This is a genomic window from Vreelandella subterranea (genome assembly GCF_900111305.1).
GTDB classification, from domain to species: Bacteria; Pseudomonadota; Gammaproteobacteria; order Pseudomonadales; family Halomonadaceae; genus Vreelandella; species Vreelandella subterranea.
The window spans coordinates 55,533-112,376 of record NZ_FOGS01000008.1 but is presented as its reverse complement, the minus strand read 5'-3'; the positions used below and the strand labels follow the sequence as shown (position 1 = coordinate 112,376).

The 56,844-nt window shown below is 57.1% G+C and carries 55 protein-coding genes and 1 pseudogene (2 of these 56 running past the window's edge); 10 read left to right on the top strand and 46 right to left on the bottom strand.

From position 1 onward, the window contains the following. Together BMX75_RS12690 and metH are read right to left on the bottom strand one after the other, a co-directional pair. A protein-coding gene (locus BMX75_RS12690) for an MATE family efflux transporter (protein WP_245748542.1) crosses the window boundary here: on the bottom strand, positions 1-948 show its 5' portion. 378 nt of this gene lie to the left of the window's left edge; the window shows 948 of its 1,326 coding nt (coding positions 1-948); its start codon is at positions 946-948; its stop codon lies off the left edge, out of view. Between the two features lie 2 nt (positions 949-950). Next, positions 951-4,646 (bottom strand): methionine synthase, encoded by a 3,696-nt coding sequence (metH, locus tag BMX75_RS12685; RefSeq protein ID WP_092828480.1) that lies wholly within the window; start codon positions 4,644-4,646, stop codon positions 951-953. A gap of 271 nt (positions 4,647-4,917) precedes the next feature. Between metH and nfuA the strand changes: the two genes are divergently transcribed. Continuing rightward, the gene (gene nfuA, locus BMX75_RS12680) at positions 4,918-5,541 is read left to right on the top strand and encodes a Fe-S biogenesis protein NfuA (protein WP_066320581.1); all 624 of its coding nucleotides are present in this window, start codon (positions 4,918-4,920) and stop codon (positions 5,539-5,541) included. A 77-nt stretch (positions 5,542-5,618) separates the two neighbouring features. Here nfuA and BMX75_RS12675 read toward each other — a convergent pair whose 3' ends face one another. Beyond that, complete coding sequence (locus tag BMX75_RS12675; RefSeq protein ID WP_092828478.1) at positions 5,619-6,665, bottom strand: DNA-binding protein; 1,047 nt, start codon at positions 6,663-6,665, stop codon at positions 5,619-5,621. Positions 6,666-6,928: 263 nt separating this feature from the next. Between BMX75_RS12675 and BMX75_RS12670 the strand changes: the two genes are divergently transcribed. Both BMX75_RS12670 and BMX75_RS12665 read left to right on the top strand, forming a co-directional pair. Further along, entirely contained in the window at positions 6,929-8,086 is a 1,158-nt protein-coding gene (locus BMX75_RS12670; protein WP_092828476.1) for a tyrosine-type recombinase/integrase, read from the top strand. Between the two features lie 39 nt (positions 8,087-8,125). After that, positions 8,126-8,545, top strand: coding sequence for a SufE family protein (locus BMX75_RS12665; RefSeq protein WP_066320574.1), 420 nt, complete (start codon positions 8,126-8,128; stop codon positions 8,543-8,545). Here the strand turns inward: BMX75_RS12665 and yidD are convergent. From yidD to BMX75_RS12635, 6 genes are read right to left on the bottom strand one after another with little or no spacing between them, the layout of a single operon-like run. Beyond that, entirely contained in the window at positions 8,542-8,865 is a 324-nt protein-coding gene (gene yidD, locus BMX75_RS12660; RefSeq protein ID WP_092828474.1) for a membrane protein insertion efficiency factor YidD, read from the bottom strand. The two genes, BMX75_RS12665 and yidD, sit on opposite strands and share 4 nt — an antisense overlap. Continuing rightward, entirely contained in the window at positions 8,862-9,320 is a 459-nt protein-coding gene (gene hisI / locus BMX75_RS12655; RefSeq protein ID WP_092828472.1) for a phosphoribosyl-AMP cyclohydrolase, read from the bottom strand. The genes yidD and hisI overlap by 4 nt, the downstream gene beginning before the upstream one ends. A gap of 2 nt (positions 9,321-9,322) precedes the next feature. Continuing rightward, positions 9,323-9,772: a transcriptional repressor gene (locus BMX75_RS12650; protein ID WP_066320569.1), complete on the bottom strand. Its 450-nt coding sequence runs from the start codon at positions 9,770-9,772 to the stop codon at positions 9,323-9,325. A 48-nt stretch (positions 9,773-9,820) separates the two neighbouring features. Then, on the bottom strand, positions 9,821-10,819 hold the full coding sequence (locus BMX75_RS12645; RefSeq protein ID WP_092828470.1) for an alpha-L-glutamate ligase-like protein: 999 nt from the start codon (positions 10,817-10,819) through the stop codon (positions 9,821-9,823). Beyond that, positions 10,816-12,339 (bottom strand): inactive transglutaminase family protein, encoded by a 1,524-nt coding sequence (locus BMX75_RS12640; protein WP_092828468.1) that lies wholly within the window; start codon positions 12,337-12,339, stop codon positions 10,816-10,818. Before BMX75_RS12640 ends, BMX75_RS12645 begins: the two co-directional genes overlap by 4 nt. Before the next feature lie 36 nt (positions 12,340-12,375). Next, positions 12,376-13,215 (bottom strand): ATP-dependent zinc protease family protein, encoded by an 840-nt coding sequence (locus BMX75_RS12635; protein ID WP_092828466.1) that lies wholly within the window; start codon positions 13,213-13,215, stop codon positions 12,376-12,378. Positions 13,216-13,425: 210 nt separating this feature from the next. Here BMX75_RS12635 and BMX75_RS12630 point away from each other — a divergent pair, with 210 nt between their 5' ends. After that, on the top strand, positions 13,426-13,965 hold the full coding sequence (locus tag BMX75_RS12630; protein WP_092828464.1) for a DUF3833 domain-containing protein: 540 nt from the start codon (positions 13,426-13,428) through the stop codon (positions 13,963-13,965). Positions 13,966-14,069: 104 nt separating this feature from the next. Here BMX75_RS12630 and BMX75_RS12625 read toward each other — a convergent pair whose 3' ends face one another. From BMX75_RS12625 to gorA, 4 genes are all read right to left on the bottom strand, one after another. Further along, positions 14,070-14,462 (bottom strand): ectoine synthase, encoded by a 393-nt coding sequence (locus BMX75_RS12625; protein ID WP_092828462.1) that lies wholly within the window; start codon positions 14,460-14,462, stop codon positions 14,070-14,072. Positions 14,463-14,536: 74 nt separating this feature from the next. Then, a complete protein-coding gene (ectB, locus tag BMX75_RS12620) occupies positions 14,537-15,805 on the bottom strand; it encodes a diaminobutyrate--2-oxoglutarate transaminase (RefSeq protein ID WP_092828460.1) in 1,269 nt (422 codons plus the stop codon). Positions 15,806-15,873: 68 nt separating this feature from the next. Next, the gene (gene ectA, locus BMX75_RS12615) at positions 15,874-16,452 is read right to left on the bottom strand and encodes a diaminobutyrate acetyltransferase (RefSeq protein ID WP_092828458.1); all 579 of its coding nucleotides are present in this window, start codon (positions 16,450-16,452) and stop codon (positions 15,874-15,876) included. A 210-nt stretch (positions 16,453-16,662) separates the two neighbouring features. Then, positions 16,663-18,048, bottom strand: coding sequence for a glutathione-disulfide reductase (gorA, locus tag BMX75_RS12610; protein WP_092828456.1), 1,386 nt, complete (start codon positions 18,046-18,048; stop codon positions 16,663-16,665). Between the two features lie 152 nt (positions 18,049-18,200). Here gorA and can point away from each other — a divergent pair, with 152 nt between their 5' ends. After that, a complete protein-coding gene (can, locus tag BMX75_RS12605) occupies positions 18,201-18,848 on the top strand; it encodes a carbonate dehydratase (protein ID WP_092828454.1) in 648 nt (215 codons plus the stop codon). 47 nt (positions 18,849-18,895) lie between these two features. On the opposite strand, the gene msrA is transcribed toward can, so the two are convergent. Genes msrA through galU form a run of 6 tightly spaced genes read right to left on the bottom strand, consistent with a single transcriptional unit; the run spans position 18,896 to position 28,525 of the window. Further along, entirely contained in the window at positions 18,896-19,534 is a 639-nt protein-coding gene (gene msrA / locus BMX75_RS12600; protein WP_092828452.1) for a peptide-methionine (S)-S-oxide reductase MsrA, read from the bottom strand. A gap of 10 nt (positions 19,535-19,544) precedes the next feature. Further along, positions 19,545-23,588 (bottom strand): autotransporter assembly complex protein TamB, encoded by a 4,044-nt coding sequence (gene tamB, locus BMX75_RS12595; RefSeq protein WP_245748541.1) that lies wholly within the window; start codon positions 23,586-23,588, stop codon positions 19,545-19,547. A 9-nt stretch (positions 23,589-23,597) separates the two neighbouring features. Continuing rightward, positions 23,598-25,460, bottom strand: a complete 1,863-nt coding sequence (gene tamA, locus BMX75_RS12590) for an autotransporter assembly complex protein TamA (protein WP_092828450.1) — start codon at positions 25,458-25,460, stop codon at positions 23,598-23,600. A 53-nt stretch (positions 25,461-25,513) separates the two neighbouring features. After that, entirely contained in the window at positions 25,514-26,329 is an 816-nt protein-coding gene (locus tag BMX75_RS12585) for a coiled-coil domain-containing protein (protein WP_092828448.1), read from the bottom strand. A gap of 9 nt (positions 26,330-26,338) precedes the next feature. After that, positions 26,339-27,631 carry a nucleotide sugar dehydrogenase gene (locus BMX75_RS12580; RefSeq protein ID WP_092828446.1) on the bottom strand — a complete coding sequence of 431 codons (1,293 nt, stop codon included), beginning with the start codon at positions 27,629-27,631 and terminating at the stop codon, positions 26,339-26,341. Positions 27,632-27,634: 3 nt separating this feature from the next. Continuing rightward, complete coding sequence (gene galU, locus BMX75_RS12575; protein ID WP_092828444.1) at positions 27,635-28,525, bottom strand: UTP--glucose-1-phosphate uridylyltransferase GalU; 891 nt, start codon at positions 28,523-28,525, stop codon at positions 27,635-27,637. Between the two features lie 146 nt (positions 28,526-28,671). Here galU and ubiG point away from each other — a divergent pair, with 146 nt between their 5' ends. Both ubiG and BMX75_RS12565 read left to right on the top strand, forming a co-directional pair. Beyond that, complete coding sequence (gene ubiG, locus BMX75_RS12570) at positions 28,672-29,415, top strand: bifunctional 2-polyprenyl-6-hydroxyphenol methylase/3-demethylubiquinol 3-O-methyltransferase UbiG (RefSeq protein WP_092828442.1); 744 nt, start codon at positions 28,672-28,674, stop codon at positions 29,413-29,415. Then, complete coding sequence (locus BMX75_RS12565; RefSeq protein WP_092828440.1) at positions 29,415-30,083, top strand: HAD-IA family hydrolase; 669 nt, start codon at positions 29,415-29,417, stop codon at positions 30,081-30,083. The genes ubiG and BMX75_RS12565 overlap by 1 nt, the downstream gene beginning before the upstream one ends. 14 nt (positions 30,084-30,097) lie before the next feature. Here BMX75_RS12565 and BMX75_RS12560 read toward each other — a convergent pair whose 3' ends face one another. The 14 genes and pseudogenes from BMX75_RS12560 to BMX75_RS12495 form a co-directional block, all read right to left on the bottom strand. Further along, complete coding sequence (locus BMX75_RS12560; RefSeq protein ID WP_092828438.1) at positions 30,098-30,862, bottom strand: YciK family oxidoreductase; 765 nt, start codon at positions 30,860-30,862, stop codon at positions 30,098-30,100. Positions 30,863-30,889: 27 nt separating this feature from the next. Then, the gene (gene ybgF, locus BMX75_RS12555; RefSeq protein WP_092828436.1) at positions 30,890-31,681 is read right to left on the bottom strand and encodes a tol-pal system protein YbgF; all 792 of its coding nucleotides are present in this window, start codon (positions 31,679-31,681) and stop codon (positions 30,890-30,892) included. A gap of 51 nt (positions 31,682-31,732) precedes the next feature. Beyond that, entirely contained in the window at positions 31,733-32,278 is a 546-nt protein-coding gene (gene pal, locus BMX75_RS12550) for a peptidoglycan-associated lipoprotein Pal (protein ID WP_092828434.1), read from the bottom strand. A 34-nt stretch (positions 32,279-32,312) separates the two neighbouring features. After that, a complete protein-coding gene (gene tolB / locus BMX75_RS12545; protein ID WP_092828432.1) occupies positions 32,313-33,602 on the bottom strand; it encodes a Tol-Pal system beta propeller repeat protein TolB in 1,290 nt (429 codons plus the stop codon). Beyond that, positions 33,602-34,765 carry a cell envelope integrity protein TolA gene (gene tolA, locus BMX75_RS12540; RefSeq protein WP_092828430.1) on the bottom strand — a complete coding sequence of 388 codons (1,164 nt, stop codon included), beginning with the start codon at positions 34,763-34,765 and terminating at the stop codon, positions 33,602-33,604. Before tolA ends, tolB begins: the two co-directional genes overlap by 1 nt. A gap of 13 nt (positions 34,766-34,778) precedes the next feature. Continuing rightward, a complete protein-coding gene (gene tolR / locus BMX75_RS12535; protein ID WP_092828428.1) occupies positions 34,779-35,216 on the bottom strand; it encodes a protein TolR in 438 nt (145 codons plus the stop codon). Positions 35,217-35,228: 12 nt separating this feature from the next. Beyond that, the gene (gene tolQ / locus BMX75_RS12530) at positions 35,229-35,903 is read right to left on the bottom strand and encodes a protein TolQ (protein ID WP_245748539.1); all 675 of its coding nucleotides are present in this window, start codon (positions 35,901-35,903) and stop codon (positions 35,229-35,231) included. 70 nt (positions 35,904-35,973) lie between these two features. Further along, positions 35,974-36,366 (bottom strand): tol-pal system-associated acyl-CoA thioesterase, encoded by a 393-nt coding sequence (ybgC, locus tag BMX75_RS12525; RefSeq protein WP_092828424.1) that lies wholly within the window; start codon positions 36,364-36,366, stop codon positions 35,974-35,976. After that, positions 36,363-37,400 (bottom strand): Holliday junction branch migration DNA helicase RuvB, encoded by a 1,038-nt coding sequence (gene ruvB / locus BMX75_RS12520; RefSeq protein WP_092828421.1) that lies wholly within the window; start codon positions 37,398-37,400, stop codon positions 36,363-36,365. The genes ybgC and ruvB overlap by 4 nt, the downstream gene beginning before the upstream one ends. A 32-nt stretch (positions 37,401-37,432) precedes the next feature. After that, positions 37,433-38,044, bottom strand: a complete 612-nt coding sequence (ruvA, locus tag BMX75_RS12515; RefSeq protein ID WP_092828419.1) for a Holliday junction branch migration protein RuvA — start codon at positions 38,042-38,044, stop codon at positions 37,433-37,435. A gap of 99 nt (positions 38,045-38,143) precedes the next feature. Next, positions 38,144-38,236 (bottom strand): annotated as a pseudogene (locus tag BMX75_RS12510) (OB-fold domain-containing protein); the annotation flags it as partial. 78 nt (positions 38,237-38,314) lie between these two features. Continuing rightward, positions 38,315-38,869, bottom strand: coding sequence for a crossover junction endodeoxyribonuclease RuvC (gene ruvC / locus BMX75_RS12505; RefSeq protein WP_092828417.1), 555 nt, complete (start codon positions 38,867-38,869; stop codon positions 38,315-38,317). A gap of 75 nt (positions 38,870-38,944) precedes the next feature. Next, positions 38,945-40,726 (bottom strand): aspartate--tRNA ligase, encoded by a 1,782-nt coding sequence (aspS, locus tag BMX75_RS12500; protein WP_092828415.1) that lies wholly within the window; start codon positions 40,724-40,726, stop codon positions 38,945-38,947. Positions 40,727-40,791: 65 nt separating this feature from the next. Beyond that, the gene (locus BMX75_RS12495; protein ID WP_066320528.1) at positions 40,792-41,076 is read right to left on the bottom strand and encodes an FmdB family zinc ribbon protein; all 285 of its coding nucleotides are present in this window, start codon (positions 41,074-41,076) and stop codon (positions 40,792-40,794) included. 182 nt (positions 41,077-41,258) lie between these two features. Here BMX75_RS12495 and BMX75_RS12490 point away from each other — a divergent pair, with 182 nt between their 5' ends. Further along, positions 41,259-42,200, top strand: a complete 942-nt coding sequence (locus BMX75_RS12490) for a D-2-hydroxyacid dehydrogenase (protein ID WP_092828413.1) — start codon at positions 41,259-41,261, stop codon at positions 42,198-42,200. On the opposite strand, the gene BMX75_RS12485 is transcribed toward BMX75_RS12490, so the two are convergent. Both BMX75_RS12485 and BMX75_RS12480 read right to left on the bottom strand, forming a co-directional pair. Then, positions 42,197-42,472, bottom strand: a complete 276-nt coding sequence (locus tag BMX75_RS12485) for an acylphosphatase (protein ID WP_066320526.1) — start codon at positions 42,470-42,472, stop codon at positions 42,197-42,199. The genes BMX75_RS12490 and BMX75_RS12485 overlap by 4 nt on opposite strands. A gap of 14 nt (positions 42,473-42,486) precedes the next feature. Further along, positions 42,487-43,395, bottom strand: a complete 909-nt coding sequence (locus tag BMX75_RS12480; RefSeq protein WP_092828411.1) for a YihY/virulence factor BrkB family protein — start codon at positions 43,393-43,395, stop codon at positions 42,487-42,489. A gap of 155 nt (positions 43,396-43,550) precedes the next feature. Between BMX75_RS12480 and BMX75_RS12475 the strand changes: the two genes are divergently transcribed. Next, entirely contained in the window at positions 43,551-44,654 is a 1,104-nt protein-coding gene (locus BMX75_RS12475) for a bifunctional nicotinamide-nucleotide adenylyltransferase/Nudix hydroxylase (RefSeq protein WP_092828409.1), read from the top strand. A gap of 16 nt (positions 44,655-44,670) precedes the next feature. Here the strand turns inward: BMX75_RS12475 and BMX75_RS12470 are convergent, their stop codons facing one another. The 7 genes from BMX75_RS12470 to BMX75_RS12440 all read right to left on the bottom strand — a co-directional run bounded on the left by BMX75_RS12470 (position 44,671) and on the right by BMX75_RS12440 (position 52,344). After that, positions 44,671-45,588, bottom strand: coding sequence for a LysR substrate-binding domain-containing protein (locus BMX75_RS12470; RefSeq protein ID WP_066320522.1), 918 nt, complete (start codon positions 45,586-45,588; stop codon positions 44,671-44,673). 55 nt (positions 45,589-45,643) lie between these two features. Further along, complete coding sequence (gene cls, locus BMX75_RS12465; protein WP_092828407.1) at positions 45,644-47,062, bottom strand: cardiolipin synthase; 1,419 nt, start codon at positions 47,060-47,062, stop codon at positions 45,644-45,646. Positions 47,063-47,176: 114 nt separating this feature from the next. After that, positions 47,177-48,682, bottom strand: coding sequence for a fumarate hydratase (locus BMX75_RS12460; protein ID WP_092828405.1), 1,506 nt, complete (start codon positions 48,680-48,682; stop codon positions 47,177-47,179). Positions 48,683-48,856: 174 nt separating this feature from the next. Next, on the bottom strand, positions 48,857-49,684 hold the full coding sequence (gene nei / locus BMX75_RS12455; RefSeq protein WP_092828403.1) for an endonuclease VIII: 828 nt from the start codon (positions 49,682-49,684) through the stop codon (positions 48,857-48,859). 3 nt (positions 49,685-49,687) lie between these two features. Beyond that, positions 49,688-51,712 (bottom strand): excinuclease ABC subunit UvrB, encoded by a 2,025-nt coding sequence (uvrB, locus tag BMX75_RS12450; protein ID WP_092828401.1) that lies wholly within the window; start codon positions 51,710-51,712, stop codon positions 49,688-49,690. A gap of 27 nt (positions 51,713-51,739) precedes the next feature. Further along, entirely contained in the window at positions 51,740-52,147 is a 408-nt protein-coding gene (locus BMX75_RS12445; RefSeq protein WP_066320517.1) for an OsmC family protein, read from the bottom strand. Further along, positions 52,147-52,344, bottom strand: coding sequence for a hypothetical protein (locus tag BMX75_RS12440; RefSeq protein ID WP_092828399.1), 198 nt, complete (start codon positions 52,342-52,344; stop codon positions 52,147-52,149). The genes BMX75_RS12445 and BMX75_RS12440 overlap by 1 nt, the downstream gene beginning before the upstream one ends. Before the next feature lie 210 nt (positions 52,345-52,554). On the opposite strand from BMX75_RS12440, the gene ygfZ reads away from it, so the two are divergent. Further along, complete coding sequence (ygfZ, locus tag BMX75_RS12435) at positions 52,555-53,517, top strand: CAF17-like 4Fe-4S cluster assembly/insertion protein YgfZ (RefSeq protein ID WP_092828397.1); 963 nt, start codon at positions 52,555-52,557, stop codon at positions 53,515-53,517. 7 nt (positions 53,518-53,524) lie between these two features. Here ygfZ and BMX75_RS12430 read toward each other — a convergent pair whose 3' ends face one another. From BMX75_RS12430 to BMX75_RS12415, 4 genes are all read right to left on the bottom strand, one after another. Further along, a complete protein-coding gene (locus BMX75_RS12430) occupies positions 53,525-54,301 on the bottom strand; it encodes a TatD family hydrolase (protein ID WP_092828395.1) in 777 nt (258 codons plus the stop codon). Between the two features lie 20 nt (positions 54,302-54,321). Then, positions 54,322-55,911, bottom strand: a complete 1,590-nt coding sequence (locus BMX75_RS12425; RefSeq protein WP_092828393.1) for a peptide chain release factor 3 — start codon at positions 55,909-55,911, stop codon at positions 54,322-54,324. A gap of 258 nt (positions 55,912-56,169) precedes the next feature. After that, positions 56,170-56,379 carry a putative motility protein gene (locus BMX75_RS12420; RefSeq protein WP_066320510.1) on the bottom strand — a complete coding sequence of 70 codons (210 nt, stop codon included), beginning with the start codon at positions 56,377-56,379 and terminating at the stop codon, positions 56,170-56,172. 72 nt (positions 56,380-56,451) lie between these two features. Continuing rightward, positions 56,452-56,844 carry the 3' end of an NAD(P)/FAD-dependent oxidoreductase gene (locus tag BMX75_RS12415; protein WP_092828391.1) on the bottom strand. 849 nt of this gene lie beyond the right edge of the window, so the window shows 393 of its 1,242 coding nt (coding positions 850-1,242); the start codon falls outside the window, past its right edge — the gene reads right to left on this strand; its stop codon occupies positions 56,452-56,454.

Here is a 56,844-nt window from a genome sequence, read left to right as displayed (position 1 = left end):
CACCCAGAGCGCGTCCAGCCCCCAGCGGTGGGCTTCTTGCTCAGCATCCCGGCCCAGAGCTTCACCCACCAGGCTCATCGCGGCAACGCCGACACCGACACCCGGCAGTATCAGCAACAGCGACAGGTTGATCAGCACGTGCCCCACGGCAACACTCGCGGTGCCGAGCTGGCTGAGCAGCCAGAAAAGCACGGCATAGCCAGCGGCAAACCAAAGCTGCTGGGCCGAGTGGGGCAACGCCAGCCGGGCGGTGGTTCTCAGCACCGGCGCCTCAGGTCGTAACTGGGCCCAGGTCAGGGCACTGCTGTGGCGGGCGGTGATGCCTATCCAGAGCAGCAGCCCCACGCCTACCGATAGCGTGGTGGCAACGCCTGCACCACTGGCTCCCAGCTCGGGAAGCCCGACAAGGCCAAAAATCAATCCCGCGCTGAGCACCACGTTAAGCAGGTGGACAGCCACAATAATGCGTAAATACAGGCGTGTGTACTGACGGCCATTCCAGTAACCGCGAAAGCACAGGGTGAGCGCAATCGCCGCCAGCGACAGCACTCGCCAGCGAAAATAATCGACGGCCACGGAGTGAACGTCCGGGGTCGGCGAGAGCCACTGCATAATCGCAGGCGCCTGCCACCATGCCAGCAGCGTCAGCAATGTACCACTGACCAAACCGAGCAACAGCCCCGCCTGCAGCGGCCGGGCGAGGCCGGAATGCCCCGCGCCCAGCCGCTGGGCGGTTTGGGATTGAACGCTGGAGGACAGGCCGAATACCAGTGCCGTCATCATGAACATGGCGTAACCGCCAAGCCCCACACCGGCCAGCGCCGTTTCGCCTAGACGGCCCACCAGGGCAGCATCAACAAGGTTGAGCATGCTCTGCGAGAGCATGCCCAGTATGACCGGCCAAGCCAGACGAACCACTAGGCCGTGGCGGTGGGCGACGTAGGGCACAGTCAGCTCGGGTCGTAGGAAAGCACCGGTGACAACCAGCGCTCCATTTCCTCAAGCGGCATTTGCTTTCGTTCAGCCAATACCTTGACCTGATCCTGGGTAATCTTGCCGGTTGAAAAATATTTCGATTGCGGATGCGAGAAATACCATCCAGATACCGCCGCGGCAGGCCACATGGCAAAGTTTTCGGTCAGCGCCAGTCCGGTATTGGCGGTGGCGTCAAGCATCCTGAACAGCGTTGCCTTCTCGGTGTGGTCAGGGCAGGCCGGGTAGCCGGGGGCCGGGCGGATACCCTGGTATTTCTCGGCAATCAAGGCGTCATTATCGAGCGACTCCTCGGGCACGTAGCCCCAGAATTCCTTGCGTACGCGCTCGTGCATCCGCTCGGCAAAGGCTTCTGCCAACCGGTCGGTGAGGGCCTGAACCATGATGGCGTTATAGTCGTCGCCCGCCGCTTCGTATTCTTTGGCCAGTTCATCGACCCCGTGCCCGGTGGTCACCGCAAAGCCGCCAATCCAGTCTGCTTTGCCGCTGTCCTTGGGAGCGATGAAATCCGCCAGGCTGTAGCAGATGCCGTCGCGACCTTTGGTCGTCTGCTGACGGATATGATGCAGTCGTTCGACGACATCGGTACGGGATTCATCGGCGTAGACCTCAATGACGTCGTCATCGACGGTATTCGCCGGCCAGAAGCCAATCACGCCCCTTGCCTGGACGCGCTTTTCGTCAAGCAGCTTGCGCAGCATCACCTGGGCATCTTCGAACAGGTTGCGAGCCGCCTCGCCAACTACCTTGTCATCCAGAATCTTGGGGTATTTACCCGCCAACTGCCAGCTCATGAAGAAGGGCGTCCAGTCGATCCGCTCGACGAGCTCATCAAGCGGGTAATTATCGAAGGTGTTCAGCCCCAACTGGTGAGGTTTGACCGGCGTATAGTTGGCCCAGTCGGTCCGGAAACGCCGCTTGCGCGCCTGGGTGTAGTCAAGGTCGGCGGCTTTGGGGCGACGCTTGGCATTGCGTTCACGAACCTTTTCGTACTCTTCGCGTATTTCGGCGATGTAGGGCGTCTTGAGGGACGGGGTAAGCAACCGGCTGGCCACCCCGACGGCCCGGGACGCATCGGTCACATAAATCACCGGATGGTCATACTGGGGTTCGATTTTAACCGCCGTATGCGCTTTCGAGGTCGTTGCACCGCCAATCAGCAGCGGCAGGTCCATGCCGCGACGCTTCATTTCCTTGGCGACGTGAACCATTTCATCCAGGGACGGCGTGATCAAACCGGACAGCCCGATGATATCGGCGTTGTGATCCTTGGCGGCCTGGAGGATTTTCTCGGTGGGCACCATTACGCCAAGGTCAATAACCTCGTAGTTGTTGCACTGAAGCACCACGCCGACGATATTCTTGCCGATATCGTGGACATCACCCTTGACCGTCGCCATGACAATCTTGCCCTTGGCCTGGGTGTCAGCACTTTTTTCGGCCTCGATGTAGGGAATCAGGTAGGCGACGGCCTGCTTCATGACCCGAGCGGATTTGACCACCTGGGGCAGGAACATCTTGCCTGCACCAAACAGGTCGCCGACCACGTTCATGCCGTCCATCAAGGGCCCTTCAATGACCTCGATGGGGCGTTCCGCCTCGGCACGTGCCAGTTCGGTATCGTCTTCGATGTGCGCGGTAATGCCTTTGACAAGGGCATGTTCGATACGCTTGTTGACCGGCCAGCTGCGCCACTCCAGGTCTTCTTTTTTCGCCGCGCCGCTGCCATCGCCTTTGTAGTTATCGGCAATTTCCAGCAGGCGCTCGGTGCCGTCGCTGCGACGGTTGAGCACCACGTCCTCAACGGCTTCGCGCAGTTCGGCAGGCAGGTCATCGTATACGGCGAGCTGGCCCGCGTTGACGATCCCCATGGTGAGGCCCGCACGAATGGCGTGGTACAGAAAGACCGAGTGAATCGCTTCGCGTACCGGATTATTGCCCCGGAACGAGAAGGATACGTTGGAAACGCCCCCGGACAGCATGGCGTGGGGCAGGTGTTCGCGAATCCACTGGGACGCCTCGATGAAATCAACGGCGTAGTTGTTATGCTCTTCGATCCCCGTGGCAATGGCAAAAATATTGGGGTCGAAAATGATATCTTCCGCCGGGAAACCGATTTCATCCACCAGCAGGCGGTAGGCGCGCTCACAGATCTCCGTCTTGCGGGCGAAGGTATCGGCCTGGCCTTCCTCGTCGAACGCCATCACCACGATGGCGGCCCCGTAGCGGCGGCACTTGGTCGCCTGCTCGCGGAAAGCTTCTTCGCCTTCCTTGAGGGATATGGAGTTGACCACAGCCTTGCCCTGCACGCACTGAAGCCCGGCTTCGATGATCTCCCATTTGGACGAGTCGATCATGATGGGCACGCGGGCGATGTCGGGCTCGCCGGCGATCAGGTTCAGAAAGCGCACCATGGCTTCCTGTGACTCCAGCATGCCCTCATCCATGTTGATGTCGATGATCTGGGCGCCGTTTTCCACCTGCTCCAGCGCGACTTCCAGCGCAGTGGTGAAATCTTCTTCCACGATCAACCGCTTGAAGCGCGCCGAGCCGGTCACATTGGTGCGCTCGCCGACATTCACAAACAGCGAGTCGGCTTCGATGTTGAACGGTTCCAGGCCCGACAATCGGCAGGCGGGGGAGCGTTCCGGCACCTCGCGGGGCGGCAGACCATGAACGGCTTCGGCTATGGCGCGGATGTGTTCCGGGGTCGAGCCGCAACAGCCGCCGATAATATTCACCAGCCCACTCTGGGCAAATTCGGCAACAATGCCCGCCATTTCCTCGGGTGTTTGATCGTATTCGCCAAATTCGTTGGGCAGGCCCGCATTAGGGTGGGCCGACACAAAGGTATCAGCCTTGGTGGAGAGTTCTTCGACGTACTGGCGCAGCTCTTCGGCCCCTAACGCGCAGTTAAGGCCCACGGAAAACGGGTTGGCGTGGCGAACGGAATTCCAGAAGGCTTCGGTGGTTTGTCCCGATAGCGTTCGCCCGGAGGCATCGGTGATGGTGCCGGAGATCATGACCGGCAGCCGCTTGCCCAGGGTATCGAATAGTTCCTCGAGGGCGTAGATGGCGGCCTTGGCATTCAGGGTGTCGAAGATGGTCTCGATCATGATCAGGTCGGCGCCGCCATCAATGAGCGCCTGAGCGGCTTCAAGGTAATTGTCGCGCAGCTCGTTGAAGGTGACGTTACGTTTGGCGGGGTCGTTGACATCCGGCGACAGCGACGCGGTTCGCGAGGTAGGCCCCAGCACACCCGCCACATACCGCGGTACCCCGGTCTCTTCGGCAACGGCGTCACACACTTCCCGTGCCAGCCGTGCCGACTCGCGGTTCAGCTCCGGCACAATGTCTTCCATGCCGTAGTCGGCCTGGGAGAGGCGGGTACTATTGAAGGTGTTGGTTTCAATAATATCGGCACCGGCCTTGAGATAATCGCGGTGAATGCGGGTCACCACGTCGGGGCAGGTCAGTGCCAGCAAGTCATTGTTGCCTTTCAGGTCCGACGGCCAGTCACTGAAACGCTGGCCACGAAACTCCTCCTCGCTCAGCTCGGCATTCTGCAACATGGTCCCCATGCCGCCATCCAGAATATGGATACGTTGATTCAGGCGTTGGGAGAGGGTGGCAATCAAATCACTAGCAGCCATGGCAGGGGGATGTCTCCAGCGTCACAGTCAAAAAAGGTTTTTTATCGTCGGCAATCGCCGTTCAAATGAACCAACGGCGCACTATGATAACAAAGGGTGCCAGGCGGGGCAGCAATGTATTGTTTATGAATGCCATAGGCCCCATTAACAATACACCGGAAATAGCCTAGTAAAACAGTCGGGATTGTGTCGGCGCGCTGTTTTGCTTACCATAGACACAAAATGACATGTGAAGTGGCGCCGCCACTGCCACGGGAGGAAAACAGCCCTCATGACCACGACAGCAGAAGCAGAAACCAAGGTCGATACCCAAGGTATTGATATTACCAACAGTGCACAGGATTATCTGGCGGAATTGCTGGAAAAGCAGAACGTCGAGGGCATCGCTGTGCGCATTTTCATCACCCAGCCGGGCACGCCCTACGCCGAAACGTGTTTGGCCTATTGCCGCCCGGGCGAAGAAGAGCCGACTGACGAAAAGCTGGAACTCGAGAAGATCAACGTGTTTCTCGACAAGAACAGCCTGGCGTTCCTTGAGGAAGCCGTGGTCGACTTTAACGCCGACCGCATGGGCGGTCAGCTGACCATCAAGGCACCAAACGCCAAGATGCCCAAGGTCAACGCGGACAGTCCGCTGGAAGACCGCGTCAACTATGTCCTGTACAGCGAAATCAATCCTGGCCTGGCCTCTCACGGCGGCGAAGTCAAACTGGTCGAACTGACCGAGCAAAACATGGCGGTACTGGCCTTCGGCGGTGGCTGCCAGGGCTGTGCGGCCGTCGACCTGACCCTCAAGGATGGCGTTGAAAAAACGCTCATGGAGCGTATTCCCGAGCTTGGCGGCATTCGCGATGTGACCGACCACTCGGACACCACCAACGCCTACTATCGCTAATCAATAGCGTTCCGCCAAGATGATGATGCCCAGCCCTTGCTGGGCATTTTTCGTCTGCGCCCATTGATGCTAGCCGTCTAGTCACGGCTATTTTTATCTTCGTGCTCACCATTCTGGTCGCGCGCCAGTGATGTCGGCAGATCGGTTAGCTGCCGTTGCATGGCGTCCATTCTGGACCAAAGCTGTTCCTGCCAGGCCTTTTCGCGAGCATCATGTTGCCGTGTTTCTTCGGCTAACGCCGTTTCTGCGCTGGCAAGCTTTTTGATCACCTCGTCGTGGCGCTGTTGAAGGTCTTCCAGTGCGGCTTGCAGCTGCTGATAAGCCTGCTGCTGGGCATGTGCCTCCAACTGATACTGATGGATTGATTTTTCCAGCGTTTTAACCTCTTCGGCCAACGCCTCGTTACGTTTATCAGCCTGTTTCAGACGTTGCTGGTAGGCGCTTTCTTCCTGTGCCCGTTCCTGTCGGGCGCTGTCCAGCAGGCTCATCAACCGGTCTTCGGCAGCTTCATGGCGCTGCTCTTCCTGGGTCAGGCGCGCCTGCCATTCGGCCTGCTGTTGGCTGAGTTGATCGGCATGCTGTGCCTGGCGCTCGGCTATGTCTTGCTGGGCGCGTTCATGGGCGGCCTGCCATTTGCCCACTGCGTCACGCGCTTCCTTTGCCTGGGTCCGCCACTGCACTTCATCCGCTTGGCTGGCCGCCAGGTCTCGGCTAAGCGCCTCGACGCGCGTCTCTGTATGACGCAGATATTCTGCCAGGGCGCTTTCACGCTGCTCCGCATTGGCGGCCCGCTGGTCGGCCTCGCTGGCCTCGAGCTGTGCCGCTTCGACCTGGCGGTCGGCTTCCTCGCGATAATGGCGTAACGCATCGTGCGCCGCTTCCATGGCGTCCTTCCATAGTTCGCTGGCAGCACTGACCACAGATTCCGGTACGCCCTTGGGAGGAGGGATATCGCGGTTCTGCTCCCGGTCAAGTCGCCACTGGCGAAAGTGTTCACTGATGGTGGTAAAGCTCCCCGTGCCGAGTACTTCGCGAATGCGCTGAACGCTAGGCGTATCGCCTCGGCTAAGCAGTGTATCGATGGCCTGTTGTACATCCTGGTATTGAATGCCGCTGCGTGCCATTGGCGGGCTCCTTGCAGGGTTGGAATGACCGTGATTATCCCTCTCGTGGCGATACAAGGCAATATTACGTAATACGTAAAACGTAATTTATTTATCTTAAATACAATAAATTCAAGATTACACGTATTATCTTGAATTTATAAAGGGTAAAAGGCAGACTTATCAGCAACTGGCGCGAACAAGAAGGAAGATGAGGAGAGAGAAGAGGGAAGAGGGAAGAGGGAAGAGGAAAATAGCAGGGTGAGAGAGGAGAAGAGACGTCAATGGAAACGTGGGATAATACCGCTATCGCCAACCCGATATCGCCGCTGGAAAGCCTCGGTGGCTCGCCCGTGCTGCCGCATATTACCGCCAGCACGGACGTGGAGGCGGTCGCGGCGTGGCTCGCCGAATACCAGGAAAGCCCGCAAACCTGGAAGTGTTATCGCCGGGAAGCCGAGCGCCTGCTGTTGTGGCTGAATACCCAGAACATGACGCTTGACCAGGTCAACCGTGACATGCTGCGTCACTTCGAACAGTTTCTTGCCGACCCACAGCCAAGTACCTATTGGGTGGGGCCTACCAAGCCCCGGCATCACCCACAATGGCGCCCGTTCCGGGGTGGACTTTCACCGGCCAGCCGTCGGCAAAGCCTGGTTATTCTTCAGGGGTTGTTCAGCTGGCTGGTTGAAGCAGGGTGGGTGCGCCACAATCCGTTTCGCCTGATGCGCGATAAATCACGCCGCATGAGCAACCAGGCGCCGCGCATAGAGCGCTACCTGGAGCGGGAGTTATGGGAGTGGCTCTGGCAGTGGCTTAACCAGTCAGCGGAGGAGGGCGAACGCAACCGTTACGAAGTGGCCAGACGGCGGTTCATCTTTGGCTTTGCGTACCTGCTGGCCCCCAGGGTGAGTGAAATGGCCGAGGCCCGTATGGGTGACTTTGAGCGAAGCGAAGGGCGCTGGTGGTGGTCCGTCGTCGGCAAGGGCAATAAGATGGCCCGCATTCCTCTCCCGGCTGACATGCTGGAATGCCTGGCCGAATGGCGGCAGGCCCTGGGGCTTTCGCCCACGCCGGAACATCAAGACGATACGCCCGTCATTCGCGCCCTGGACAAGAAGCGGGGGATTGGTCATAACCAGCTTTATCGCCTGATACGTGAGACTTTCAGCGAAGCAGCCAGCGCACTGGAAGCGGCTGATGGCAACCCTGTTTACATTGAGGCGTTGCGCCGGGCAACGCCTCACTGGTTGCGCCATACATCGATTACCCATCAAGCCCAGGCAGGCATCAGCCTGCGGCATTTGGCCGACAGCGCCCGCCACTCGCGCCTGGATACCACCGCGCGCTATCTGCACAACGAAGCCATCGAGTGGCACCAGGAACAGCAACGCCACCAGATTGAGCCGAGAGCCACCCAAGACGACGTTGAGACGTTATAATGGGCCGAATTTCGTGACACCAACGCTAAAGGAATCACCATGACCACGTCCGGTGCCGAGTTAGCCCAGCAGGAACTGATCGAAGAGTTCGACATGTTTGATAACTGGATGGACCGTTATCAATACATCATCGATATGGGCAAACAGCTACCCGCTTTCCCCGACGAGTGGAAAACAGATGAGTTTAAGATTCAGGGATGTCAGTCGAACGTGTGGATGCACCACGAAGCGCAGGACGACAAGCTGATCTTCAAGGCGACCTCTGATGCGGCGATAGTATCAGGATTGATTGCCGTGCTGCTGCGTATCTACAGCGAAAGAACCGCCGAAGAAGTACGTAGTACAGAGCCGCATTTCATGACGGACCTGGGGCTGGACAAACACTTGTCGCCAACGCGGAGCAACGGCTTGCATGCCATGCTGGAGCGTATTTACCAGGTTGCCCGGCAAAGCGCTTAACAATCACGCCGGGAGCGATGATGATCAACAGCGCCGGCATGGCCTTCGTCTTCCCGGCATAGGGCTTCACTGCGCCCGCCGGGAACAGGATCCATGCCCCCGCTGCTGCCCGGGTGACATTTTAAAATACGCTTCATGGCCATCCAACTGCCTTTGAACGGTCCGTGGACCTGGATGGCTTCGATGGCATAGGAGGAACAGCTTGGCCAAAAGCGACAGCGTGGGCCGAGCAGGGGGCTTAACGTATATTGGTAAATGCGCACCATAATGACCAGGCATTGACCGAGCAGCCAACGCACGCCATTAAGCCAAGTCTTCATGGCGATGACTTGGCGTAGAGCTCAGCGGGGTCAATAAGGGGCTCGCTGTTGACCGTCACGCCTTCGTTTGAAAGCGACAGGTAAAAGCAGCTCCGCCGCCCCGTATGGCAGGCAGGCCCGGTTTGCGCCACCTGGAGCAACAGCGTGTCGCCATCGCAGTCGAGGGCTGCCGATACCAGATGCTGCTGTTGGCCGGAAGACTCACCTTTACGCCACAACTTGCCTCGTGAGCGCGAGTAATAGCATACCCGCTGCGTTTGCAGCGTTTCTTCCAGGGCGTCGCGGTTCATCCAGGCCATCATCAGCACTTCGCCGGTATCGTGCTGTTGGGCGATGGCAGGCATCAGGCCGTCGGCATTAAACGCGGCGGCATCGAGCAGCGCCGTGACAGAGCAAAGGGCATCCCCAGGGGATGCAGACTCGAGGTCTTTGAATAGTGAATTTTCTGAGGACATGTTCACGACTCATCATGGGGTTGGCAACGCTGGCATAGCCCCTGTAATTCTATGGTCTGGCGCTCTACATTGAAGCCTTGACGCTGGGCGAGGGCGGCCAGTTGATCGCTGATTTCATCCAGGTGGAGTTCTTCCACGTAACCACACTGCCGACAGATAAGCAGCTGAAAGCCATGAGCGTGTTCCGGACATGCGCAGGCAACATAGGCGTTTTGCGATTCGATGCGGTGCACCAGTCCCTGCTCGATGAGGAACTCGAGGGCACGATAAACCGTCGGCGGTCGAGCGGCCGCGTGCTCCGTGGAGAGCTTGTCGAGTAGGTCATAGGCCTTTAAGCCGCCACCATGACGCGCGATCAATTCAAGCACACGGCGCCGAATAGGCGTAAAGCGCACGCCCCGCGTATGGCACTGGGATTCTGCCTGTTGTAATAGCACATTGGCATGTGTCATAGACGTCTCGTTGACCAGGGTGAGCGCAGTTCACGCTCTAAAAGTAGTTTACGCGCTTGCTGGAGGCGTGTCAGCCGGGTCAGTCAACTCACTCACGCGGGCAAAATGATGCTGCGCAAATGCCACACGTTTCTCGGCAGGCACACCATCGGGCTGACGTTCGATAAGGTCCAGGCGGCGGCGCAGCCCTTCACCGTTGGTCATCTGGATGGCAAGCCCGGGGCGGGCATTAAGCTCAAGCAACATCGGGCCATGCTGGCGGTCGAGCACCATGTCGGTTCCCAGGTAGCCCAGTCCGGTCATTTCGTAACAACCCGCCGCCAGATTAAGCAGCGTTTCCCATTGGGGGACCACCAGGCTTGCCAGGTCGTGCCCGGTATCCGGATGAACAAAGCAGGGGCGGTCAAACTGCACGCCGCGTAGGGCGGCGCCCGTTGCCATGTTAAGCCCCACGCCAACAGCTCCCTGGTGCAGGTTGGCCTTGCCATCCGATGCCGCCGTCGAGAGCCGCATCATGGCCATGACGGGGTAGCCTTTAAAAACGATGACACGAATATCAGGGACGCCTTCGTAGGTATAGGCCATCAGGCTTTCATCAAAGTTGATCAGTGTCTCGACAACGGCGACGTCGGGTGAGCCGCCAAGCGAGTAGAGCCCCGACAGGATATTCGACACATGGCGTTCGATATCGGTGATCGAAAGGCGTGCCCCGCTAGGCTTGATGAAATCATCGCCCTCGATCTTTTCAATGACCAGAATTCCCTTGCCGCCGCTGCCTTTGGCCGGTTTGATCACGAATCCATGATGGCCTGACAGTATTTGGCCGATATGCTTGACCCCAAACTGGGTCGTCACCGTACCGATTAACGCCGGCGAGGTAATCCCGTAACGTTGCGCCAACAGCTTGGTTTTCAGCTTGTCATCCACCAACGGGTAAAGACGCCGGTTATTGTAACGCCCGATATAGCGGATGTTACGCCGGTTCATGCCAATAATGCCTTTGTCACGCAGTTGCGACGGCCATGTCCAATTACTCAGCCAGCTCATGAGGGCTTGTCTTCCTCGGTAATGGGCTTGAAGCGGCGCAGTTCCAGCAGGCGATAACCCGTGTAATTACCCAGCAACAGGATCAGTGCCATCAGGATGAACTGAACCCCCAGGAAGTTAAAGGTGATATGGCGCACCCATGGGTTGTTCATGGCCAGGAAGGCGATGACGGCGGTGAGCAGGCTGCCGCCCCCTTGTATCAGGACCTGCTTGGGACCTTCTTCTTCCCACAGGATCGACATCCGCTCGATCGTCCAGGCAAGAATGATCATTGGGAAGAAGGTAATGGTCAGCCCGGCGTTCAAGCCCATTCGGTACGCCAGCACCGAGAATACCGAGATGATGGCAATGACGGTGATAATCACCGCCGACACCCTGGCAACTAATAACAAGTTTAAATAAGACAGGTAATTACGGATTATCAGACCAACCGACACGATCAGCAGAAAACCAATCAAACCGGTTGTCAGACTGGTCTGGATAAAGGCGAGAGCAATCAGCACAGGCATGAAGGTGCCCGAGGTTTTGATGCCTACCAGCACGCGCAGGAAGACGACGACCAGGGCGCCAATCGGAATAAGCAGAATGGTTTGAAATAGCGCCTGTTCCTCCAGCGGGAGGCTGTGAATCGAGAAGTTCAGCAGCGTATCGTTGGAGTTGTGGTTACGTACCGCCGCGGACGCGGGCTGATAATGGGTCATCATCGAGAAACTGACCCGGGAGTTTGTCCCGCCTTGTACTTCCAGGACAGCGTCGCCGGTGGTTTCCCATAGCAACAGGTTGTCTGGCTTGCCCTGGACCCCGGTAATGGGGTGGAAAAGCGACCATGTTTCGTCGTTTTCATCGAATACCTGAATCCAGGTGCTCAGTGTTTGCCGCCGACGTCCATCCTGAAGCAGCAAGCCGCTGACGCCTCTGGCTTTCACTTCCGCCTGGTTAAGCAGGCGAACAACCAGCGGCGCAGGATCCATCTCGCCAAGTAGAAGGCGGGCGTTCTCATCCTGTCGCTCACCATTCACATCGCGAATCAACTCGCGGGCAAAGGTGGCGTTATTGGCGCTTCGCTCCCAGGCTTCATCAATAAGCTGCTCAGCCGCCGAGTCGTAAGGGCTTTCCCATTCGACGGCGGGAGGCAGTTCCGGGGCTGCCTGCGACGGCGCTTGCGCCTCAGGCGATACCAGCATTTGCACGGAATAGTACAGCTGCTGTTCGCCATCAGCTTCACGAATCGTCCATTCCGCACGCCGACCCGTCTCATTTGCCTGGTAAGCCAGCCCGTAGCCAGAAGAGGCCGTGTTCTCGGTCAGTATTCGATACCCAGCCTGCTGGGTCGGCAGCGCAAGATCAACCTCTACCGGCCCCCCCTGGGCATCAAAGGTAATGACGGCTTCAATTTCCCAGACCTGGCGCTGCTCATTCGGTACCCAGGGGATTTCAAACTGCAGGTGGCGATGCACACTCATCGCAATACCGGCGACAAGCAATAGGCCGACGATAAAATAAAAGGGTAGCCGTGACATTTAGATTCCTTTCAAAAGTGACAGCAACGGCTGTCGTTATTCTTCACTATCGTTTGACTCAGCAGTTTCATCATCTTCCGCCTGATCGGCAGGTTCGCCACCGGGGAATTCAGGCCGGTCAAAACGATAGGTCTCTGCCACATCGATAACGGCAATATCGAGCAAAAAGCGCCGACCGAGAAGAACGGGGTACTCGAGATGGCTGCGGTCGCTAAGGGTGAACTCGACAGTTTCGCTTAGTGGCCCCAAAGTGAGCAGCAAGGAAATCACCAGGCGCGATTCTTGTCCGGAGGCCTGTACGATCCGGACACGACGCTCAATAGGCGCCTCAATCCACTCGTCGCGGATGCTGTCGACCACAACATCTTCGTCATTAAGCGCCAACTTGAAGCGAACCCAGTCTTCACCGTCACGCTCAAAGGGTGTGATGTCACGGGCAGATAGCGATGATGTATTGGCGCCGGAGTCCACTTGGGCCTGGAGATAGGTACCGATGCTGGGCAATCCTACCCATTCATTGCGGCCAAGCAGCGTTTTATTTTCCAGAAGGTCGTTTTCAACGTTGCATTCTTCACGAACCACGATGGATTCCTGGTTGCGCGCATCCAGTTGCTGCACATCGTTACGCAGGAGGCGAAGCAGGCTGCCGACTTCTCTAACATCCGCGGTAAATATCTCTTGCTGGTCAAGCTGGCGTTGCTGCAAGGACGCGGTCTCGCTGCACTGTTGGGACAACTGGGTCTGCAACCTATCCATGCGCGTGTTGAAGGCTACTTCATCAAGGGGCGGGGGTCCTTCGGGAGCAGGCTTCGGCAACGCACAACCCGTCATCAAAACAGCCGAACCTACTATCAACCAAACAACACCTGGGCGCATAAAAAAGACATCCTTATTCAATAAGAGGATGAATGATAAGGAGTAGCGAGACCGGTTGTCCAACACCGCAGGATGTTTTCACCGGCAATGCAGCTAATTTAACATAATATATATTATGCGAACTCACGGATGGCTTGGCATTGACCATGATTCCTGCGATAGTTTCGACAATTATTATACCTACCACGCAATCCATATAGGGAAAGCACAATGAAAACACCTGTTCAAGCTGCCGTTTTCGCCCTCCTGGTTATTTTCCTTGCAGGCTGTTCAAGTATCGATGTCGAAGATTACGCCGGTACCGAACCACGTCTGGATATCGCCGAGTATTTTTCCGGCACCACCCGCGCCTGGGGCATGGTACAGGATTACAGCGGCGAAGTTCAGCGCCGGTTTACCGTGACCATTGATGGTCGTGTTGAAAACGGCACGCTAATTCTGGATGAGGACTTCGAGTTCGCCGATGGCGAGACCGACAGGCGTGTATGGCGCTTCGAGCGTATCGATGAACATCGCTGGGAAGGCACGGCGAATGACGTCGAGGGTCCCGTCGTAGCCCGCCAATACGGTCATGCGTTCCACATGAACTACCCGCTGGATGTGGCGATCGGCGACCGGACGGTCAACTTCACCATGGATGACTGGATGTACCTGCAACCCGACGGACGACTGATCAATCGGACCGCCATGAAGAAATTTGGTTTAACACTGGGTGAAATTACCCTGGTCTTTGAACGGGTCGATCCCTGACCCGCGCTGATGACATCTTTGCCTTCGATGGCAGCGTAAAACAGCCTGCTGATCAGCAGGCTGTTTTGTATCTATCACACTGACGTCATCAATAAACGTCGGCTTTATTCGTCGGCCGGTGCGTAGGAGCCGTCTTCACGGTGTACTTCGTTACCAGTGATTGGCGGCGTGAACACACAGGCCAGGTGCATGGTTTTATGGGCACGCAGCAGGTGCTCGTCATGCTGGTCAAGAATGTAGATATCACCGGGCTTAATCGGCCAGATTTTGCCATCTGCCAGGGTTTCCACCTCACCTTCACCTTCGATGCAATAAACGGATTCATAGTGATGCTTGTAATGAATATGCGTTTCGGTGCCTTCGAAGATACGCGTAATATGGAACGAAAAGTTACCACCATCACCTGCCAGCACCAGGCGCGTGCTGTCCCAGTTTCCGTTCTCGGCTGTCACTAAGCGATCGGTTTGGCGGGCTTCTTCAATGTTGCGAACGATCATACTGGTGCTCCAATTAAGAGGCGGCCCGAACGGAACCGCATAGGTTATATCTTAGCGGAAGAATAGTAGCGTTGTTACTCGCTAGCGACAGCTTTGACACATTTTTCCAGGATGTCCAACCCTTCCAGCAGGTCTTCATCGCTGATGGTCAGCGGACACAGGCACTTGACCACTTCGCCGTCTTGGCCGCTGGTCTCGATGATCAGTCCATGTTCAAACGCCATGGCGGTGATTTTGTCGGCGATATCACCCGACACGACGTCGATACCACGCATCAAGCCACGGCCACGCTCAGTGGCGGGCATGCCGTTTTCGTTAAGTATCGCGGCTAACGATTTAAAGCGCTCTTCTACAATACGGGCTTTACGCTGTACGTCACGCTCGAAGGTGTCGTTTGACCAGTATTTTTTGAGTGCGGCAGTGGCTGTCACCATGGCCAGGTTGAAGCCGCGGAAGGTGCCGTTGTACTGGCCTGGTTTCCACTTATCCAGCTCCGGCTTCATCAGCACATGGGCAAACGGCATGCCAAAGCCGGATAACGACTTGGAATTGGTCACCATGTCCGGCTTGATGCCCGCATGTTCGAAGCTGAAGAATTTGCCTGTGCGACCACAGCCCGCCTGGATATCGTCAATGATCAACAGAATGTCGTGGGCTTTACAGATCTCTGCCAAGCGCTTGAGCCACTCAATGCCGGCCACGTTGATACCGCCCTCGCCTTGCACCGTTTCGACAATCACGGCGGCCGGCACATCCAGACCGCCCGATTTATCCTTCAACAGCTTCTCGAAATAATCGAGGGTGTCGGCATGTTCGCCCATGTAGCCATCAAACGGCAGGAAGCTTGCCCCTTGGGTCGGAATGCCACCGGTGGCTTCGCGGAACTTACGATTACCGGTCGTGGCCAGGGCGCCCATGGTGACGCCATGGAAACCGTTGGTGAAGGTGACGATGTTGTGCCGCCCTTTCGCCACACGCGCCAGGCGTATGGCGGCTTCTACCGCATTGGTACCGGTTGGACCCGGCAGGTGAACTTTATAGTCCAGGCCACGAGGCTTGAGAATGACATTTTCAAGCGTTTCCAGATAATCGCGTTTTGCATCGGTCCACATGTCCAGGCCATGAACGACACCGTCTGTAGCCAGGTAGTCGATCATGGCTTGCTTTAAGTGCGGATTGTTATGGCCGTAATTCAATGTGCCCGCACCGGCGAGAAAATCGATATATTCACGACCGTTTTCATCGGTCAAGCGGGCATTCTGTGCCTTGGTGAATACCACCGGGAAGGAGCGTGAATAGGTACGAACATTGGATTCCATACGTTCGAGAGTCTGGGTCTGCATTAGCGACCTCCTTTTTTAGAAATCAGTTTGCCAAGCGAAAGGAAGGTAACGCGAGCGGGAAAAACCGGTTAGATGTTGTGGGTATTGAACGGACCAATACGCACCAGGTTTTCCGGGTCGTGCTCGCCTCCCAGTTGTTCGGTCGAAAAGTATTCACGGCTGTTCAGGGGGGCCTGCCAGCGCCCAGCAAGCCGTTGGAACAAGCCCCATGAGGCTTGATTGTCGGGCGTGATCGTCGTTTCGAGGTGGTGTACATCGGCCAACTCCGGGCGCGACATGATGGCTTCCACCAGGCGGCGCGCCAACCCGGTTCCCCTCGCCTTTTCACCAACGGCCACCTGCCAGAGAAAGTAGGTATCCGGCGCGTTGTCCTTTACGTAGCCGGACACAAAGCCGACCACCTCACCGTCTTCATTGGTCGCGACGGCACAGGTATCCCTGAACTGAGTGGCTAGCAGGAGATAGGCATAGGCGGAATTTACATCCAGCGGGGGGCATGCTTTGATCAGCTCATAGACCCCCCAGCCGTCTTCGGCATTAGGCTTGCGAATATATAGCGGGGTGTCCGCATGACCGACAACCGCATCGGCAATGGTCGGTCGAGCCAAGTCTGCTGAAGGCGTAAACGGCGGTGTTGGGTTGTTCATGGTTATGCTTCGCTGTTGCGATTTTAAAGGTAATTATAACAGCTGATTATGAGCAGTTCAAAAATCATGTTATTCAAATCCCTACATTTCATAATTATTTATTATGCGAGCAGTCGGTTCATGGCAAACCTGGGGCAGTCACCGCCTCTTCTCTGACTAGGATAAGTTTAGCCCAAAGGAGATGATTGCCCAGGTCCTATTGAAACGCCGCTAGCCCCGGGAAGGCGCACGCATCGTGACAAACTCTTCCGCACCCGTGGGATGAATCCCCACCGTATTGTCAAAGTCTCGCTTGGTTAACCCCGCGCGCACGGCTATGGCAATTCCCTGGATGACTTCCCCCGCGTCGTCACCGACCATATGGGCGCCGACCACCACATCGGTCGCATCATCCACCACGAGCTTCATCAGAGTACGTTCCTGGCTGCCTGACAGCGTATGCTTCATGGCCCGAAAGTCAGTGCGGTAAACGCGAATGGCGCCAAACTGTGCCCGCGCGGCTTCTTCTGAGAGGCCGACCGTGCCAATGTTGGGGTGGCAGAAAACAGCCGTTGGCACGCGGGTGTAGTCCAGGGGGGCGGGCGCCGTGCCACCGAAGTGCTGGTCAGCCAATTGCATGGCTTCCGCAATGGCGACCGGGGTCAGCTCGGGCGTATCAATCAAGTCCCCGAGGGCAAGAATTGACGGGACCTCAGTTTCAAAGCGTTCATTGACCGATAGCTTGCCCTGCTCGTTCAGCGAAAGGCCTACCACTTCCAGGCCCAGTCCGGACACGTTGGCACGTCGCCCTGTGGCAGCCAGAACGGCATCCACTTCAAGGGTATCGCCATTGGTGAGCGCAACCTGGTAGCCGGTGTCAGTTTTCTCGATGGTCTTTATATTGGTATCAAAATGGAGATGGACACCTTGGCGGTCCATTTCCTGCCGCGTGAACTCACGCACCTCGTTATCAAAACCTTTCAGGAATAGATCACCGCGGTAAATTAGATGCGATTCGCTGCCTAAACCGTTAAAAATACTGGCAAACTCAACGGCAATATAGCCACCGCCAAGAACAAGAAATCGCTCCGGCAGACGTTCAAGATCAAAAATCTGGTTGGAGGTCAGGGCGTGCTCATTGCCAGGGAAGGTGGGCACCCACGGCCAGCCGCCGGTGGCCAGCAGTATGCGCTCGGCCGTCACATGCTGCTCGTCGCCCTGCTGATCGATAATCACTACCGAGTGCTCATTCTCCAGGCGGGCTCGCCCGTTATAGAGGTTGACGTCTGCCGTCTCCAGCAAACGCTGATAGATGCCATTGAGTCGTTTGATTTCGCTGGTCTTGTTGTCTCTTAGCGTCGCCCAATCAAAACGCGCCTCGCCGGGCAGCTGCCAGCCGAAGCCACTGGCATCATCGAATGCACTATGGAAATGGGACGCGTAGGCGTAGAGTTTTTTGGGCACGCAGCCGACGTTGACGCAGGTGCCGCCAAGATACCGATCCTCCACGATCGCGACCCTGGCTCCTTTGGCAGCGGACATACGGGCCGCTCGCACGCCGCCGGAGCCGGCCCCAATCACCAACAAATCGTAGTCGTAACCTGTAACCTCTGACATATCAATCTCCTTTATTGTCAACAGGCGAATGTTGACCCGCTGTCGAGGGAAGGTTAAAAACCTCCCTCTGGTAAATGTGTATGCTGGCCGTCATGACCAAGAATGAGCATGCCGGGCGTAATGATGGAAAAAATAGAGTAATCGGAGACCCAATGTCTGACCCTATTGAGACGTTACTAGAGAACAATCGTGCCTGGGCGAAGCGCATGTGCGATGAAGACCCTGATTACTTTAAACGACTATCAGAGCAGCAAAATCCAGATTACCTCTGGATTGGCTGTTCCGACAGCCGAGTGCCCGCCAATCAGATCATTGCGTTGCCTCCCGGCGAGGTGTTCGTCCATCGCAACGTCGCTAACCTGCTGCATCATACTGATATGAATGCGCTTTCAGTGGTGCAATTTGCCGTGGATGTGCTCCAGGTCAGCCATATCATGGTGGTCGGGCATTACGGCTGCGGGGGTATCAAGGCAGCAATAACGGGTGGCGAATGCGGTGTCGTCGACTACTGGCTACACTCGGTTCGTGAGCAATACAACCAGCATCGTCGCTCACTTGAGCATCTCCCACTTGACGAGCAAATCGACCGCATGTGTGAGCTGAATGTCAAAGCGCAGGTGAATAGCTTGTGCCGTACTAAAATTCTTCAGCGTGCCTGGCAGCGCGGCCAGCAGATTTCGGTTCACGGTTGGGTCTATGGCTTGAGCGATGGCCGCGTAAAAGACCTCGATTGCACCATCGACGGCCTAGAACAGGTTGAAACGCTATACCGCCTTGGCCGTCTGCAAACCGACGACTGAAGGCCTATCGCCTGCCACTGGTGCAGGCGATAACCACACCCAGCACCTCAGCCTATAGGACAGCTAACCCCTGTTCCCTTAATACCGCAATAGCCATTAGGGTTTTTGTATAGGTATTGCTGATGATACGCCTCGGCATAATAAAAAGCGTCCAGCGGCTTGATTTCAGTCGTGATATCGCCTTTTCCGGCGGCGTGAAGCGCCTCCTGAAACACCTTGGCACTTTCCTCGGCTGCCTGATGCTGCGCCGCTGTCGTCGTATAAATCGCTGAACGGTACTGAGAGCCGACATCATTACCCTGACGATTTTTTTGGGTGGGGTCGTGCTGCTCCCAGAAAATATTCAGCAGGGTCGCCAGTGATATCTGGCTCGGGTCGTAAATAATTCGTACGGCCTCGGTATGGCCGGTCCGCCCCGTGCAGGTTTCTTCATAGGTCGGGTTGGGCGTTTGCCCACCGGCATAACCTGCCGCCGTCACATAGACCCCCGGCAAATCCCAGAAAAGGCGCTCCACACCCCAGAAACAGCCCATGCCGACAACCAGTTCCTCAGTCTCTGGGGGAAAAGGCGGGTGCAGAGGATGCCCGTTAACGGCATGGTGATCAGCGGTCGCAATGGCTGCCTCGCGACCCGGCAGAGCAGGCTGCGCCTGGCGGGTGGCATTATGGGTGTCAAATATAGACATGCTGCTTACCTCATTGCTGATCGAAAATGGTTGGGTCACCAGAGCGGCTGAAGGTGTAGATCAGGTCGACTGCCTGATTGGCCCCGGAAACTGCCTGTACATAAAGGTTGCGCCACAAAGTGTAGCGTAACGTTAGTTCTGCAATGGGTGAAAAAATTCCCACCCCGTAACTTATCCGGATATCGTCCGTCAGTTGCCCACTCAATGCCACCTGGCTATCCTCACCGGAACCCGCTGTATCCAGCGTCAAGTCATCAATGCCAAAAGCCTCGCCGATAGAGCCAACCGCCCCGCCCGTGCGACCCAGCGACATGCCAATCAGCGCAGTGGTCAACGCGCTGTCGACACCACCACCTGAGTCGTCGGGAGCACGTCCTCTTAGCAAGTAGGAAAGCGCACGGCTCTCATTCATGCCAGGTTCGGAAAAAATGGCAATATTCGGCTGCTCAGCATTACCCGTCACCCGAAGGCCGGCAATGACATCGTCTTCGGTTACATCCGGGTTACGAATTGCCTCAAAGTCGAGAACAGGCAGTCCAGGTGGCCCACTGAACAGCAGTTGACCACGACGAATGAGCAGATCCTGCCCAAACGCCTGGAAACGACCGTTGACCAGATTGACCTCCCCAAATAGCTGTAGCGAACCACTATCCTGACGTATTTCTAAAGTGCCTCCCAGCCGTGATTCCAGCCCATAAGCTGAGATCATCATGTCGCGCCCTAATGTCAGGGTGATTAAAACATCCAGCGCCATGCCCTCACTGGCTAGCTCATCGGCCGCACTGGGTCCGCCTTCACCTCGTTCTGCCTGGCGGCGTGCCTCTTCTGCCCCCTGCCTATCCTGGCGCTCGGTAATAATCACTTCGTCAGGGCTGGGTGAGATGGCGGACGACGGCAAGTCTCCCACTTCTAACCGCGCCCATGGCAAATCGACATTGCCGCGGACTTGCAAGCGCTCGGGGGTGACGCGTACACGAATATCCGGCGCGGCTTCCAAACGCCCAAACTGCGGCAATACCACCAGTATCGGCGATTGGGTTGCGTTGAGGTCTACGCCCACCCGCCAGTCGTCATCTGCTGGCCAACGGGCATTTCCATCAATATCAAGCTGGCCTCGCTCGGCGGCCAGGAAGCCGTCGATCGTCCCTTCTTCGCCGTCGAACCTTATGGTAACCTCGCCACCCTGAACATCCACTGGAATATCAGGACCATTCACCTGGATGCCAAGTAGCGCAAGCTCGCCCTGCAGGTCCGGCTGGGTGGTGGTGCCCGCTATATCGATGCGGCCATTCAAATCCCCCGCAAGCTGCTCAAGGGATACCACCATGGGCTGATACGGGGCCAGTGATACGTCATTGGCTTCAAGCGACCCGGACAGCTCTCCCGCGCCGAGTGGCTCCAGGACCGACAGCGCCAGTTCGATATTCCCCGCCTCTTCCAGTGATAGCAGCACGCTGCCATTCGCCTCGGCCTGAGAGGCGGTTAGCTGAGTATCCAATGTGATGCGCGGCAGCTCGACGAGCTGACCATATTCATTGACCGCCGTGACCGTCAGTTCGCCAAGCACCTCGGCGTCGGCTTGCCAGCGCTGGCCGCCCTGGCTCCATTGAGCGGCCAGGTCCGCCGTGGTGTCACCATCGACCTGCCATTCTTCGGGTAACCAGGGTTCCAGCGCTTCGATAGGAATATCACGCACGCTAAGCGCCGCCTGCCCCTGATCAGGCGATGCAACCATTGGCCGGTCCGCGCATACCCGACCGCCCTGCTCGCGAACCAGACAAAACGGCGCCAAACGGGCCTCACTGCTGGCAAGGTCGAAAACGACATCAAGCGGCGCTTCCAGTCGGATATCGCCTCCCCCGGTGTCGATTTCCAGCGGTGTGAGACGCGCCCGGTAGCGCTGAGCCGTCTGGTCCAACTGGCCGTTGAGAGTGAGCAAAACACGTTCCAAGGCGCCGTCCGGCTGACCATCCACATTGATATCCAGTTGATGCGATGACAGCCGTCCATCCAGCGTCAGATTTGCCGCGGCGAGTGTCTGACCGCCGGCAACCAGGTTCTCGAGCGCCAGTGAAACGTCTAGTTGCGGGTCCTCCAGCCCTTCCACATTGGCATTGAGGCGTAACTGCTCGATGCGATTTTGCGCAAACCGTAACGCGTCGCCGTTGAGCGTCGCCTTAAGCCGGGGTTGCTCGAGACTTCCCCGGGCCTCGATATCGCCACGGATCGTGCCAGCCAGGTCAGGGGAAAGTGTTTGCAGCTGACGCAGATCAATATCGGCGTCCAGGCTAATGTCGTCGGGCTGAAAGGAGCCGTTCACCGACAGACGGTTGTCTCCCTGACGAAAGCGCAGGCGCTCAATGTTGGCCTGCAAGTCACTGTTGGCATCAAAGGCAGCATCAAGCTGTAATGGGTAGTCACGAAGAACACCGCTCAGGGTCAAATTCGGCACATCGACCAGCCAACGCGTGCCCTGCTGACTAACGGTGAAAGCAAGTTCGCCATCGATATCACCCTCGAACTGGTCAACAAACAAGGATGGGTCAAATTGCTCGAGCCCTACCTGGGCATCCACCGTCAGCGGGGAGGTCCAGTCGACACGGCCTTCGCTAGTCAGTTGGCTATCGCCTGCGACCAGTGTCAACGGCTGCCAAATGAAATGTGCCATGTCGCCTTGGCCGTTCACCGCGATGTCGGTTTGGGGCAGCCCCGGGCCTTGCGCCTTCAGGCCCAGCTGAAGTTGATAAGCGTCGAGGTTGCCGCTTACCTCCAGGTCAAGATCGTCGATAACGAACCCGTCGCTTGACGGTGCTTCTTCTTCGTCAAGCGCTGCATTAGTTTCAGGCAGCGGCCATGTCAGTTCATCACTTTGCAGACGCGCCTGAAATGGAAGCGCCGGGTCCAGGGCATTCACCTGGCCTTCCAGTGCCGCAGTAATGGCTCCTTGGGCGTCAAGCTGTGCCGTCAATTCGCTCAGGTTACCCGTCAAATCAAGCGTAAGAGACTGACCACTCAGTGCCGGTAACGGCTCCTCCAGGAACAACGTGGTTTCAGCCCGTAACGCCAGCGGATAGTCGTCACGCAATGCCACATTGCCTGCCAGATGAAACCTTGCATCGGCAGACGCCACCTCGAAATGCTCGATCACGACGTCACTTCCCCGGGTTTCCACCCCGAGACTCAACCGTTCAACGAGATAGCGAAAGCGACCCGTGACTTCGATATCGTCAACCGTCAGCGTGGCGAGCCGGATATCGACAGGCAGACTCACTTCGGGCAGTTCGATGGGAGAACGGTCTGAAGCCGTCTCATCACTGGCCGCGGCACCGAGCGTTTCAGCAGACGGATTTTGTAACGCGATGGAGGCATCAATGGTCGCGGCGGTTACCCCTGACCCACCCTCTGCTGGTGCCAGGCGCTCCCCCGCTGACGGCGGCAAATAAAGCCGAGGGTTTTCCCAGTGCGTCGGGGCGATATCGACGCGTCCAGCGCTTGCCTTTACCGAGGTGCGAAAAGAGGTCCAGGCGAACCGGGTACCATCGGGTAGTTGCAGGGCAACATCGTCCAGCACCAGCTCTCTGAGTTCGACAGGAAAGGGAAAACTGAATGGGGAAGCCCCCTCTGAGCCGCCCGCCTCTGCAGGTGCTTCTTCACCATCACCGCCAGACAGGCGAATATCGGCACCTTTCAGACGCAACGTATCCAGACACAGCTTGCCGGACAGGACGCAGTCATCCGCCCAGGCAAGCTCCAGCTTTTCAATCCGAACCTCTGCACCGGCTGCGTCGAGCCGAAAACCGCTAAGCTGGAACTCATCGAGCACACCGCCCAGGTGTTCTTCGACGCTGAACCAGCCGCGGTCCTGGCCTTGGGATAGCAACATGCCGGTTCCCCACGGCGAAAGCGCCACCCCCAACAATAAGACCACGGCGCCAATCAACCATAGCGGTAACAGCAACAACAGTCGCAGGGTACTCCAACACAACAACCACAGGCGGAAGCGACGTGTCAGCGCTCGGCGACCAGCCGCAGGCGTTTGGGTAGCTTGAGGCACATCGCTCTCCTAGAATTCGGGGCCAATCGAAAAGTGCAAACGCCAGTTATCGTCGGCGTCGTCAAACGGATGCGCTACATCCAGGCGAACAGGGCCTACCGGGGAGACCCACCTCACCCCTAACCCCGCACTTTTTTTCAGGTCAGCGGGGCCCCAGTTGTCAAAGGCATCCCCGGCATCGACAAAGGCTGCTCCCCACCATGCGCCGGTGACGCGGCGCTGGTACTCGAGGGTTGAGGTCAGTTTCTGCTGGCCCCCACGCAGTTTCCCTTCAGCGTTACGAGGCGAGAGTCCTTCGTAGGAATAACCGCGTACGCTGCGATCGCCGCCCACAAAGAAGCGCAGCGATGGGGGAATTTTATCGAAGTCTCGGGTTTCGATGGCCCCGGCACTGACGCGTGCCAAAAAGCGGTTATCATCCCCGTAGGTGCGAATCCACTCTGAATCCCCTGTGAGGCGTAAAAACTGGGCGTCCGACCCCCAGGCCGGATCAGAGTACTCCACCGAAAATTGCTGGCGATCCCCCCACAAAGGAAAGCGCTGTGGCCTGGTTCGCGTACGTGACCATTGAACGCCGGGATAAAAAATCCATACTTGGTCAGCTTCTCCCCCCTGGGTAAAATCTTCAAAGGTGGTGCGCAAATAAAGCGACTGCTCCCAGTCATTGTCGAACTTCCAGCGCCGGGCAATTTCCACGGTGCTCTCCAACGAGTTGGTATCGCTGTCATCGACGTTGCGGACACCATATTGCAGGCGGTAGCTATCGCGCAGTGGATCTTCAAGAGGAATATCGTAGACACCGGTAAAGCGTTGTTCGGGCGCTGACAGGTAGAGATCGTGATCCAGGCTATGACCATAGCGGTTTATCCATGGCTGGTCCCAGCCGAACCGTAGCCGTGGCCCCACGTCAGTAGCGAAGCCTATACCTGTTTCAAACTGGTGCCGGTTGGCAGGCTCCACGCTGACATCAATGGGTAAGGCTGTGTCGTCGTCGGATTGCCGCATGCTCAATGCGCTGGCAAGTGCAGCACTGGTAATCCTTGGACGTTTGGGCTGTGATTCGGTAGCCGACACCCACCAGGGGTCGCCACCGCCAGGCGGGGCAAGTGTCAGTTCTTGGGCCGTTTCCAGGCGCGGCTTGACGGATACGGAGCTAAACCAGCCGGTCTCGGCAAGACGTTGGTTAAAGCGCGCCAGAGATTCCGCCAAATAGGGCTCATCCACCTCATACGTACGCATCTGCTGCAGGCGTTCGGGTTGAATGTGGCTACCGGTGATCAGCGTTTTGCCAAACCGGTAACGCGGGCCACTGTCAAACCCCATATACAGCCGGGCACTTTGCAAGTAGGGGCGCACCTCCATTCGGCGATCCGTGAACCCCCAGTCAAAATAGCCACGTTCAATGGCCAAGCCGGAAAACTGTCCCCGCAGCCGATCCCATGGGGCATGACGCAGGGTATCGCCCTCTTTCAAGGGGAATCTCGCTAGCGCCTCTTTGAATGGCTTATCCTGAGCGGCGTCACCGAGAATATTGATATCCAGTATTTCGATGGTGACCTGTGGCCCTGGCTCAATAATCAGACGAGGCGTCCCTTCGGCAGGAAGCTCAATGGAAATATCAGGTTCGTAATAGCCGAAAACACGCATCGCCCGCCGAGTGCGTTGACGGATTTCACCTTCCAGACGGGTTTGGGTGTATTCGTCTTCTTCAATATTCTGCAGGTAGGCGCGAATGTTGCCCGCCACCTCGCCTTCCACGCCTTCAAGGGTCGCGTCTAGCGCCCATGCGCCGGGGGTTACCGCCATCCCCAGCGGCAAGGTTAACAGGTTTGCGATGACCGTTGCTGAAAGCCATAGCCGTTGTCTTCCCATACATTTTTCCTAACCTAATCATCGGCGTGCTGCCTTTCAGCCAGTCGTGTCACTCAACGCAACATTTCAAGCTGTGCACTGAATGCCAGTTGCGCTTGGCGAACCTGGCGCACATCATTTTCAAGCTCGTCCAGTCGCTGTGACAATTGGCTCTCTAGCGCTTCGTTGTCACTCCTTTCACCCTCAAGCTCGTTTAGGGAGGCTTCAAAGCGTGACCACTGCTCTTGTCGCTCGGCGTCACGGGCGCTGAGGCGTTCGTCAATATCATTTGCCAGGTCAGCAACTGACGTTTCCAATGCTTCAAGCGCCTGTTGGCTTTGAGATTCTACATGAGCGATTTCCTCGGCTAACGACCTACGCCCCGATGTCCCGGCTTCTTCCAACGCATCCAGCGACGCCTGGATGGCGGCGAGCTGGCTGTCGCGGAGAGCCGCCCGCTCCCGCTGCTCCTCCAGACGCTCAAGCAACGGATCAATTGTATCGCTGGCAATAGTGCCTTCGTTCTCTGTGAGCACATCGTAAAGCTCGTTGCGGGTATCTGTTAGCGCGACCGACAACTGTTCCTGTTCTTGAAACAAGGTGCTCATCTGGGCTTGGACAAAGGTTAACGTATCTTGTACATCACTGTCATCTGAGTCCAGACGCGCATGCATGTTCGATACCTCACCGCTGACACGCTGCAGCTCCTCCTGGAGCCGCTCACGCTCCAGATAAAGACCTATCGCGGCGGCCAGCAATAGGCCGATTAATACAAGCATACACAGCCAGAGCGGCCATAACGACGGCCCCTTTCGGTGCTTGACATGCTGAGATGCAATACTCTGATCGGCATCCGGTACAATGCGCGAAGAGGGGGCTCTATCGGACATGCAATTTCCTCACAACGACGTTGGATCGGCGCGCCGACCTATTCCTCGATACTTTAAGCCACAGCTGGCCACGAATTCGGGGTCATAAATATTCCGGCCGTCCAGTATCAGCTTATCGCCAAGCTGTTCAGCCAAGCGTTGCCAGTCGGGATTCCAGTAGGTTTTCCATTCTGTTACCAACATTAACGCATTAGCAGCTTCACAGGCATCGTAGGGGTTATCAACAAAGGTAACCAAATCATTCCTTGGTCCCACCGCCGCCTTCAGTGCAGGCGTGGCCGCGGGGTCATGAAGCTGGACGTGAACCCCCTGCGCCCAAAGTGCGTCCAGCAACGTCAGCACCGGTGCATGGTCAATCCGGGCAGTACCGGGTTTAAAGGCGGCGCCCCAAATGGCGATTGTCTTCCCTTCAAGCGCTCCGCTGTAGTAGGACCACAGCTTGCGGAATAACGTCTCTTTCTTCTGCTCATTGATATCGAGCACGTGCTCAAGTAAGGCCGATTGTCGCCCGCTGGCAACCTGCACGTCAGCAAGCCTCATCAAATCCCGCGAGAAGCTTGGCCCGCCAAAGCCGCATCCTGGATAAAGGTATTCGTACCCGATACGTGAATCGCCCCCCATTCCCTGCCGGACATGTTCCACATCAACGCCCAGGGTATCTGCCAACCCGGCAATTTCATTCATGTAGCTGATGCGCGTGGCCAGCATGCCGTTTATGGCCAGCTTGGTTAACTCCGCGGCACGCGTAGGCATCACCTGAAAAGCGTCGCGGCGTCGGTTGAAGGCTCGCAGTAACTCTCTTAGTTTTTGCTCGGCCAATGGGGCATCGCAACCCAACAGCCAACGGCCAGGGCGCGTGAAAGACTCCCAGGCGCGCCCTTCTTCCAACGTATCTGGCAAGGCAACACCCAGAGCGCACTCCCCCGTCAGGTGCTGTAAGCGTTCGGTTTCACCGACGGGAAAGGTCGAATTATTGACCAGCACGCTGCCTTTCTCCCACGTCAACCCAGGGTGCTGCAGCAAGTCGGCTGCCGATTCGCGCTGTGACGGTGAAAGCGCTAACCACAACACATCGACAGCCAGCTTTGCTTCCGGCTGGGCTATAACCGTTAAAGCACCAGTCTCCAGAGACTGTTGTATCTGTTCAACGAGATGCGGCTCGCGGCGTAGCCAATTCTCATTGAAAAGCGTCGACCATGGTGTATCCCCATGGGGAAGCCATGTCACCACATGGCCTACAGAGGATAGTGCAGCCGCCGCGGTTGCGGTGCTTAATTCACTGCCGTACAGGAGCACCCGCATCGGTTATCCTCCCTGATGATAGCGCGCGAGCAGCGCTTTAAAATCATCACCCAAGTCAGGGTGCCTGCGAGCATAGGCCAGCGTCGCCTCCAGGTAGCCCAGAGGTTGTCCGCAATCGTACGTTGTCCCCCGCATACGGTAGGCCTGAACGCCCTGCTGCTCACGAAGCGTTTCAATGGCGTCGGTAAGCTGAATTTCGCCCCCCGCACCGGGCGGTGTCTTGGCAAGAATAGGAAAAATCGCGGCGGGCAAGGCATAACGGCCGATGACCGCCAGGTTCGAGGGTGCCTGGTCACGCGCTGGCTTTTCAACCATGCCGAGCAGGTCAACAGAGCATGAGGGAGCTGGCACCTCACCTGCTGGGGCGACAATGCCGTATTTTTCCACAAGCTCCCACTTGACTTCCTCGACCATCAGTTGCGCGGTGGCGTGCTGCCCGTAGGCCTCGAGCATCCCTTGAAGATCACTGCGCGGGGTGTCGCTGTTGTCTACCAACACATCCGGCAAAAGGACGGCAAAGGGTTCGTCGTCGCCAATAATTGGCCGTGCGCAAAGAATGGCATGCCCAAGCCCCAGGGGCTCACCCTGGCGAACACTGATGATATTGACATCATCAGGCACCATCGCCCTGAGCGAGGCCAAGAGGTCGTGTTTTCCTTTTGCTTCCAGGCTCGCTTCCAATTCAGCATGGGTGTCGAAATGGTTTTCGATGGCGCCCTTGTTACTGCTGGTGACAAACACGATATCGCGAATACCCGCCGCAATCGCCTCTTCGACCACGTATTGAATGACCGGCCGGTCCACAATGGTGATCATTTCCTTGGGAATGGCTTTGGAAGCGGGCAGGCAGCGGGTACCAAACCCCGCAACAGGCAGTACGGCCTTACGAATCATAAGAGGTCCTTTTCATGCGTTCCGGCTCAGGAGTGGTTAGAATGCCTATCATACTGAACGCGCGGTGGGTTTCCAGTTCGCCGTTAGACTGCAAGTATCAGGCCACGGTCTTTCCCATGCTTGCTCACTGTTGATGGAGTCAAAACATGTCAGCGACACCAAAGGATAGCACTGCTCACCAATATCAAGGCAATGTTGATAACGCCGAAGTGGCGAAATTTGAAGCACTTGCCAGTCGCTGGTGGGATCCGCAGAGCGAATTTAAACCCCTGCACGATATCAATCCCTTACGACTCGACTTTATCGATGCCAGGGCCGGGTTGGCGGGCAAGGAAGTGCTGGATGTTGGCTGCGGCGGCGGCATTTTGAGCGAAGCCATGGCGCGACGTGGTGCACAGGTGACCGGTATTGACCTGGGTGAAGCACCCTTGGGAGTTGCCCGCCTGCATGCGGAAGAGCAAGGCGTGACGGTTGACTACCGCAACATCAGCGTGGAAGCACTGGCAGATGAACAGGCAGGCAAGTATGACGTCGTCACCTGCATGGAAATGTTGGAGCACGTTCCAGATCCGGCGTCGGTGGTGCGCGCTTGCGCGGCCTTGGTGAGACAGGGCGGCTATGTGTTTTTCTCTACCCTTAACCGCACGCCAAAGGCGTACGCTTTTGCCATTCTAGGTGCTGAGTATGTGCTGAAGCTGCTGCCTCGGGGAACGCATGACTATGCGAAATTCATTCGCCCCTCCGAAATGGCGGGCTGGAATCGGCAGAGCGGCCTGGAAGTGCGCGAACAGATCGGCCTGACCTACAACCCCCTGACCCGACGCTATCGGTTGGTTGAAAACGATGTGTCGGTCAATTACATGATGTACTGCCGTAAGGTGCATGCGTAATGCCTGTCTGCTCATCGCCTAGCGCCGTGCTGTTTGATCTGGACGGCACCCTGGTGGATACCGCGCCGGACTTGGCCGTCGCGACCAATGCGTTGCGTCAACACCACGGCTTGGCACCGCTGCCGTTCGCCACCATTCGTACTCAGGTTTCAAACGGCGGTAACGCCTTGGTGAGCCTGGCGCTGGGGGATGACCTTAGCGTCACGCATCAGGCGGAGGCTCGTCAGTTCCTGCTGGACGCCTATGAAGCCTCGGTTGCGGTTCACAGCCGGGTATTTTCACCGCTGGACCAATGGTTAGATGCCTGGCACCAACAGGAACGCCCTTGGGGCATTGTCACTAACAAGCCCCGGCGCTATACCACGCCATTGCTTGAAGCCCTGGCGCTGACACCCGGTGCCCTGCTTTGTGCAGATGATCTGACCGCCAAGAAACCCGACCCCCTGCCCCTGATCGAGGCCGCCCGACAATTAGGTATCAACCCACAGCACTGCTGGTACATCGGCGACCATCTCAGGGATATGCAGGCTGCCCGAGCAGCCGGCATGACGGCGGTGGCGGTGGGCTACGGGTATATCGCGGAAGGCGATGATTATCGTCAGTGGCCAGCACACTGCTGGTATCAGCAGTGTGCCGAGCTGGTCGATGCGCTGCCTGGCATTGCTTGAAACACCCTTAAGCGTCAAGTCTGCTTGGGTGGTTGCGCATCGATTTTCTGGCCATGGGTGCCCGCGCTGTCGGGGCCCATCAGCCACAGATAGGTGGGCATAATGTCGTCAGGGGTACGCAAGTTGGCGGGGTTTTCACCGGGGTAAGCATTACGCCGCATTTGAGTCCGGGTAGCGCCTGGGTTAAGGGTGTTGATGCGCAGGTGGGGCTCACTGTCCAGTTCGTCAGCCAATACTTCCACAAAGCCTTCCGTGGCAAATTTAGACACGGCGTAGGCCCCCCAGTAGGCACGGCCTTTGCGGCCGACGCTGGAAGAGGTAAAGATGACCGATGCATCATTGGAGCGCTGCAACAACGGCAATAGCGCCTGAGTCATCCAGATAGGGCCGTTAATATTAACCTGCATGACCTGCTCCCAGAGCGCGGCATCATACTGTGCAAAAGGGGTAATGCGACCCAGTAGGCCGGCATTGTGCAGCAGGCCATCCAGACACCCGAATTCCTTTTCGAGGGTGTCGGCCATATCGTGAAAATCCTTGAGCGAGGCACCTTCAAAATTGAGCGGGAAAATGGCCGGCTGAGGACCACCGGCCGCTTCGATTTCATCGTATACACGCTCTAGCTTGGCAATAGTACGGCCAAGTAGAATCACCGTTGCACCGTGGCGGGCGTAGCTCAGCGCTGCCGCACGACCTATACCGTCACCTGCCCCGGTGACCAGTACAACACGGTCACGGAGCAAATCGGGCGCTGGCTGATAATCAATTTTACATGTCATCGCAGACCCTCCTGGCGGCTTTTGTCATCAACTGCTCTGGCGAAGAAAGTCATCGGCCAGCCCCGCCGCACTGCTTTGTGGGTAATCATCCTGCACTCTTTCGAGGAGCGCACGACTTTCTTCCGCTTCGCCCTGCCGGGCCTTGACCAAGCCAAGCTTGTACAACGCATCCGGCACCTTGCTACTGCCGTCATAGTTGTCAATCACGCGGGTGAATGCTTGTTCGGCGGCATCCAGTTCGCCTTCCGCGGCATACAACTCTCCCAGCCAGTAATGACCATTGGCGGTCAGGCTGGTATCAGGATAGGTTTCCACGAAGGTTTCAAAGGCGTCGATAGCCTCAACGAAGCGGCGTGCCTGCACATGGGCAAATGCATCCTGGTAGGCCTGCCTGGCGTCATCGCTGACGTCGCTTACGGTGGGTGCATTGGCCACTTCTTCAGCGGCTTCCGGTTCAACCTCGGGTGTTGATTCCTCGATCTGACTTGGGCCGCTGCTCATCAGGCGGTCTTCAATATCCAGGTATTGCTGCTGCGACTGGCGACGAAGTTGCTCCATTTGATGGCGCAGCTCTTCAATTTCACCCCGCAGACGCTGAATTTGTTGCTGGTGCTCCTGCACCGTGTTGAATAATACCAGGCTCCCATTGGCGCCTCCGCCCCGGGTTTGGGCTTGTTCATAAAACCCGCCACCCGAACCTGACAGATCTTCGACAACGGGTTGTTGGGCAACACTGACAAGGGGCAATACGGATAGCGGGAGCACCAGGGCTCCCGCACCGCACAGCCTCTCAACGTAACGCTTGAGACTGTGATTCATGATGACTCCAAAATAACAGGTACTAATGCGCGTTAATTGCCACGCGAGTCATCAATAATTGAACACAACGCGACGGTTTTGTGAATACGCCGCTTCACTGCTGCCACGCTCAGCAGGGCGTTCCTCTCCATAGCTCACCACACTCATTTGCGATGATGAAACGCCTTGAATGTTCAAAAAGCGTGCAACGGCGTTAGCGCGTCGCTCACCGAGGGCCATATTGTATTCACGGGTACCGCGTTCATCGGTATGCCCGTGCAGCACAACGTTGGCATTCGGATTTGAGCGCAGGTAGCGCGCATGGGCCATCACCACAGATTCATATTCGCCTTTAATCGTGTCGCGATCGTAATCGAAGTAGATGGTCTTGACATCGGGAATGCGCGAGTCGGCCTGTTGACCACGGTCAGCGCCTGACGTGGTGCTGCTGTACTGGCCGCTCGTTCCGGTGCCCGAGGTGCTACTGGCGCTTCCATCGCGGCCATCCTGGCTGCCATAGGAATCACCGTCTTGAGTGCCGCCGGTGCTTGAACAGCCGGCGATAACGGCAATAGAAAGCGCGACTGCCAATGAGCGAGCCAACGGTTTGAGTTGCATAATCAGACTCCTTGCCTGAAAACATGAATGGACTTCATTCGTTTAAAAACGGTGACCATGCGGGGTCACGCACATCACCTTGGGCGGCGGGTAACCTGAATGACGAACGGCCATCGGCAGAAACGGCACTCAGCACCCCATTATTACCCTGTTGGGTAGCGAAGATTACCATGGTCCCGTTCGGCGCAACACTAGGCGATTCATCACTGGTGGAATCGCTCAACGTGACCAGACGACCACTGTCGATTTCCTGACGTGCGACTTGAAAACCGCGGTCAGAACGGTGGATCAAAAACAGGTTTTCGCCATCCGGCGAGAAGCGCGCTCGGGCATTGTAGTTACCCGTGAAGGTCATACGTTCTGTTTCACTGCTGCCGAGCCTATGCTGGTAAATTTGCGGCCCACCGCTACGGTCAGACGTAAATACCAGGCGCCGACCATCCGGCGACCACGCCGGTTCGGTATCGATACTACTGCTATCCGTGACGCGAGTTAGCGAACGGTCGGCGATTTCCATGATATAGATATCGGGCTGACCGTCTTTTGACAAGGACATGGCCAATCGACGGCCATCTGGTGACCACACAGGCGCACCGTTAATCCCCTCAAACGACGTAATGCGCGCACGATTGCCACTATTCACTTCCTGGATATAGATTTCCGGACGTCCATTCTCGAATGATACATAGGCAAGTTTGCCACCGTCCGGTGACCAGGCAGGCGACAAAATAGGCTCGCTGGATGTCAAAATCTGCTGGCTATTGCGCCCATCTGCATCGGCCACGTACAGACCATAGTCAGTATTGTCGCCAACCCCTTGGGCGGTGACATACGCAATTCGCGTCGAGAAGGCCCCGCGAATATCGGTAATCTCCTCAAAAATCTGGTCGCTGATATAATGAGCAGCGCCGCGCAGATCATTTTCACTGGCCGTGACGGTTTCGCTCATCATGCGCCGCTGCCCGCTGATGTCCATCAGGTCGTATTGGATTCGATAGCCGCTGTCTGTCCGTTCGGCTCTGCCAACGACCAGGTAGCGAACATCCAATGAGCGCCAGGTGCTGTATTGGACATCGTCGGCCTTGCTCGGTTGCTCAAACATCGAGCTGCGGTCCAGGGGGTCAAAAAAACCACTGCGATCAAGATTGTCATGGATGATCTGGGCCACGTCTTCGGGCATACCCGCCGAGCCCTCGAACGGCACCACGCCTATGGGTAGCGCCTGGTCACTGCCACGAGTAATTTCAATCGTCAAATTGGCACTGGCGACTGTGCTCATCGCCAGCAACAGACAGAATAGCCATACCTTGCTTATGGTGTGCATCAGCGAACATCCCCCGGGGTAAATCGCAGATTGAATTGACGTAAATTGCGCTGCTGTTCAGCTGGCAGCTGGCGCAGTTCACCGAATGGTGCAGCATGTTCGATGGCCTGCATTGCCGATCGATCAAAGTTGCCATCGCCGCTTGACGATACCACCGACGTGGTCAGCACTTCGCCTGACGGCCCTAACCTGACTTGAAGCGTAGCACTCATCGAGTCGCTTGCATCGGACGGAATAATCCATGCCTGCTCGACGGCACGTTTAACAATCGTCAAGAAACTATTGGCGGCCTGCGCGGCTTGCTGAGCCTCTGCGGCGGCCTGGGCTTGACCTTCCAGCTGCCGCTGCATCGCGGCTTCGGCTTCTTCCTGGCGGCGCTGCTCTTCGGCTTCTCGCTGGCGCCGGGCCTCGGCTTCGGCCTCTTCCTGGCGGCGTTGCTCTTCAGCTTCACGCTGGCGTTGGGCTTCGGCTTCGGCCTCTTCCTGGCGGCGCTGCTCTTCGGCTTCTCGCTGACGCTGGGCCTCGGCTTCGGCCTCTTCCTGGCGGCGCTGCTCTTCAGCTTCACGCTGGCGTTGGGCTTCGGCTTCGGCCTCTTCCTGGCGGCGCTGCTCTTCGGCTTCTCGCTGACGCTGGGCCTCGGCTTCGGCCTCTTCCTGGCGGCGCTGCTCTTCAGCTTCACGCTGGCGTTGGGCTTCGGCTTCGGCCTCTTCCTGGCGGCGCTGCTCCTCGGCTTCACGCTGGCGTTCGGCCTCGGCTTCGGCCGCTTCCTGAAGACGCTGTGCCTGCGCTTCCGCTTCTGCTCTGGCAGCCTCCAAAGCTTGCTCTTCGGCGGCAGCAGCTTCCCGTGCAGCCTGTTCGGCAGCGGCTTGCTCTTCAGCGGCAGCTTCCTCGGCTGCCGATGTATCGGGTTCCTCTACTGTCGCCTCATCTTCCTCGGCCGCTTGCATGGCAGCCGACTGATCATTGGCCTGCTGGGCCCGGTTGGTGAACGCCTCAGTGCTGACCAGCGTTGCCTGTACGATAGAAGATGAATCTGGCTCGGCGTCGCTACCTGGCCATTCAACCAAAGAGAACAGCACGATCAACAAGTGCACGGCAATCGCAAAAACCGTCGGCCAAAGATAGCCAATGTCTTGAGGATCACGGGTTTTTTTTACAGCCATGCCCTGTGTGTCCTTACTCATTCTGTGGTGGCTCAGAAATGAGCCCCACATTGGCTACACCTGAGCGCTGAAGGTTGCTCATCAACACGACCACTTCGCCATAAGCCACGTTCTGGTCGCCACGAACCATCACCGGCGCATCAGGCCGCTGCTCTAGAATAGCGCTAACCCGGCGGGTAATGTCTTCAGCAGAGACCTGGGTCGAATCTTCTCCTAGGCTAAGGTAATACTGTCCTTCACGGTCGATGGAAATAATGATTGGGTCGTTGTTTTCCTGGCTTTCGATTGGCTCGGAGCTGACCTGGGGCAGTTCAACGTCCACACCCTGATTCAACATTGGAGCGGTAATCATGAAAATGACCAACAACACCAGCATGACATCGATAAAAGGGACAACGTTGATTTCGCCCATGGGCTTGCGCTGTCCGCCACGTTTAAACGGTCCTTGCATGGGGCAACTCCCTTAGCTTGACGCGCTGTCGCGCCCTTGCAGATTGCGGTGCAAGATAGCATGGAATTCTTCGGCAAAATCTTCGTACTTGCCCAAAAGACGACTGGCGTTGTTGGAAAGCCGGTTATAGAAAATCACCGCTGGTATCGCCGCGAAAAGGCCCATCGCCGTGGCGATCAACGCTTCCGCAATCCAGGGAGCGACTGTTGCCAACGTGGCTTGCTGGGTCATGGATAACGACTGGAAAGAACCCATGATGCCCCACACGGTGCCAAACAGGCCTATGTAAGGGCTTGCCGAAGCCACCGTGGCAAGAAAGACAAGGTGCTGAGTCAGGCGGTCTTCCTCACGTGACCAGGCGACGCGCATGCTGCGCTGAACCCCTTCAAGAACTGTTGTTGTATTACGTGTTTTGGGCATGAGGCGATTGAACTCACGAAACCCTGCCTGAAAGATGTGCTCAGCCCCGTGGCGTGGATCGTCGGCCGGGATGTCACGGTAAAGCTCATTCAAATCAACGCCTGACCAGAACGTTTCTTCAAACTGGGCATATTCCTTCTGCGCACGACGCAGGGCAATGCTGCGTTGAAAAATCACCACCCAAGAGAGAATGGACCCTACGGTTAACAGCAACATGACCAGCTGAACCACCGTGCTGGCACTCATAATCAGGTGCGGAATAGACATGGCATTATCGTTCACAAGTGCCCTCATCAATCATCAGTAAATGTGGTGTTGGTATTGCCCGCATCGTTCGTTACATAAGCGATTTGAGCGCAGACGGCCATGCCATTGGTCGCAGATCCTGCGCATTCAAGCACGCTATACTGACCGTGGCGGCGCAAAGACGTTCATTTCCCCGCCATACCTGCTGCTCAAATGTCATCCGGCAGCGGCCAACGCTGACAACCTCGGCACTTACCTCGAGTGCGTCGTCCAACCGTGCAGGCTTGGTGTAATGACAGGACAAGCGATATACCACTAGCTGAGTGCCTGCGTCCAGCAACGTTTGCTGGTCGACCCCCAGGGATCTCAGCCATTCACTGCGGGCACGCTCCATAAACTTCAGGTAGTTAACGTAGTAGACAATACCCCCCGCGTCTGTATCTTCCATGTAAACGCGAACCGGGAAACGCAGCGACGAGCTCATGGGCGCTGCTCCCCCTGGGCTTCAATGGACGCCTCATGGGGAACGCGCTCAAAATGCAACCAGGCCTGCCTCGTGACGACGCGCCCGCGCGGGGTGCGCATCATCAGTCCCTGCTGGATCAAATACGGCTCGATGACGTCCTCAATGGTATCCCGCTCCTCACCAATTGCCGCTGACAGCGAATCGACCCCTACCGGCCCACCGTCGAATTTATCGATCATGGCCAGTAACAGTCTGCGATCCATATGGTCCAGTCCATGGTGGTCCACATTAAGCATGTTCAGCGCCGCGTCTGCCAGGTTGGCATCCACGGTGCCATCACCCTTCATTTCGGCGTAGTCGCGCACGCGGCGGAGCAAGCGGTTGGCAATTCGCGGAGTACCTCTGGAGCGACGGGCGATTTCAACAGCCCCTTCATGGTGGGTTTCAACGCCCAGCAGCTTGGCTGAACGGGTCACTATCTCGGTCAGCTCGGTCAGGTTATAAAACTCGAGCCGTTGGACGATGCCAAAACGATCGCGTAACGGCGAGGTGAGCAACCCCGCTCGAGTCGTGGCGCCCACCAGCGTAAAGCGGGGCAAATCCAGCTTGATCGAGCGTGCGGCAGGCCCCTCGCCAATCATGATGTCGAGCTGAAAATCCTCCATCGCCGGATACAGGACTTCCTCGACGACGGGCGACAAGCGGTGGATTTCATCGATGAACAGAACGTCCCCAGGCTCCAGGTTGGTGAGCATTGCCGCCAGGTCACCGGCACGCTCGAGCACCGGGCCCGACGTCGATTTGAGCCCTACGCCCATTTCCGTGGCGATAATGTTGGCCAAGGTGGTTTTGCCCAAGCCAGGCGGACCAAACACCAACGTATGATCAAGGCTATCTTCACGCAGCCGGGCGGCACCAATAAAAATTTCCAACTGCTCGCGAACGCGGGGTTGGCCAATATAATCCTGGAGCCGTTTGGGGCGAATCGCATGGTCGATGCGACCTTCACCTTGCTCTGGCTCAGCGGCAATCAGTCGATCGTGCTCTAGCATAAGCGTTCATTTACGTCCGTGGTTGTACGCGCTCAGCCCTTCATGCGCTGGGTGAGTGCCGCCTTGATGAGGGCCTCGGTCGACTGAGAACTATCAAGGTCGGCCAGCATTTTCGTGGCCTCGGTCGGTTTGTAGCCAAGACTCACGAGGGCCGCCTCGGCGTCCGCCAAGCTGTTGCGAGATTGGGCAGCCTGTCCATTGGCGGCTTCTAGGGGAAGCGTGGTATCACGGCCATTTTCCCACTCAGGGAAGCGATCCCGCATTTCTATGATCAATCGCTCGGCGGTTTTTTTACCCACGCCTGGGAGTTTGGTGAGCGCCTTGCTGTCATCATCGCGCACGCAGCGCATAAAAGCGTCTTCATCCATACCGGATAAGATGGCCAACGCCAGTTTGGGCCCCACGCCATTCACTTTGATCAGGGCGCGAAACAGGGCACGTTCATGCGCGCGACCAAATCCATAAAGCAGATGGGCGTCGTCCCGGATAGTGAGATGCGTATATATAAAAACGCTTTCGCCAACCGGCGGCAGCGCTACCAGTGTTGTCATCGATGTTTCCAGCTCGTATCCCACGCCGTGTACATCCACCACGATCCATGGCGGCTGTTTCTCTATCAACTGGCCTTGAAGCCGTCCAATCATATTTATGCTCGCGCTAAGCCAAACCAGTCGCCACTATAAAGCCACTCTGTACAAGTGACCAGTGGTGGGGGCTGATTATCAGAGTCGCCACCGCCCGGTCGATGTTTCCAGCTCGTATCCCACGCCGTGTACATCCACCACGATCCATGGCGGCTGTTTCTCTATCAACTGGCCTTGAAGCCGTCCAATCATATTTATGCTCGCGCTAAGCCAAACCAGTCGCCACTATAAAGCCACTCTGTACAAGTGACCAGTGGTGGGGGCTGATTATCAGAGTCGCCACCGCCCGGTCGAACGGCGGCGCCCTCTCCCCTGCGTGGTCAGCGCCTTGGGCCCTTGGCTGGCGTAGGCGTGGGTCAGTGCAATGGCCAGGGCATCGGCGGCATCCGCCTGTGGTGAAGCCACCAGATGCAGAATAGCCGTTACCATGTGCTGCACCTGCAATTTATCGGCGCCGCCCTGACCGGTGACCGCCTGCTTGATCTGCCGCGCGGCATATTCGTCGACCACCAGACCATGGTTGGCCATACAGACCAGCGCCACGCCTCTTGCCTGGCCGAGCTTGAGCGCAGAATCAGGGTTTTTGGCCATGAAGACGCGCTCTATGGCCACGGCGTCCGGGCGGTGTAATCCAACCACTTCCCCAAGTCCGGCATAGATTTGCGCCAAACGCTGCTCTAAAGGCCCTTCCGCGGTGCGAATGCAGCCGCTAGCGACATACCGGGGAACAAGTCCTGCCAGCTCAATGACCCCATAGCCGGTAATGCGCGAACCAGGGTCAATGCCCAGGATGCGCAGCGGATTGGATAATGCAGGTGTCTGCATATAACAGCACTCAGGTCGTCCAAACAAAAACACCGACGTCCAGGCGCCGGTGGTCAGGAGGTATATAAAGAGCGCTTATTCGGCCGTGGTATCCGCTTTGGCTTTCTGACGCAAACGGATATTAAGGTCTTTAAGCTGCTCTGAGCTGACTTCCCCCGGGGCGTCGGTCATCAAACAGGCAGCGCTTTGGGTTTTCGGGAACGCGATCACTTCGCGGATGGTCTTGGCACCGGCCATCAGCATCACCAGGCGGTCCAGACCGAAGGCCAAACCACCGTGAGGCGGCGCACCGTACTGAAGAGCATCCAGCAGGAAGCCAAACTTCTCCTGGGCCTCTTCCTGGCCAATTCCCAGGATATCAAACACCGTACGCTGCATGGTTTGATCATGAATACGGATCGAACCGCCGCCAAGCTCGGTACCATTCAGCACCATGTCATAGGCGCGCGACAGTGCGCTTGCCGGGTCATCCTTGAGTGCTTCAGGTGAGCATGACGGGGCAGTAAAGGGATGATGCAGCGGGCTGAGACGGCCGTTATCGTCTTCTTCGAACATCGGGAAGTCGACGACCCAGAGAGGCGCCCAGGCCTGGGTGTAGAGGTCGAGGTCTGCCCCCAGTTTAACGCGCAATGCGCCGATCGCTTCGTTGACGATACGCGTCTTGTCAGCACCGAAGAAAATAATGTCGCCGTCTTGGGCGTCAACACGGTCGAGCAGTTCCTCAACCATGTTTTCCATGAACTTGACGATCGGTGACTGCAGGCCATCAAGCCCCTTGGCGCGTTCGTTGACCTTGATCCACGCAAGCCCCTTGGCACCATAGATGCCGACAAACTTTGTGTATTCGTCGATTTCCTTGCGCGACAGTGATGCACCACCGGGGACTTTCAACGCGGCAACGCGGCCGTCTGCCGCATTCGCCGGTCCGGAAAACACCTTGAAGTCGACCTGCTGCATCAGGTCATCGACATTGGTCAACTCAAGGGGGATACGCAAGTCGGGCTTGTCTGAACCAAAGCGGTCCATGGCTTCCTGCCACGTCATGCGCGGAAACGCGGCCAGCTCGACGTCCAGCACTTCCTGGAAGAGCTGGCGAATCATGGACTCGGTAATGTCCATGATGTCGTTTTCTTCAACGAACGAGGCCTCGATGTCGATTTGCGTGAACTCGGGCTGGCGATCGGCACGCAGATCTTCGTCGCGGAAACACTTGGCAATCTGGTAGTAGCGATCAAACCCCGCCACCATCAACAACTGCTTGAAGAGCTGCGGCGACTGCGGCAACGCAAAGAAGTTGCCCGCATGGGTACGGCTCGGCACCAGGTAATCGCGTGCGCCTTCGGGTGTCGCGCGGGTCAAAACCGGGGTTTCGATATCCAGAAATCCCTGATTTTCGAGGAACGCGCGAACGGTATGTGAAATACGCGAACGCAGCCGCAGCTTGTCGATCATATCGGGGCGGCGTAAATCGATGTAGCGGTGTTTGAGGCGCACCTCTTCACCGACCTTGCCATGCTCGTCGAGCTGGAAAGGCGGCGTCACCGCGGTATTAAGCACTTCGACATCTTTTGCCAGTACTTCAATCATCCCGGTGGGCATGTTGGGATTTTGCGTACCCTCGGGGCGCAGACGAACCCGCCCGGTGATGCGCAGAACGAACTCATTGCGAGCACGGTCGGCATTGGCAAACGCGTCGGCGGTATCTGGATCCACGACGAACTGAGCGACGCCGTCGCGATCGCGCATATCGAGGAAGATAACCCCACCGTGGTCACGGCGACGATGCACCCACCCGCATACGGTAACCGTCTGGTCTACCAATGTTTCATTTAGCTGGCCGCAATAATGACTGCGCATGTCTCATCCTGTTGTGTTTCGTGGCAAAAGATAATGGTGGGCCTTGAGAGGCCCAGGTACGTGGGCTAGGCCGCCGTGTCTTTTTTCTTGGCCGCCGGACCGGTGCCATTCTGGCCGCCGGTCTCCGGGGTTGCGCTTTTGGCATCAGCAGCTAAATTCTTTTTGCTGCCGGTTTTAAAATCAGTCTCGTACCAGCCGCCGCCTGCCAGACGGAACCCGGCCGCGGATACCAGCCGCGACAGGCTAGCGCTTTCGCAGACGGGGCAGTCCGTCAACGGATCGGCGCTGATTTTTTGCAATTTATCCATGCGATGGCCGCAGGCCTTGCACTCATATTCATAGATGGGCATGTTGATGACTCCAGATAAAGCTCAACTCCGACAAAACAGCAACATGAATGCTGCCAAGCTGCAATATGCGGCCCGTCGGGATAAATTCCAAGGCGATGATTAGTCACGCCGGTTTATTATACCCTTTTGTGCCCCCTGCCGAGCAAGGCTAGACGCCACCGGCAGACAGTGGAGGTCAGAAAATGCCTAATGCCGTGATACTGGATGCCGAAAGCCTCGGCCCGCACATCGATTTAACCGCCATCCGCCAGGCGGTATCGCACCTTGAGGTGTTTGGTCAAAGCACGACTCAACAGGCCCGTAAGCGTCTGGCCAAGGCCGATATCGCCATTGTCAATAAAGTTGTGCTGGATGCGAAGACACTCAATCAATTGCCCTCGCTCAAATTGATCTGCGTGCTGGCTACCGGGCTCAACAATATCGACCTGGAGACTGCCCACGCCAGGGGGGTAGCGGTTAAAAACGTTGCTGCTTATGGTACCGCCAGTGTGTCGCAGCACACCTTGATGCTGATGCTGACATTGGCAAACAGACTGCCGCTTTATCAACGGGATGTCGCCGCAGGCGCCTGGCAGAAAAGCGACTTCTTCTGCCTGCAGCATTATCCAACGATGCAGCTGTCGGGCAAGCAGCTGGTGATGGTAGGCCAGGGCGAACTAGGCACGGAAGTGGCGCGTCTGGCGGAAGCGCTGGGCATGCGCGTCACCTTTGCGGCCCGCCCGGGTAATGAAGCGAACGACAACCGCGCGTCGCTCGACGACCTGCTACCGGAAGCCGACGTTATCAGCCTTCACTGCCCGCTGAATGACGCCACCCATCACCTGATCAATGCCTCACGCCTGACCAGGGCCAAGTCTTCGTTATTGCTGGTTAACTGTGCCCGAGGAGGCGTTATCGACGAACATGCCGCGCTCACGGCACTCAGGGATGGGCAGATCGGCGGGCTTGCCGTCGACGTGCTACCCAATGAGCCGCCCCGCGAAGGACATCCGCTGCTGGACGCGTTGGATGAAGCACTCAACCTGATTGTCACGCCCCATAACGCCTGGATTACGCCAGAAGCCAGGCAAAATATTGTCGGCTTAACCGCTGAAAATATCCAGCAGTGGCAAGCAGGCCGCTAATAAGTCGCGAAATGATCCGGAGCGTGGCACTGATCCAGGACGTTAAATTCGACATGGGTCACCTGCGCTCCTTCGGGGCCTTTCCATAACCACTCGCTGACGGTTTTCACATCCTCTGGACGGCCACAAAGCAACACTTCAACACGGCCGTCAGGCAAGTTTTTTGCATAGCCGGTTAAACGATGCTGCAGTGCCTGTTGTTGGGTAGAGCGCCGAAACCAGACGCCTTGCACTTTTCCCGTCACCCACGCACGTACACAACAATCTGCCATTGTCGCCTCCTTTTCTAACCGTCGTCATGTACCTGATATTTGATAACAACAGCGCTATTACGCGGCACCAACGGCCGACCTCTGCGTAACAGAAGCGAACGTGTAAAGGCGGCGCCAAACAGCAAAATGAGAGATGAATAATAAACCCACAGCAGCACCATCACCACAGAACCCGCCGCACCGTAAGTGGAAGCCGTTGCTGTATAAGCAAGGTAGACAGCGATGACGCTCCGGCCAAGGGTAAATAATATGGCTGTCACCACCGCCCCTATCAGAACATCCTGCCAACTCAACACCACATCGGGCAAGACCTTGAAAATCGTCGCGAAAAGCAGCGCAACGACCAACAGGGAAACCAGCGATTCGGCTACTTGGCTCAGCAGGCCTACGTAAGGCAGCAGTTGATCTGCAGCGCCGAGAGCACTCCGGATGGCCACACCCAACACTAACGAGACCAGCAATATAAACCCGATCGACAGCACAACCGTCAACGAGAGGATGCGATTTTTAATGAACACCAGCGCCCCGTTAGCGGTCGGCTTGGCGGTGACGCCCCAGATCGTATTGAGCGAGAACTGCATTTGCGCAAATACCGTCGTGGCCCCCACGACGAGTGCCCCCACGCCGATTAGCGTCGGCATTATCCCTGCTTCCTGAATGCGCGATTGAGCGACAGCTCCCTCCACCACTGCAGCAGCATCAGGGCCGATGGTGCCTTGCAGTTGCGCCACAATCTGTCCCTGGGCCGCTTCCTCACCCAGCACAAGGCCAATGACGGTGACCGCAATAATGATGGTGGGCGCCAGTGAGAAGAGGGTGTAAAACGCCAGGGAACCGGCATAGCTGAAGGCGTTGTGCTTCAACCATAATGATACTGAATCCCTGATCACGTTGCCCCAGAAATAAGCACTGCGTTTGAGCATGAAGACTCCCTAATCCATTGATACAGGGCCAACTGTCCATGGCCTAATTTAATTAGCATACCCAATCACACCGTTGGCTGCAGAGGTAGATTGCGCCACCCGGACAAGCCCACCATAATGCTTGGCCATGATATACAGACAAAGGACGGCCTCGCATGCCAACTGATGCCTCACATCCGAGCCAGGCGTATGAGTTTGACTGCCTCGTCTTTATTGGCCGTTTTCAGCCCCCTCACCTGGGCCATGTGGCGGTTATTCGTGAGGCGCTGAAACAAGCCCGTCAAGTCATCGTGTTGGTCGGCTCATCCTGGCAGGCACGCTCGCTGCGTAACCCCTGGCGTTTTGATGAGCGGCAGATGCTGTTGCGTTCGGGTTTTGATGAGGAGGATAACCAGCGACTGGAAATCACACCGCTACTGGACGCGCTTTACAACAACGACGTCTGGGTTCGCGATGTTCAGCGTAAAGTACGGGATTTGACCGCGCCGACAAACGCCAGGCTGCCACGGATCGGCCTTATAGGGGCTAGCCGGGGGCAATCCAGCTACTACCTGTCACTATTTCCGCAATGGGAGTCGGTGAGCGTCCCCTTGGTCGAAGGCATTTCGGCGAGCCAGATTCGTGAGCGTTTATTCCGCTCGCCTGGCGCCACCGACGATTACCTCAGTACTGGGGCCTACCACGATCTACCGCCCGGCGTGGTCGATCATGTGCAAGCTTTTTGCCGGGGCAGCGACTATGAACAGCTGCTGGAAGAACAGCAACTGCTGGACCAGTATCGTCAAGCCTGGCAGCAGGCCCCCTACCCGCCCATTTTTGTCACCGTCAATGCCGTGGTGGTCCAGTCAGGGCATGTGCTGCTGGTGCGCCGGACTGCAGCACCGGGTAAGGGGCTGTTCGCGCTGCCGGGTGGCTTTATCAACCCCCATGAGCGCTTGCTTGATGCCTGTCTGCGGGAATTGCGTGAGCGTATTCGCTTGAAGGTACCAGAGCCAGTATTGAAAGGCTCATTGAGGGGGCAGCGCCTGTTTGACGAACCCCACCGCAGCTGGCGAGGCCGTACACTGGCGGAAGCGTTTTACTTTGCCCTGCGCCCTGACCAGCAGTTGCCTCGCTTGAAACCCGTCAAGGGCGGCGACCATGCCCGTTGGGTCGCCCTTGCCGACCTCCAGCCCGACAGCCTGTTTGAAGATCATTTTTTTATTATTCAAAATTTTCTCGGCCTGCCTGCCGACTTCAGCAGCGTTCCATCGCACTAATTCAAACAACCAGGACTTATCCCTGCAGAAAGTCCCGAGGCAGCTTCATCATTTGTCGCCACAGGCGTTCGACACCAGGCTTGTGGACCAGTGAACAGCGGTATAGTCGTATTTCCAGCGGGATATCCCAGTTGGCATCGGCAGCCCGCACCAAACGACCGCTTTTGAGCTCCTCACGAATGCAGAAATCCGGTATCCAGGCAACCCCCACCCCCTGCAATACCATGCCTTTCAAGCCCTCGGCCATGGCGGTTTCATAGACCGTGCGCAGCTTCATGCGCAGTGGGTCGTTTTTCAGCAGCATGCGCACACTGCGGCCCAAAAAGGCCCCCTGCGTATAAGCCAGATAGGGCACTGAACTGTCCTGCTGAAGCGAAAACAACGGCTTGCCCTGGGCATCGGGTAATGACACGGGCAGCATATTGACGTTGCCGATCGAAAAAGACGGGAACACTTCGGCATCCAACTGCATGGTGGCGAAGGGATCATAATAGGCCAGCATGAGGTCACAGTTGCCTTCCCGCAGCACGTGAATCGCCTCTCCGACATTCATGGCGACCAGGCGGGTAGGCAGCTCCCCGAGGCCTTTTTGCAACCTTGATATCCAGGGGGGATAAAAGCTCAGCGCTAACGAATGCGCGGCAACGATATCCAGCGCTTCATTGGCAATCGAGAGCCCCCGTAAATGGCCTAACGATTCGGTAAGCTGTTCAACAAGGTTTCGTGCGGTGACCAGAAACAGCTGGCCTTCTGAGGTCAAGCCCACCGGCGTTGTCGAACGGTCGACCAGGGTTACCCCCACCGCCTGCTCTAGCGCCCGGATACGCCGACTGAACGCTGGCTGTGTCACGTGCCGCTGCCTTGCCGATGCCGAAAAGCTACGTGTATTGGCCAATGCGACAAAATCTTCCAGCCATTTTGTTTCAAGGTTCACCAACGACTCCTTGTCACCCTAGTTATTTGAATTGATCTGTCACCGAGCCGTGAAGCTACTGAATGGGCGCCGTTAGATAGGCCGCCCGAGAGACCACTTTTTTCCACCAGGGACGCTGGGCAATTTCATCCAGACTGATACGGCGACATCTTGCGAAATCATTCTCGAGCATCAAGCTAACCTGAGTGGCCACCGACGCGCTGGGCATAAAAGCGGTAATTTCAAAATTCAACCGAAAAGAACGGTTGTCCATATTTACCGTACCGACAGTCGCTGCCTTGTTGTCAACGAGCATGACTTTCTGGTGCAAAAATCCGGGAAGATAACGGTATATTTTTACGCCTGCACGCAACATGTCGGGCAAGAATGAAAAAGCTGACAGGAAAACCAGCAAATGATCGGGGCGTTCAGGCATCATGACCCGGACATCGACACCCCGCATGGCGGCCAGCCGAAGCGCATCCTGAACGCCCTGATCCGGCACGAAATAAGGGCTGGTCACCCACAGCCGCTCTTCCGCGCTCTGAATCACCTGCTGGATGAGCAAGCTGGCCGTGTCCTGGCGATCTGCGGGCCCCGAGGGAACCACGACCACATGGTGGTTACTGGCAAAAGTCTTCAGGGGCTGCCAATCCAGGGTAATGACCTCCCCTGTGGCCCAATGCCAATCTTCCCAGAAGGCTTCCTGAAGACCCAGGACACTCGGGCCTTCAAGCTTGAGATGGGTATCACGCCAGGGGCCACGATTCGGGTCCTCGCCCAGATACTCCACGCCGACGTTAAACCCGCCAAGCCAACCTTCCTGGCCGTCGACCACCATCACCTTGCGGTGATTACGGAAATTCAGCTGGAAAGGATGCTTCAGCCCCCTGGAAGAACGAAACGCACTGACCTCAATACCTGACTGCGCCAGATCATTTAAATAGCGATCGTTGAGCTTTCGACTGCCCATCTCGTCGTAGAGGAAGTAAATATTGATGCCACGCCGGACAGCCTGCTGAAGGTATGCCATCAAACGACGCCCGAGTCGATCATCCCGGACGATGAAAAATTGTAGAAGGATATAGCGCTGGGCACGCTCGATACCCGCAAACAGGCTTTCGAAGGTCTCCTCGCCGTCAATCAGCAAGGTTGCCTGGTTACCCCGTGTCATCGGCATCATGGCTAACTGCACAACGGCCTGAATGTCAGCGCTTTTAGCCGAAACGCTGTAAGGATCAATGCTGGCACGATAACGTATCAGCATGCGGCGCAATATATTGTCACGCACCCCGCGGGCCGTGACATAACCATAAAACCGCGGCCTTCCAAATAGCCAATAGGCGGGTACGGCAACATAAGGAAAGGTGAGCAATGAAATAATCCAGGCAACCGCCCCCTGGGAGGTTCGGCTGGACATCAACGCCATAATCGCTGAAACAATCCCCAGCGCATAGATCAACAAGATGCCGGTCCCTAGCAACCACGAGGTCATAATGGTGTCCTCATTATGGGTGTCAATTCCATTGCGATGCGCCGGTTGAACATGGATAAAGGCCCCGCCACTGGCAGAGCCTTTATAGCCTGGAACACGTTGTCCGTTACGACTTCACGCCGTCTGGGCGATAATGTCCTTCCATTTGGCCGGCCCGGTCTGGTGTACCGAGGTCCCTGCACTGTCCACGGCAACGGTAACAGGCATGTCTTCCACTTCGAACTCATAAATGGCTTCCATGCCGAGATCCTCGAAGCCAACCACGCGAGACTTCTTGATTGCCTGGGCGACGAGATAAGCGGAACCACCCACCGCCATCAGGTAAACCGCCTGGTTATCGCGAATGGCGTCAATGGCTTCCTGCCCACGCTCGGCCTTGCCGACCATGCCAAGCAGGCCTGTTTCTTCGAGCATGGTACGGGTGAACTTGTCCATACGGGTGGCGGTGGTGGGGCCTGCGGGGCCTACGACTTCGTCCCCGATCGGGTCTACCGGGCCCACATAGTAGATAAACCGCCCTTTCATATCGACAGGTAAGGGTTCGCCCTTGGCAATCATATCCACCATACGCTTGTGGGCCGCATCACGCCCGGTCAACAGCTTGCCGTTCAACAGGAGTGTATCGCCGGGCTGCCAGGTATTGACGTCTTCGGGTGTCACCGTGTCCAGATCGACACGTTTGACGTTGTCACCTGCCTCACGGGTAATTTCCGGCCAGTCCTCCAACTTGGGAGCAGGCAGTGCCACGGGACCCGAGCCATCGAGCGTGAAGTGGGCATGGCGAGTGGCGGCGCAGTTGGGAATGATGGCAACCGGCTTATTCGCTGCGTGGGTTGGGTAATCCTTGACCTTGATATCCAGCACGGTGGTCAAACCGCCCAACCCCTGGGCGCCAATGCCACTTTTATTGACCTTGTCGAACAGTTCCAGACGAAGCTCCTCGGCACGATTGCTGGCCCCACGTGCCTGCAGGTCCTGGATATCGATCGGGTCCAGCAGTGCCTCTTTGGCAATTTCCATGGCCTTTTCCGCCGTACCACCAATGCCAATGCCCAGCATGCCCGGCGGACACCAGCCTGCACCCATTTTAGGCAGTTGCTCCATCACCCAGTCCACCACGCTGTCAGAGGGGTTGAGCATGGCAAACTTGGATTTTGCCTCGCTGCCGCCGCCCTTGGCCGCCACATGAATATCGACTTTATCGCCCGGCACGAGCTTGTGGTGGATAATCGCCGGGGTGTTGTCCTTGGTATTCTGGCGCTTGCCATCAGGGTCCGCCAGGACAGACGCCCGCAGGATATTGCCAGGGAGCTGATAAGCGCGACGCACCCCTTCATTGACCATCTCATCCAGACTCATGTCCGCGTCCCAGGCTACCTTCATGCCCACATGAACGAACACGGTGACGATACCGGTATCCTGACAAATCGGACGATGGCCGGTGGCGCACATCCGTGAATTGATCAGAATCTGGGCGATCGCATCCTTGGCGGCGGGGTTTTCTTCACGCTCGTAAGCGGCCGCCATGGCATCGATAAAGTCTTTGGGATGGTAGTAAGAGATGTACTGCAGTGCATCGGCAACGCTTTGAATCACGTCGTCCTGGCGAATCACGGTCATGGACAAACTGCTCCTCGGTTATCGTCTTATCGGCGGCCTAAGCGGTTATTGGAATAGCGGCCTTTTGGCTGAAAACATTATACCGTATTGGCATTACCCCGGCAGTAACACCAACGTTATAGAATCAGGGAATGGCAGGTTTTAGCGATTGCAGTAGCGAGATAACGGTATAAATTATGGCGTATTGCTTTGACACCCCGGGCACCAATACAGCCGCCGGGAGCCAACCATCATACGTTCGATAACCTGGCCGCAGCGATGGCAGCCAAGTCCCGCCCGTTCAAAAACGCTGAATCGCCATTGGCGGCGCGGTTCACCCGCGGCAATGGCCTGCTCAATCCAGGACTGTGTATTGGTAACACCCGCCTGCTCGTAGGCCTGACGAGTCGTTTCGATAATGCAAACGGCGAGTTGTTGGCGCTGTTGCTCGGTTAAATCAACGGGGCGTTGCTTGGGGTGGCACCGGGCGTAGAAAAGAATTTCCGAGCGCAGATAATTGCCTAACCCCGCGACAAAACCCTGGTCGAGTAGTAATGCCCCCAGGCTGCGCCGATGAAATTGCTTGAGGCTCAAACGTTGCTGAACTTGCAGTGGCGTCACCGCCTGGCTCAGCAGGTCAGGCCCGAGCCGGGACAAAAAAGGATGCTCGGCGAGATTATCTTCATGCCAGAGTGAAATATCCGACGCGCTATAGAGACTGGCGCTGCGCCCTTCTGTGGTTAATCGAACGCGCAGCGAGCGCCGGGTACTGGGTGGCTTACCTTCTTTGTGCAGTTTCCAAACCCCATAAAGCTGATTATGGGAGTAGAGCACGCGCTGATCGGCGAACCCAATCAGCATTGCCTTGCCCCGGGTGTCTACCCGCAAAACCCGCACCCCAATCAGCGACGCTGCCTGCTCGGCAAGTTCGGGGAAGGCGAACCAGGCATCGTCAACCACCCGGCCGCCTATCTGCTGCTCAATACGATCTGCCGCACGGCGGATTTCTGGACCTTCAGGCATGCCCTACCCTAGCGCCAGCTGTTTTTCTTTCATCTTGTGCAACTGGTCACGCAGGCGTGCCGCTTCCTCGAACTCGAGATTTTGCGCCGCTTCAAACATGGCATCCTCGATTTTGCTGATCGCGGCGAGGAAATCGTGCTTGTCCATGCTGGCGGTATCGTACTCGGCAGCACTCTCGGCCACCTTGCGATCACTGCCACGCTTACGGTTGCTTTTCTTGCCTGGGGCCTGCGCAGCTTCCATGATATCGGTCACCGAACGGGTAATCGTGGTGGGGGTGATACCATGGGCCTCGTTGTGGGCCTTCTGCTTGTCACGCCGACGCTCGGTTTCATCCATCGCCCTGCGCATGGAATCGGTAACCCGGTCGCCGTAAAGGATGGCTTTGCCCTGGGCGTTACGCGCGGCGCGGCCAATGGTCTGGATCAATGAGCGTTCGTTACGCAGGAAGCCTTCTTTATCGGCATCGAGAATGGCAACCAATGAGACTTCCGGGATATCCAGCCCCTCTCGCAGCAGGTTGATCCCCACCAGCACGTCGAATTTACCCAGCCGCAGGTCGCGAATGATTTCCACCCGCTCGACGGTATCGATATCCGAGTGCAGATAACGAACGCGGATACCATGCTCGTCCAGGTATTCGGTCAGATCTTCTGCCATGCGCTTGGTGAGAGTGGTCACCAATACGCGTTCGCCCACTTCCGTGCGAAGTCCGATCTCGGACAGCAAATCATCCACCTGAGTGCTTGCAGGACGCACTTCAATTTCAGGATCCAGCAGCCCCGTCGGCCGCACCACCTGCTCGACCACCTGGCCTGCATGCTCGGCTTCATAGGGGCCCGGTGTCGCCGAGACGAAAATCGTTTGCGGCGAAATGGCTTCCCACTCTTCAAATTTCATCGGCCGGTTATCGAGTGCAGATGGCAGGCGGAAACCGTATTCCACCAGCGTTTCCTTGCGCGACCGGTCGCCTTTGTACATACCGCCTACCTGGGGCACGCTGACGTGGGATTCATCGATAAACAGCAGCGCATCGTCAGGCAGGTAGTCGAAAAACGTCGGTGGTGGCTCGCCGGGGGAGCGGCCCGATAAATAGCGTGAGTAGTTTTCGATACCGTTGCAGTAACCCAGCTCGAGCATCATCTCGATATCGTAAAGCGTGCGCTGCTCGAGCCGCTGCGCCTCCACCAGACGCTCGTGCTTGCGCAGCCACTCCAGACGCTCTTTAAGCTCCGCCTTGATATCGTCAATCGCAGCCAGGATCGTTTCCCGGGGCGTAACATAGTGGGATTTCGGGTAGATGGTCATGCGCGGGACTTGCCCGCGCACGTCGCCCGTCAGGGGATCAAAGAGCCGGATCGAGTCGATTTCATCGTCAAACAACTCCACCCGCACGGCTTCTTCTTCGGCATCTGCCGGGAAAATATCGATCACGTCGCCTCGCACCCGGTAAGTACCACGGCGAAAATCCATATCGTTGCGGGTGTATTGAAGTTCCGCCAGGCGGCGCAGGAAGGCACGCTGGTCGATCAACTCGCCGCGGGTAAAATGCAAGCGCATCTTGAGGTACTGGTCAGGGTCGCCCAGGCCGTAGATGGCCGACACCGAAACGACGATCAACGCATCCCGGCGCTCCAGGAGTGCCTTGGTCGCCGACAGGCGCATCTGCTCGATGTGGTCGTTGATGGAGGCATCTTTTTCAATAAAGGTGTCCGACGACGGCACATAGGCTTCCGGCTGATAGTAATCGTAGTAGGAAACGAAGTACTCAACGGCGTTGTCCGGGAAAAACGCTTTGAACTCACCATAAAGCTGCGCCGCCAACGTCTTGTTGGGCGCCATGACAATCGTCGGCCGCTGCTGTTGCGCGACGATATTGGCCATGGTGAAGGTTTTCCCCGAGCCGGTGACACCGAGCAGCGTTTGATGGGCAAGCCCCGACTCAAGGCCACTCACCAAGCCCTTGATAGCGTTGGGCTGGTCGCCTGCGGGCTCAAACTTCGACTGCAACCGGAAATCCTTGCTCATCTTCGCTCCTGATCAGGGTAAGGCGAGCTACGTGGCGCTCGTCGTAATCTCCACGGTCGATGTGGTCATCAACCGCTGGATGGGGCAGCGATGGCTGATATCTTCCAGCCGGGCACGCTGCTCGGCATCGTCAATGCCGTGAAATGTCATCGTCACTGCCAGCTTGTAAACGCCTTTCGTTTCCTGGCTATCATCGCGCTGAACAGTGACGGTAATGCCTTCCAGGGGCCATTGCTTCCGCTTGGCGTACATCTGTACCGTAATGGCCTTGCAGGTACCCAAGGCGATATCGAAGTAGTCGTGGGGGTCCGGCGCGCTGCCGTCGCCCCCCACAACGGGCGGCACATCCGCCGCCAGATCCTCAAGGCCGTCAACCTCAACGCGCTGACGAAAGACGCTGTTGCGCTCACTGATCACCGTAATCGGCTTGTGCATCATGTTACCTTTATGCCCAGGTTGAGCTTTTCAACGGCCTGGATGAGCGCTTCACGCTTTACCCGGCCGTCCACCTCAGCGCCATAGCGGCCCACTTCAGCGCTGTCCACGCCGTCGAGCATCATCAGCGCTGTGGTAATCTGATTGACCTGTTCAGCGGATTTGACCCCGTGAAAGGTTAATGATTGCTGTGCCATTGGCTAGCCTTGTTTCAAATACATTGTACTGCCACGGGTCAATGCCAACGATTATTGGCTCTCCGAGCGGATTGATATTGTCCTATGCAAAACTGATACAGACAACGAGTCTAGCATGCGGCGGGGACCTTGCAATCGCGGCCCATCGCCCACACTTAAGGTAATATTGATTCGCATCACGATTCAGCCACCCCTTCAACAGGAGTTGTCATGGCGACCGTTCCCTCTCTCGATGCCCTTAACAGCGGTATTCGCCTTCACCACCTGGCGGCCTTGGATATCCAAGGCCCCGATGCCGAAAAATTCTTGCAAGGGCAAACCAGCGCTCAGGTCAGCCTGGCCGACGGGCGCTTTGCGCCGCTCACCTGTTTCTGCACGCCAAAGGGGCGCATGCTGGCGAATGCTCAACTGATGAAGATAGGCGACAGTCATTATCGACTACTTCTCAGCGAGTCGCTGCTGGAAACGCTGACCAGCCATTTGAAAAAATTTGCTGCTTTCTATAAAGCGGAGTTGACCCCACTTCCCGAGCTCTCGCTGGTCGGCGCGGGAGAAAATGCCCGCTCAATCGCGGAAACGCTGGATCTCCCCCTACCCAAGGCGCCAGGCACTCAATCCGCAAACGCGCACGCCAGCGTGCTGTGTTATCCGGGGGATACACCACGCTGGCTGTTCTGCCTGGAAGACGACACCCTGATCGAGGCCCTTGACGATGAAGGCGGCCGGGCGGCCTGGCAACTGGCCGACATTCGCAGCGGCCTGGCATGGTTGACCGAGGCACAGCAGGACCATTTCCTGCCGCAGATGCTCAACTGGGAAGCGCTTGGCGGTATCAGCTTCAAAAAAGGCTGTTATACCGGTCAGGAAGTCGTTGCCCGGGCCCATTTCCGCGGTCAGGTAAAAAAACGTCTGGTGCGCGCTGAACTTGCGAATAGCGAGGCGCCGACAACCGGGGACACGGTCATCAATGAAGCCAGCAAGGCCGTCGGCGAAGTCGTTAACAGCGCCGTGAGCGAAACAGGCAGCATCGAGCTTCTAGCCGTCATGAATACCAAGGTGATGGAAGAGGCCATGCCCGTTTATATCGGGGAGGCCCGCTTGGCACTGCTTGACCTTCCCTACACTATCGAACGGCTCGACCCCGAACAACTTGCCATGGGCCTGGCGAATTGAAGGCCGGTTAATCGACGGCAAAGGGTAGTCGAAACAAACGGGCAGCATTGGCGCTGCTGATGGCGGCGACATGCTCGCGTGCTTGTCCGCGTAATGTTGCCACGACATCGCAGACGTCACTCACCCGGCAGGGTTCATTACGCTGGCCCTGGTAGCCACTGAGCGGCATATCGGGGCTGTCCGTTTCCAGCACAAAGCTGTCATCGGGTAATGCCCTGATAACGCGGTGCAAGCGCTTTGCCCGCTGATAGGTCGCCGCGCCGCCCAACCCAAGGACATAACCGAGATCCACAAACTTCCTGGCCTGTTCGTAAGACCCGGCAAAGGCGTGGATCAACCCGGCCCTGGAAAGCGTGCGCTGGCGAAGCCGTTTGGCGACGGTGTCGTTGGCTTTGACACAGTGCACGACCACCGGCAACGCATGCTGCTTGGCCAGGGTCAATTGGGCATCGAAGTACGCCCACTGGGCATCGAGCGTAGCGTCGAAGCGTGCATCAATCCCGCACTCGCCGACGGCAACCAGCTCGGAACGCTCATTCAGCAAGCACGCCAATCGGGCAAGATCCTGGTCACGGTGTTCATCCATAAAGTAAGGATGAAGCCCCGCGCATACGCTGACATCCTGGTGTTGCTGCCCAAGCGCCAGCACGGCTTGCCAACGGGCGCAGGTCGTCCCCGGCACGATAAAGTGCTTGACCCCCACGCCTCTCGCGGCTGCCATGACCGCATCACGATCAGGATCGAACTCCGTAAAATCAAGATGGCAGTGGGCATCAATCAGCATGGTCGCCTCGTATTGCCAGGCTAGTGCTCGCGTGTCGGCTGGAAGCGAATGTCCGGCCAGCGCTCCTGGGTCATCTGCAGGTTGACGCGGGTCGGCGCGATGTAGGTCAGGTAGCCCCCGCCATCGATCGCCAGGTTGGCGCTTGCCTTGCGCTTGAATTCCTCCAGCATCTTGGCATCTTCACAATACACCCAGCGGGCCGTCTGCACATTGACGGCTTCATACAGGCAATCCACCTTGTATTCTTCCTTCAAGCGGTGCGCCACCACGTCAAACTGCAGCGTCCCCACGGCCCCCAGGATCAGGTCATTGTTGTCGATCGGCATGAAGACCTGCGTAGCGCCTTCTTCCGAGAGCTGCTGCAGGCCTTTCTGCAAGGCTTTCATTTTAAGCGGATCTTTCAGGCGAACGCGTTTGAAAAGCTCCGGCGCAAAGTGTGGAATACCGGTAAAGCGCATATTCTCGCCCACGGTAAACGTATCGCCAATCTGGATGGTGCCGTGGTTGTGCAGGCCAATGATATCGCCAGGCCAGGCTTCTTCCACCTGGGAGCGGTCGGAGGCCATGAACGTCAGCGCGTCGGCAATCTTGACATCCTTGTTGATACGCACATGGCGCATCTTCATGTTCTTGTCGTACTTGCCCGAGCACACCCGCAGGAAAGCGATACGATCGCGGTGGTTGGGATCCATATTGGCCTGGATCTTGAACACGAAGCCCGTAAAACGAGGGTCGTCAGCCGGGACATCCCGCACATCGGTTTCCCGGGGCTGAGGGGCTGGTGCATATTCAACAAAGCCATCCAGCATTTCGCGAACGCCAAAGTTACCCATCGCGGTTCCGAAGTAGACGGGCGTCAATTCCCCACGGCGATAGGCGTCAAGGTCGAACTCATGGGATGCGCCGCGCACCAGCTCGACTTCCATGCGCAGCTCCTCGGCCTGATCTTCACCCAGCACTTCGTCTACCTCGGGATTATCCAGCCCCTCGATACGCTTGTCCTCGGGGATACGACTGCCCTGGCCCTGGGTGTAGAGATGAACCACATCGTTGTACAGGTGATACACCCCACGGAAATGCCGTCCCATGCCAATGGGCCATGTCATGGGCGCACACTGGATATTGAGCACCGTCTCGACTTCGTCCATCACCTCGATGGGGTCACGGATATCGCGGTCCATTTTATTGATGAAGGTCAGAATCGGCGTGGTGCGTAGACGACAGACGTCCATCAGCTTGATGGTCCGGTCCTCGACGCCTTTAGCGCCGTCAATCACCATCAGGGCAGAGTCCACCGCTGTCAGGGTACGGTAGGTATCTTCAGAGAAATCCTCGTGACCTGGCGTATCAAGCAGGTTAACGATGCGTCCTCCGTAGGGAAACTGCATCACGGAGGTTGTCACCGAGATGCCCCGCTCCTGCTCCATTTTCATCCAGTCCGAGGTGGCATGACGGTCATTACGCTTGCTTTTCACCGAACCGGCCAGCTGGATGGCATTGCCAAACAGCAGCATCTTTTCAGTAATGGTCGTTTTACCGGCATCGGGGTGGGAAATGATAGCAAAGGTTCTTCTAAGCCCGGCTTCCTGGGCTAATTGGGTATCTTTCATCGGGCCTCATCATTAGCGTGTACTCAGCCAGACACATAGATGCCAAGTGTCAGCAGCCGAGCTATATGGCATTGCTGGCAATTGTACCCTCGCAGACAATCTTGGGCCACAAGAGGACGGTTTGGGGACGGGTTAGAAGCACAGCTTCCTGTCGTGAACAGCGCGCACCATGGAGAGGAGCCAAACGCGAATAAGCGGCCATAAAAAAACGCCGGAAGACCGGCGTTTTTTTCAAAACTGTCGCTAACCAATGAAATATCAGGCGAAGGTGTTGACCTGAGTTCCCACGGTGCCCTCTTTTGCCAGATCAGGCTGTGCACCGGTATCGGCAGACGCCATGATGTCAGTCACCTGCTGCGCCTGCGTATCCAATGCTTCCTTGAACACCTGCATCTGAGCCTGCTCAGCACTCTGGGCCTGGTTCATGTAAAGCGCTGTGCTCACCGCATTGCTGACGGCTACATCCATATGATCACCTCAATGTAGTACGAATATACTAAGAGACTAGCAAATGGTACGACAACACGCAAAACACACCCTCTAAAAACGCTCGGCCCTGAAGGGCGCCATGTCGATGGCGGGCGTCTTGCCTTCCATCATGTCAGCAAGCAGGTAGCCCGTTGCCGGTCCCAGGGTAAACCCTTGATGACCGTGTCCGAAGGCCAACCAGAGGCCTTTATGCCGAGGCGCGGGGCCAATCACCGGCTTCATATCCGGAAGACACGGGCGTGCGCCCTTCCAGGCGGCTTCATCAAGACGCTCAGCCAGCGGGAAAATACGTCGTGCAGCGCTTTCCGCCGCGCTTAGCTGGCCTTCATCAGCCGGTGACTCAAGGCGGTCCAGCTCGGCACCGGTGGTCAGCCGAATGCCTGCATTCATGGGCGCCAGCAAATAGCCTACCTCGGCATCCATCAACCAGTACTGCAACCGAGC

Bases quoted from the DNA above. Each gene is read 5' to 3' on its own strand.
- metH (WP_092828480.1), bottom strand. From the start codon at position 4,646: ATGGCTGCTAGTGATTTGATTGCCACCCTCTCCCAACGCCTGAATCAA.
- nfuA (WP_066320581.1), top strand. From the start codon at position 4,918: ATGACCACGACAGCAGAAGCAGAAACCAAGGTCGATACCCAAGGTATT.
- BMX75_RS12675 (WP_092828478.1), bottom strand. From the start codon at position 6,665: ATGGCACGCAGCGGCATTCAATACCAGGATGTACAACAGGCCATCGAT.
- BMX75_RS12670 (WP_092828476.1), top strand. From the start codon at position 6,929: ATGGAAACGTGGGATAATACCGCTATCGCCAACCCGATATCGCCGCTG.
- BMX75_RS12665 (WP_066320574.1), top strand. From the start codon at position 8,126: ATGACCACGTCCGGTGCCGAGTTAGCCCAGCAGGAACTGATCGAAGAG.
- yidD (WP_092828474.1), bottom strand. From the start codon at position 8,865: ATGAAGACTTGGCTTAATGGCGTGCGTTGGCTGCTCGGTCAATGCCTG.
- hisI (WP_092828472.1), bottom strand. From the start codon at position 9,320: ATGTCCTCAGAAAATTCACTATTCAAAGACCTCGAGTCTGCATCCCCT.
- BMX75_RS12650 (WP_066320569.1), bottom strand. From the start codon at position 9,772: ATGACACATGCCAATGTGCTATTACAACAGGCAGAATCCCAGTGCCAT.
- BMX75_RS12645 (WP_092828470.1), bottom strand. From the start codon at position 10,819: ATGAGCTGGCTGAGTAATTGGACATGGCCGTCGCAACTGCGTGACAAA.
- BMX75_RS12640 (WP_092828468.1), bottom strand. From the start codon at position 12,339: ATGTCACGGCTACCCTTTTATTTTATCGTCGGCCTATTGCTTGTCGCC.
- BMX75_RS12635 (WP_092828466.1), bottom strand. From the start codon at position 13,215: ATGCGCCCAGGTGTTGTTTGGTTGATAGTAGGTTCGGCTGTTTTGATG.
- BMX75_RS12630 (WP_092828464.1), top strand. From the start codon at position 13,426: ATGAAAACACCTGTTCAAGCTGCCGTTTTCGCCCTCCTGGTTATTTTC.
- BMX75_RS12625 (WP_092828462.1), bottom strand. From the start codon at position 14,462: ATGATCGTTCGCAACATTGAAGAAGCCCGCCAAACCGATCGCTTAGTG.
- ectB (WP_092828460.1), bottom strand. From the start codon at position 15,805: ATGCAGACCCAGACTCTCGAACGTATGGAATCCAATGTTCGTACCTAT.
- ectA (WP_092828458.1), bottom strand. From the start codon at position 16,452: ATGAACAACCCAACACCGCCGTTTACGCCTTCAGCAGACTTGGCTCGA.
- gorA (WP_092828456.1), bottom strand. From the start codon at position 18,048: ATGTCAGAGGTTACAGGTTACGACTACGATTTGTTGGTGATTGGGGCC.
- can (WP_092828454.1), top strand. From the start codon at position 18,201: ATGTCTGACCCTATTGAGACGTTACTAGAGAACAATCGTGCCTGGGCG.
- msrA (WP_092828452.1), bottom strand. From the start codon at position 19,534: ATGTCTATATTTGACACCCATAATGCCACCCGCCAGGCGCAGCCTGCT.
- tamA (WP_092828450.1), bottom strand. From the start codon at position 25,460: ATGGGAAGACAACGGCTATGGCTTTCAGCAACGGTCATCGCAAACCTG.
- BMX75_RS12585 (WP_092828448.1), bottom strand. From the start codon at position 26,329: ATGTCCGATAGAGCCCCCTCTTCGCGCATTGTACCGGATGCCGATCAG.
- BMX75_RS12580 (WP_092828446.1), bottom strand. From the start codon at position 27,631: ATGCGGGTGCTCCTGTACGGCAGTGAATTAAGCACCGCAACCGCGGCG.
- galU (WP_092828444.1), bottom strand. From the start codon at position 28,525: ATGATTCGTAAGGCCGTACTGCCTGTTGCGGGGTTTGGTACCCGCTGC.
- ubiG (WP_092828442.1), top strand. From the start codon at position 28,672: ATGTCAGCGACACCAAAGGATAGCACTGCTCACCAATATCAAGGCAAT.
- BMX75_RS12565 (WP_092828440.1), top strand. From the start codon at position 29,415: ATGCCTGTCTGCTCATCGCCTAGCGCCGTGCTGTTTGATCTGGACGGC.
- BMX75_RS12560 (WP_092828438.1), bottom strand. From the start codon at position 30,862: ATGACATGTAAAATTGATTATCAGCCAGCGCCCGATTTGCTCCGTGAC.
- ybgF (WP_092828436.1), bottom strand. From the start codon at position 31,681: ATGAATCACAGTCTCAAGCGTTACGTTGAGAGGCTGTGCGGTGCGGGA.
- pal (WP_092828434.1), bottom strand. From the start codon at position 32,278: ATGCAACTCAAACCGTTGGCTCGCTCATTGGCAGTCGCGCTTTCTATT.
- tolB (WP_092828432.1), bottom strand. From the start codon at position 33,602: ATGCACACCATAAGCAAGGTATGGCTATTCTGTCTGTTGCTGGCGATG.
- tolA (WP_092828430.1), bottom strand. From the start codon at position 34,765: ATGGCTGTAAAAAAAACCCGTGATCCTCAAGACATTGGCTATCTTTGG.
- tolR (WP_092828428.1), bottom strand. From the start codon at position 35,216: ATGCAAGGACCGTTTAAACGTGGCGGACAGCGCAAGCCCATGGGCGAA.
- tolQ (WP_245748539.1), bottom strand. From the start codon at position 35,903: ATGTCTATTCCGCACCTGATTATGAGTGCCAGCACGGTGGTTCAGCTG.
- ybgC (WP_092828424.1), bottom strand. From the start codon at position 36,366: ATGAGCTCGTCGCTGCGTTTCCCGGTTCGCGTTTACATGGAAGATACA.
- ruvB (WP_092828421.1), bottom strand. From the start codon at position 37,400: ATGCTAGAGCACGATCGACTGATTGCCGCTGAGCCAGAGCAAGGTGAA.
- ruvA (WP_092828419.1), bottom strand. From the start codon at position 38,044: ATGATTGGACGGCTTCAAGGCCAGTTGATAGAGAAACAGCCGCCATGG.
- ruvC (WP_092828417.1), bottom strand. From the start codon at position 38,869: ATGCAGACACCTGCATTATCCAATCCGCTGCGCATCCTGGGCATTGAC.
- aspS (WP_092828415.1), bottom strand. From the start codon at position 40,726: ATGCGCAGTCATTATTGCGGCCAGCTAAATGAAACATTGGTAGACCAG.
- BMX75_RS12495 (WP_066320528.1), bottom strand. From the start codon at position 41,076: ATGCCCATCTATGAATATGAGTGCAAGGCCTGCGGCCATCGCATGGAT.
- BMX75_RS12490 (WP_092828413.1), top strand. From the start codon at position 41,259: ATGCCTAATGCCGTGATACTGGATGCCGAAAGCCTCGGCCCGCACATC.
- BMX75_RS12485 (WP_066320526.1), bottom strand. From the start codon at position 42,472: ATGGCAGATTGTTGTGTACGTGCGTGGGTGACGGGAAAAGTGCAAGGC.
- BMX75_RS12480 (WP_092828411.1), bottom strand. From the start codon at position 43,395: ATGCTCAAACGCAGTGCTTATTTCTGGGGCAACGTGATCAGGGATTCA.
- BMX75_RS12475 (WP_092828409.1), top strand. From the start codon at position 43,551: ATGCCAACTGATGCCTCACATCCGAGCCAGGCGTATGAGTTTGACTGC.
- cls (WP_092828407.1), bottom strand. From the start codon at position 47,062: ATGACCTCGTGGTTGCTAGGGACCGGCATCTTGTTGATCTATGCGCTG.
- BMX75_RS12460 (WP_092828405.1), bottom strand. From the start codon at position 48,682: ATGACCGTGATTCGCCAGGACGACGTGATTCAAAGCGTTGCCGATGCA.
- nei (WP_092828403.1), bottom strand. From the start codon at position 49,684: ATGCCTGAAGGTCCAGAAATCCGCCGTGCGGCAGATCGTATTGAGCAG.
- uvrB (WP_092828401.1), bottom strand. From the start codon at position 51,712: ATGAGCAAGGATTTCCGGTTGCAGTCGAAGTTTGAGCCCGCAGGCGAC.
- BMX75_RS12445 (WP_066320517.1), bottom strand. From the start codon at position 52,147: ATGCACAAGCCGATTACGGTGATCAGTGAGCGCAACAGCGTCTTTCGT.
- BMX75_RS12440 (WP_092828399.1), bottom strand. From the start codon at position 52,344: ATGGCACAGCAATCATTAACCTTTCACGGGGTCAAATCCGCTGAACAG.
- ygfZ (WP_092828397.1), top strand. From the start codon at position 52,555: ATGGCGACCGTTCCCTCTCTCGATGCCCTTAACAGCGGTATTCGCCTT.
- BMX75_RS12430 (WP_092828395.1), bottom strand. From the start codon at position 54,301: ATGCTGATTGATGCCCACTGCCATCTTGATTTTACGGAGTTCGATCCT.
- BMX75_RS12425 (WP_092828393.1), bottom strand. From the start codon at position 55,911: ATGAAAGATACCCAATTAGCCCAGGAAGCCGGGCTTAGAAGAACCTTT.
- BMX75_RS12420 (WP_066320510.1), bottom strand. From the start codon at position 56,379: ATGGATGTAGCCGTCAGCAATGCGGTGAGCACAGCGCTTTACATGAAC.